Source organism: Actinomyces oris (genome assembly GCF_001929375.1).
GTDB classification, from domain to species: domain Bacteria; phylum Actinomycetota; class Actinomycetes; order Actinomycetales; family Actinomycetaceae; genus Actinomyces; species Actinomyces oris_B.
In genome coordinates this window covers 1-57,671 of sequence record NZ_MSGO01000029.1, presented here as the reverse complement: position 1 = coordinate 57,671, position 57,671 = coordinate 1, and the positions used below count along the sequence as shown (strand labels likewise).

The window sequence follows — 57,671 nt, the reverse complement described above, 5'->3', positions numbered from 1 at the left end:
CTGACAGGCGGTTCCGGGGGGATGGCACTGGCTGAGGCGCTCGTGCCGCTCATCACCGCCCAGCCCGAACCGGTGCGGCGCGCCATTCACCTGTGGTTCGGTGATGAACGCTTCGTCCCCGTGGGTGACCCGGAGCGCAACGATCTGCTAGCCACGCCGCTCATTGCCGCGGGCATCAGGGAGTCTCAGATCCACCGGCTGGCCGCTCCGAACGAGGTCGGCGGTCTGGATGAGGCGACGGCCCGCATGGTCCACGAGCTCGAGTCGGCGGACCTGGCCCACGGCGGCTTCGACGTCGTCCACGTGGGACTGGGACCTGACGCGCACGTCTGCTCGCTCTTCCCCGGGCACCCGGCCGCGCTCGCGGTGGGAGCTCCGGCTGTGGCCGTGCGCAACTCGCCCAAGCCGCCTGCTGAGCGCTGCTCCTTGACCTTCGAGGCATTGCACCGTGCCGGTCGGGTCATGGTGGTGGCCGGCGGTGGGGGCAAGGCCGAGGCGGTTCGCCTGGGGCTGGGCACCCCCGATGTGCTCAAGGCGCCGGCCTCGTGCTGCCGGGGGGAGCAGACCACCTGGTACCTGGATGAGCCGGCCCACGCTCTGATGGCTGTCTGAGTCCGATTCGTTCGCTGCTGGCGCGCTGCGGGTCGACGCCCCCAGGAACTCGTGTCGGTGGGTGAGGCTACCGTTGCCCCATGAACGCTTCCGGCCGGCTCCTGGCGCGCCTCACGCTGCTCGGTGTGCTCAGTGCGTCGGGGATGACAGCCGCCCTACCCGTCCACGCCGATGACGCCTCGCCGGCCCCCTCCCAGAAGTCCGCGGCCACTGAGCTCGCCGCCCTCCATGAGGCGCCCTGGGACCGGAGAGGAGACTTCATCCTGTCCCCGGGTGCCTCTCTCGAGGCGCTCTCAGAGCTGCCCGAGGACGCTCCGGCCGCACGGTCCTGGGCCGAGGGAGGTTCCCGCACCGGCTGGTTCGGTGAGGCGTGGACCGACGTCGACGGTGACGGCTGTGACACCCGTAATGAGATCCTGGCCCGGGACCTGACGGACGCCGACTTCTCGCGTGCCGACGGGGTTCAGCCCCGCGAGGAGGGACGTGGCCGGGGTGCGGGAGTATGTCCGGACGCCACCGTCTGGGCGGGCGTTCTTCTCGATCCCTACACCGGGAGAAGGATCACCTTCACACGTGGTCAGGGGACCTCGGCAGCCGTCCAGATCGACCATGTCGTGCCGTTGAACTACCTCTACGCCCACGGGGCCTGGCAGTGGGATGAGCGCACACGACTACTGGTGGCCAACGACCCGCTGAATCTCGTCGCCGTCGAGGGCGAGGCGAACCAAGCCAAGGGTGCCTGCGGCCCGGCGAGCTGTCCCGTTGGTTCCACTGAGACCGGCAGCTGGCGACCTACCGGCCCAGGTGGCTGGTGGCCGGCCAACACCTCCTACCGCTGCACCTACGCGCGTCGTTTCGTCTCAGTGGCTGCCGCCTACCGACTCGGTCTGCCCCAGGCCGACAAGGAGGCGCTGGGCACCACCTTGAACAGCTGTCTCGCCGGCGGGGACGGGACCGCGTCCCTCCCGGAACGGGCCTCTCGCACCGCGAAGGAGGTCGGCTCGGTTGTCTGGCGCCGTCCCGGATATGCCGCACTCGCCGCCATCGGCGCCCTGGTGCTGGGGTGGGGGCTCATCCTTCGGGGGCGACGCCGCGGGCGTGCAGCCTCGGGGCGTCGACGCCGTTCCATGCCCCACCACTGAGTCCCTTGCTTAGGATGCCGTCATGGCAGCTCACCCCCGTTCCGCATCCAGCGGCAACAGCGCCCCAGGTGCCCCGACATCGGCTCGCATCGACGTCTGGCTGTGGAGCGTGCGGCAGATCAAGTCCCGCTCGGCTGCGACGAGCGCGTGCAGGGCGGGGCATGTGCGTATCAACGGAGAGACCGCCAAGCCCGCCCAGCACGTCTCGGTGGGAGACGAGGTCCGCTACCGCGTCGACGGGTTCGACCGGCTGCTGACGGTCACTCGGATCCTCACCAAGCGGGTGGGCGCGCCCATCGCCCGCACCGCGTACATCGACTCCTCTCCCCCTCGCCCGTCTCCTCTGGATGCGCCGGCCGCCGTCATCAGAGATCGTGGAGCAGGCCGGCCCACGAAGAAGGAGCGACGTCAGCTCGACGCCCTCATGGGAGGCGGGCGCCATCAGGATGACCGCTTCTGACGCACTGGGGGTGAGCGGCCTCACCGCCAGCGGATTTCTGAAGGAGCCGTCCCATGGGTTAGGGTTCTGCTCGTTGCAAGCGGCCCGGTGCCGCGAGTCAACGGGCTGTGGCGCAGTTTGGTAGCGCACTTGACTGGGGGTCAAGGGGTCGTGGGTTCAAATCCCGCCAGCCCGACCAATCCAATACGAAAGTCCGCACTCTCCTGAGAGAGCGCGGACTTTTTGGTGGAATCGCTTCAGCGGTAGAGTTTCACATTCTTCCGACAGCACCCCCATCAACACGAGACACATTTGCATCCCACATAACAACCGTTGGGTATATTTAAGTTTCTAGCCTCTGCGAGAATCTACCAACCCCTAATCACGATCCGGCAAACGTTGCAATGACGCCAGTCTCGCACCTCAACCATCGCCTGACCCCACTTTTCATCTGCATCTCAAGACGAAAGAACTACCCCTCTCGGCCAACCACATGATTCAGCTGCACGACGAATTCGGTCAGAAACATCACAACCTAATAACATGCATGGTCGGCACGACTGTGGTTGAGTGAACACCGACATCAAGGGTGTCTCACAGCATCCTGCGCATCGGCTCATAGCCGGTTGCGCAAATCAGACTGTGTTCTCACATTCCCGATCAGAGAGAACGACATATGAACATCAAGCGCGTCATTGCCGCAGCTGCGCTCACCGTCGTGCCGCTGACCGCCTCTTCGGCCGCACTGGCCGCCCCGGCCGCCCCTCAGGCGGCAGCACCGGCAGCTGCCGCCGCGGTTCCCGCCCAGGTGACCTCGGAGGGGGCCCAGTACGCCAACACCGTGCTGAACAAGGTCAACGAGCTGCGCAGCAGCCTGGGCCTTCAGCCCGTGACCCGGTACCAGGAGCTCGACGCCGTCGCACAGGACTGGTCCGAGCAGCAGGCCGCCGCCAGCAACATGAGCCACCGCCCCGACTTCACGTCGGTCTACCCGGCAGGCTGGACCGTCGGTTCTGAGAACGTGGCGTGGCGGACCGCGGGTGGCGATACCGGCGCGCTGATCTTCAACCAGTGGCTCAACTCCCCCGACCACTACCAGAACATGGTCAACCCGGACGTCAACTCCATCGGCATCGGATTCGCCCAGACCCCGGACGGCAAGTGGTACGCCACCCAGAACTTCGCCGCCTACAACGCCAGCAACACGTCGCTGACCACGACGACTCAGACGACTCAGAGGAAGAGCAACACTCCGCCGTCGACGAGCAACACCCCGCCTGCGGACACCCGTTCCCCGGAGCCGACCCCCGAGACCACTCCGTCGACGCCGTCCCCCGAGCCGACTCCTTCGGCCCCGGCGGCTCCTCCGACCGCGGAGACCACCACCCCTGCGGCCACGTCGACGCCGTCCGCTCCGGCCACCACGGTGAGCACTGAGACCGTCACGACCACCGGTACCCCGGCCAAGCCGTCGGCGACTCCCACGGCTGCGGCTCCTCGCACCAACCCGACGAAGCCCGCCCTGGCCACCACTGGTCCGAGCATCGCCTTCGCCGTCGTCGCCGCCGGCCTGCTCGGCTCCGGTGCCTTCCTCGTCATGCGTCGCCGCCAGGCCAGCTGACTGAGCTGAAAAGGCTCCAAGAACACGAGCCGTTCGTCTGACGGGCGCCTGTTGGTCCACTGATCGGTGTGGGCCGCAGGCGTCCGTCTTCGCGTTCCTCGTGCCGCGCTTACGTGGAGACGTCATCCTTGAGAGGATGAGACTGTGAAGCACCTTCCCCTGGAGCCCGAGCTCCTCGCAGTGTTGCCCGCGCAGATCGATCTCCGTCTTGTCGTCACCGACATGGATGGAACTCTCCTTGATGGTCGGGGGCGCGTTCCCGCCGGGCTGATGGATGCAGTGGTGGACATGCGAGACGCCGGCGTCGTCTTCGCCCCTGCCTCGGGCAGGCAGCTGTCCAACCTGCGTGCGGTCCTGGGCTCCGCCGTTGACGAATCACCACTGATCGCTGAGAACGGTTCCTTCGTCGTCCACGGCGGTGAGGAGATCCATTCCGACACCATCAGGGCCCAGGATGCCGAGGCCGCCATCACCACGACCCGTCACCTGGTCGACTCCGGATACGACGTCGGCGCGGTTGTGGCCTGCAAGTACTGCGCCTACATCGAGCGCTCCGATGCGGCCTTCCTGGAACAGGCAAGGTTGTACTACGAGGCGCTGGAGATCGTCGAGGACCTCACCACCATCCCCTTGGATGAGGCGCTCAAGGTCGCCGTCTTCGACTTTGACGACGTCGAGAACGGCAGCTCCCAGGCGCTGACAGCGGCGGTTCCGCACGTGCAGACCGTCGTCTCCGGACTGCACTGGACGGACATGATGTCGGCTCGGGTCTCGAAGGGGCGTGCCCTGGCGGCGCTTCAGACCAGGCTCGAGATCCTTCCGGAGCAGACTGCCGTCTTCGGGGACTACCTCAACGACCTGGATCTCTACGACCACGCGGACCTGGGCTTCGCCATGCGCAATGCCCACCCCGGCATCCATGCCGCAGCGGCCTACACAGCACCCGCCAATACCGAGGACGGTGTCCTGCGCACGGTGGCGGAGCTGCTCAGGCGCTCGCGGAGACAGGGCTGAGACACGCCGGACGGCCCCGAACCGGTCAGTCCGAGGCCGTCCCAAGAGGTCATCCGCAGGCTTACTGGCCCAGCCAGGCCTTCATGCCTCCGCTGACGTTGACCAGCTCACCGGTGTAGCCGGCAGCAGTCAGCGCCTTGACCGCCTTGACGGAACGCACTCCACCGGCGCAGATGACCGCGGTGGGGCGGGCAGCATCGAGCTCTCCCATCCGGTCGACCACCTCACCCAGCGGGATGTTGACTGAGCCGGGGATCGCCGCGCGCGCGACCTCGTCGGGCTCACGCACGTCAAGGACCACCAGGTCCTCCCCGGCATCGAGCCGACGACGCAGCTCATCGACGTTGACTTCCTTCATCATGTCCTCCTCAAGAGGTCGTCAATCGCTGACATAACAGAGCATCCGGCTGGTCTGGCCGGGCTAGCGACGCAGACCGCGGTAGCGGGTGATGAGGCCGCGGGTGGAGGCGTCCTGTCCTGCGAGGGCTTCCTCGTCCCCCTGGACGGCGGGGGCGATCTCGAGGGCCAGCTTCTTACCGAGCTCGACCCCCCACTGGTCGAAGGAGTCGATGCCCCACACGATGCCCTGGGTGAAGGTGATGTGCTCGTAGAGGGCGATGAGCTCTCCGACGACCGCGGGCGTCAGCGCCGGGGCGAGGATCGAGGTGGTCGGCTTGTTGCCGGTAAAGACACGGGCCGGGACGATCTCCTCGGCGGTGCCTTCGGCGCGTACCTCGTCGGCGGTCTTGCCGAAGGCGAGTGCCGCGGTCTGGGCCAGGTAGTTGGACAGGAACAGCTCGTGGACGTCCACTCCCCCGTCCTTGGTGGGGTGAGCGGGGTTGGCCACGGCGATGAAGTCCGCGGGGATGAGCTGGGTGCCCTGGTGGATGAGCTGGTAGAAGGCGTGCTGGCCGTTGGTGCCCGGCTCGCCCCAGAAGACCTCGCCGGTCTCGGTGGTCACGGGGCTGCCGTCCCAGCGCACGGACTTGCCGTTGGACTCCATGGTGAGCTGCTGGAGGTAGGCGGGGAAACGGTGCAGGTACTGGGCGTAGGGCAGGACGGCGTGGGAGCCGGCCTTGAAGAAGTTGACGTACCAGACGTTGAGCAGACCCATGAGCATGGGGACGTTCTCGGCCGGGGCCTTGGTGGCGAAGTGCTCGTCTACGGTGTGGAAGCCGGAGAGGAAGTCGGCGAAGTTCTCCGGGCCGATGGCCACGGCCAGGATCGTACCGACGGCGGAGTCCACCGAGTAGCGCCCGCCCACCCAGTTCCAGAACCCGAAGGCGTTGGCCGGGTCGATGCCGAACTCGGCGACCTTGTCCAGGGCGGTGGAGACGGCCACGAAGTGCTTGGCGATGGCGCCGTCGGTCTCAATGCCCTTGGCCTGGAGGGCGGCCAGGAACCAGTCGCGGGCCATGCGGGCGTTGGTGAGGGTCTCCAGGGTGGTGAAGGTCTTGGAGGCGATGATGAACAGGGTCGTCTCCGGGTCGAGGTCCGCGACCTTCTCGGCGCAGTCGGTGGGGTCGATGTTGGAGATGAAGCGGCACTGAAGGCCCTTCTGCACGTAGGGCTTGAGGGCCTCGTAGACCATGACGGGGCCGAGGTCGGAGCCGCCGATACCGATGTTGACCACTGTCTTGATGGGCTTGCCGGTGATGCCGGTCCACTCCCCTGAGCGCACGCGGCGGGCGAAGGCGTAGATCTTCTCCAGGACCTCGTGGACGTCGGCGACGACGTCCTGGCCGTCCACGGTCAGGGAGTCGGTGGCCGGGCGGCGCAGGGCGGTGTGGAGGACGGCCCGGTCCTCGGTGATGTTGATGTGCTCGCCGGCGTACATGGCGTCGCGGCGGCCCGGGACGTCTACCTGCTGGGCGAGCTCGGCCAGGGCGTCGCGGACGTCGTCGGTCAGCAGGTTCTTGGACAGGTCGACGTAGAGGTCTCCCAGCTCGTAGGAGAAGCGCTCGGCGCGCTCGGGGTCGTCGGCGAACCAGGCGCGCAGGTCCGGGGTCATGGTGTCGTGGAGCTCGGTGAGGTGCTTCCAGGCGGGCGTGGTGGTGGGGTCAACCGGATTCAGCATGGCTACAGTCTATGGGTGTTGCGGCCGCGCGCCACTGTCCGGCACGACCCTCTTGGTACTGCCTGTCATCTTCGTGCTCGTCCAGGGTTCAGCGTCGCTGGCGCTTCTCGCGCACGCGCACCCCGATCTGGATGGGGGTGCCGGTGAAGCCGAACTCCTCGCGCAGGCGGCGCTCGATGAAGCGCCGGTAGCCGGCGTCGAGGAAGCCGGTGGTGAAGATGACGATCCGGGGCGGGGCCACCTGGACCTGGGTGGCGAAGAGGATGCGGGGCTGCTTGCCGCCGCGCACCGGGTGCGGGGTGGCCGACTGCAGCTGGCCCAGGAAGCCGTTGAGCCGGCCCGTGGGCACGCGCGTGGTCCAGCCCTCCAGGGCGGCGTCGAGGGCGCGCACGAGCCGGTTGGTGTGCCAGCCGGTCCGGGCGGCCAGGTTGATGTGGGGGGCCCAGGAGACGTGGGCCAGGTCGTGCTCGACCTCCCACAGGAGCATCTTCTGACGCTCCTCGTCCACCCGGTCCCACTTGTTGTTGACCAGCACCAGGGCGCGGCCGGCGTCGACGGCCTGCTGAACCACGCGCACGTCCTGCTCACTGATCGGCTCGGAGGCGTCCAGGAGGACCACGGCGACCTCGGCCTTGTCGATGGCGCCCTGCGTGCGCAGCACCGCGTAGTAGTCGGCGCCCCGCGACTGCTTGACGCGCCGGCGGATCCCTGCAGTGTCGACGAAGACCCACTGACGCCCGTCGAGCTCGATGATCTCGTCGACCGGGTCACGGGTGGTGCCCGCGGTCTCGTTGACGACGACGCGCTCCCTGCCCGCTATGGAGTTCAGCAGCGAGGACTTGCCGACGTTGGGCCGCCCCACGAGGGCGATGCGGTGCAGGTCCCCCTCAGGCGCTGCGGCGGCCACGGCGGAGACCTCCGGGAGGACCTCCATGACGGCGTCGAGGACCTCGCCGCTGCCCCGGCCGTGCAGGGCAGAGACCGGGAAGGGCTCGCCCAGCCCCAGGTTCCACAAGGCGGCGGCGTCCCCCTCCTGGGCCGGGGAGTCGACCTTGTTGGCGGCCAGGACCACCGGCTTGCCGCTGCGGCGCAGCATCCGCACCACGCGGGCGTCGGTCTCGGTGATGCCGACCTGGGCGTCGACGACCAGCAGGACGGCGTCGGCCATCTCCACGGCGACCTCGGCCTGGGTGGCCACGGCGGCGTCGAGGCCGGCCACGTCCACCTCCCAGCCGCCGGTGTCAACGATGGTGAAGCGGCGCCCGGCCCACTCCGCGGGGTAGGAGACCCGGTCGCGGGTGACACCGGGGGTGTCCTGGACGACGGCCTCACGGCGACCCAAGACCCGGTTGACCAGCGTTGACTTGCCCACGTTGGGCCGACCGACAACGGCCAGGACCGGCAGCCCGGGCTCGACGCCGTCACCGGTGGGCAGGCCGTCGTCGGCCTCCAGGAGGGCGAGGTCCTCCTCATCGAGCTCGTAGTCGGCCAGGCCCGCGCGCATGGCCTGGGCCCGCAGGTCCTCCTCGGCGTCCCGCTGGGCGGCGGCGTCGGCAGCCTCCTCCACCAGGTCCAGGACCCGTTCGACGGACTGCTCCAGGGTCAGCTCCGAGGTGTCCACCAGGGTGACGCCCTCGGGTGCGGTGAGGAACTGGGAGACCGTGGCATCATCGCGGTCGCGGCGCACCACCTGGTCGCGCAGGGCGGCGGCGTCGACCTGCTTGCCGGCAGCTTCCAGGTCCCCGGCGCGGCGGGCCAGGCGGGCCTCCTCCGAGGCGGTCACCAGCAGGCGGGCGTCGGCGTCGGGTGCGATGACGGTGGTGATGTCACGCCCCTCGGCCACGATTCCGGCGCCCTCGGAGAAGGACCCGGCCTGCCCGGTCGCCTCGAAGCGGATGATATCGCGCTGGCGGCGCGCCAGCTCGGCGCGCACCTCGAGGTTGGTGGCGACCTTCGAGACGACGGTGGCGATGTGCGGGTCGCGGATCGCGGTCGATACGTCCGTGCCGTCCACGGTGAAGGTGGGGTGCTCGGGATCCAGCCCCATGTGCAGGGGCATGGCGGCGACGGCCTCGGCGACGGCGACCTCGTCGTCCAGGTCGATCCCCTCGTGCTCGCACCACCAGGCGGCGGCCCGGTACATGGCACCGGTGTCCAGGTAGGCCAGTCCCAGCTCGGCGGCGACACTCCGCGATACGGTGGACTTGCCCGATCCGCTCGGTCCGTCGATCGCAACGACGATTCCCATGGTGCCCTCCATCAGGGTCCGATTTCCGGTCATGAACTGGGGCAAGCGTCCCACACTCCGGCGCGGTACTGCGGATCAGGCCCCCATGAGTACTGACACAGGCGGGTCTGCGCGGCACATTGATCCGCTTTCAGCCCGCCACGACGCGCCAGCCTCGGGCGTCCAGCGCCTCCTCCAGCCGTAGGGCGGCCGCCGGTAGGACGGAGATGAGGGCGATACCGGCGCTCTGCCCGGCCGAGTGCTCCAGGGAGAAGTCCTCGATGTTGACACCGGCGGCGCCGACATCCGAGAAGAGCCTGCCCAGCTCGCCGGCGGCGTCGGGTACCAGGACCTGGACCTCGGTGTAGCGGCGCGGCGCCCCGCCATGCTTGCCGGGAATGCGTGCCCGACCAAGGTTTCCCCGGGTCATGACGTCGGTGACCGCGCCGACGGCCCCGGGAGCGACCACACGTGCCGCTCCCGGGGCCGTGTGCTCCGGGCCGTCCGGATCGCAGACGGCCGCCTCGATCCCCGTGATCAGCGCGCTGAGGTCATCACTGATCCGGCGCAGCAGGTCGACCACGGGCCCGGCGTTGCCCACGATGATGGCCGACCACAGCCTGGGATCCGAGGCCGCGATCCGGGTGACGTCACGAAGGCCCTGCCCCGACAGGGCCAGGGCCCCCTCCCCCAGCTCCTCCAGCCGGGCGGCCACGAGTGAGGAAACGAGCTGGGGCATGTGGGAGACGGCGGCGACGGCGGCGTCGTGCTCCGCCGCCCCCATGCGCACCGGGGTGGCGCCCACATCGACCGCCAGGTTCCTGATGACCAGCTCCGCCTGCGGATCGGAGTCCTGGCCAACAACCACCCAGGGGCGCCCGGCGAAGAGGTCGGAGTCGGCGGCGCCGGCGCCTGAGCGCTCCCGGCCCGCCATCGGGTGGGATCCGATGTACCTGCGCGCCTCGGCTCCCGCCCGGGCCCGGACCTCGGTGACGACCCGCTCCTTGACGGAGGCGACGTCAGTGACCACGGCACTGGGGTGGGCGCTCAGCTGTGCGACGACGACGTCGGCGGTCACGTCGGGCGGCGTGGCCACGACGACGACCTGCGGCTCGGGGCTGTCCTCGCCGTGAAGCGCTCCCGCCCCCATGTCTCGGGCCAGGGCCAGGGAGGTGGGCGAGGTGTCGGCGAGCTGGACCTCAACACCCGCCGTCCGCAGCGCCAGGGCGAGCGAGGTGCCCAGCAGTCCCGTGCCGACGATGAGCACCGGACCTCGCGTGGAGACTGACGTGGACGGCTCGCTCGTGCTCACAGCCCGACCTCCTGCTGCAGCGCGGCGATCTCCTCGCCGCTGAGGGGGCGGGTCTGGCCGGGGCGCAGGTTGCCCAGCCGCAGCGGTCCCAGCCTGGTGCGCGCCAGTCGCGTCACCGGGTGGCCGACGGCGTCCAGCATGCGTCGCACGATGCGGTTCTTGCCGGAGTGAAGGGTGATCTCGACGATGGAGCCGCGCGGCCCGGAGTCCTTGACGGTGACCCGGTCCGCCTTGGCCTCACCGTCCTCCAGCTCGATGCCGCGCCGCAGCTTGCGCGGAACCCAGGGCTCTACCTGTCCCTCGACGATGGCGACATAGGTCTTGGCGATCTCGAAGCTGGGGTGCATGAGCCGGTGGGAGAGCTCGCCGTCATTGGACAGCAGGAGCAGCCCCTCGGTCTCGGTATCGAGGCGGCCGACGTGCACCAGGCGCAGCGAGTCGGGCAGCTCGGGGTGCTCGGCCAGGTAGTCGCGTCCGTACTGGGCCACGGTCGGGCGGCCCTCGGGGTCCTCCATGGTGGTGACGACCCCGGCCGGTTTGTGGAGCATGAGAGTGATGAGCTCGGGGTTGGTGAGGATTCGGCTTCCGTCAACGCGGATCTCCTGGGTCAGCGGGTCCACCCTGACGCCCGGCTCGGTGACAGTGACGCCGTCGACGCTGACGCGGCCGTCGGCGATGAGCTGCTCGCAGGCGCGGCGCGAGGCGACCCCGGCGTGGGCCAGGACCTTCTGAAGCCGCTGCCCGGAGGAGACGTGCGGGTCGTCCTGGCCGCCCTTGGTGGTGCGCTCACGCATCTGAAGCAGACGGGACTCCTCATCCTCGTCGATGGCCTCGGCGTCGAAGGCGGCCAGGTCGGCGGCGTCGGCCCGCTCGTCGAGCTCCTCGAGGTCGTCCTCGTCGTAGAACTCCTGCGCCCCGAAGTCGCTGTGGGGCACGGACTCGGTGCGGGAGTGGCGGTTCCTCGGGGTCATGGGGTCCTCCTACCGGCCATCTCATCGGCCTGTTCGACGATCTCCCCCAGCGCCTCGACGCGAGGGAGGTAGGGAGCCAGGGGCGGCAGCTCGTCCAGGGAGTCGATTCCCAGGTACTCCAGGAAGTCCCCCGTGGTTTGGTACAGGATCGCACCAGAGGCCTCGGCACCGGCCTCCTCAATGAGGCCGCGGGCGTGCAGGGTGCGCATGACGCCGTCGACATTGACCCCGCGGATCTGTGCGACGCGCCCCCGGGTGACCGGCTGCCGGTAGGCGACGACGGCCAGGGTCTCCAGCGCGGCCTGGCTCAGGCGTGCGGTGGCGCCGCCGATGATGAACTGCTCGATGAGGTCGGCGTGCTCGGGCACGGAGGCGAAGCGCCACCCGCCTGCTGCTCGTCGTAGGAGGAATCCGTGAGCACGGCTGCCGGGCGCCTCTCCGCGGTACTCGGCGGCCAGGTCCTCAAGCAGCTCCTCGCAGGCGCTCTCCTCAATGCCGAGGGCCTCGGCGATCGCGGTGGTGGTCACCGGTTCATCGGCGACGATGAGGATGGCCTCAGCGGCGCTACGCAGCTGCGACCCGGCGGCCTCGCTCATACGAATTCCTCCTCGAGCTCAGTGAGGTTCTCAGAGGTCATCATGCCGGTCGGGTCGTCCTGGCCGCCGCACCAGGTCACGGTGATCTCGCCCATGGCCTCGGTCTGGTCCAGCTCGGCGATGCCCTGCCGGTGGAGAATGAGCAGCGCCAGGAAGCGGGCCACCACGACGGCGGTGCGCTCAGCGTCCTCAATGATCTGGGTGAAGGTCAGGGTTCCGTGACTGCGCAGCCTGAGGGCGATGAGGCTCAGCTGTTCACCGACCGGTACCCGCTCGTGCAGGTGGACGGTCTGGACGCCCGGATCCGTGGGCCGGGTGAAGGCGCCCACTGCCAGCCGGGTCAGCTCCTCAGGGGTGATGGTGGCCACGAGCCTGGGCAGCAGCGCCGCCAGATGCGGTTCCAGGGCGACGATGCGGGGGTGGCTGCGTGCGGAGGTCTCCGCCCGGTGACGGAAGGCCGCTGCGGCCTCCTTGAAGGCCCGGTACTGCAGGAGCCGGGCGAAGAGCAGGTCACGGGCCTCGAGCAGCTCGAGGTCGGGCTCCTCCTCGTCCTCGTCATGGGGCAGAAGGCGGTGGGCCTTGAGCGCCAGGAGGGTGGAGGCCACGACAATGAACTCCGATGCGCGCCCCAGGTCCCAGTCCGAGCGCATGTGGGCGATGAAGTCGTCGGTCACCTCGGCCAGCGCCAGCTCGGTGACGTCGAGCCGCTTGCGGGCGATAAGGCTCAGTAGCAGGTCGAAGGGCCCCTCGAACTGGGGCAGCGTGACACTGAATCCGGGCAGCCGGGGCGGCCCCTGCTCCGCCGGCTCAGGCGACATCGCCGCGGGCGATGACCTCGCGGGCCAGCCGGCGGTAGGCGTCCGCACCGGGGTGGGAGGGCGCGTAGCTGGTGATCGGCTCATTGGCCACGGAGGCGTCCGGGAACTTGATCGTGCGCCGGATGCGCGTGTCGAAGAGCTGCTCGCCGAAGGCCTGCTCGAGGCGCTCGAGCACCTCCCGGGAGTGCAGGGTGCGGGAGTCCACCATGGTGGCGAGGATGCCGTCGATCTCCAGGGTGGCGTTGAGACGATCCTTGACGCGCTCGACGGTCTCCACCAGGAGCGCCACCCCGCGCAGGGCGAAGAACTCGGTCTCCAGCGGGATGATGACGCCGTGGGAGGCGGTCAGGGCGTTGATGGTCAGCAGTCCGAGCGAGGGCTGGCAGTCCACGAGGATCACGTCGTACTCGTCGAGAACCGGGCGCAGCACCCGCTTGAGGGCCTGCTCGCGGGCGACCTCGTTGACGAGCTGCACCTCGGCGGCGGACAGGTCGATATTGGCCGGGACGATGTCCAGTCCCTCCACCGTGGTCTCGTGGATGACCGTGCGGATGTCCGGACGGCTGGCGACGAGCAGGTCGTAGATGGTGGAGTCGAGCTCGTGAGCGTTGATGCCCAGGCCGGCCGAGGCCGCTCCCTGGGGGTCGAAGTCGACGATGAGGACCTTGCGCCCCAGCTCGGCCAGCGCCGCACCGAGGTTGATCGTCGTCGTGGTCTTGCCGACGCCGCCCTTCTGGTTGCACATGGAGATGACCCGAGCGGGTCCGTGCGACTCCAGCGGCGCGGGAACGGGGAAGTCCTTCCCCTCGTTCTCGTCGGTGCCGGGGTTGTCGATCAGGCCTGGCTGGATGGAGTCATTCACGTCGTCCAGCCTAGTCGAAAGCCGACCGACATCACCCAGTTCAGACGGGACACGCCAGAGAACACCCGGACAGGACCCTGCTTTCAGGCGCGACCAGGTGCGCACTCAGGCTTCCCCCACCGCGGACCGGGAGCACGGCCTGCGGCGACGGGCTCGGTGATCAGGCCAGAGCCCGCGGGTGGCTGGTGGCGTAGACCTCCCGCAGGTGGTCGACGGTGACCTTCGTGTAGATCTGGGTGGTGGTGACCGAGGCGTGTCCGAGCATCTCCTGGACGACACGCACGTCCGCCCCTCCCGCCAGCAGATGCGTGGCGAAGGAGTGGCGCAGGGTGTGGGGGGAGATGCGTCGCTCGTCGGCGCAGTCCGTCCCGATGAGCCCGGCCCGCTCAGCGGCCTGCTGCAGGACGGCCCAGGCGCTCTGCCGACTCAGGGGCCTGCCCAGGGTGTTGAGGAAGACCTGCGGCACTCCCCTGCCCTTCTCAGCCAGGACCGGTCGGCCTCGCACCAGGTAGGCGTCCAGCGCCTCCCGGGCGTAGGTCCCCATGGGGACCAGGCGTTCCTTGCGTCCCTTGCCGAACAGTCTCAGCAGCCGGGAGTCGGTGTCGAGGTCGTCGACGACGAGCCCCACCGCCTCGGAGATGCGGGCGCCGGTGGCGTAGAGGACCTCCAGCAGCGCCCGGTCGCGCAGGCTCACCGGGGAGTCGTCAACGCCGGCGGCCTCCAGGAGGCGGCGGACCTCATCGATCCCTAAGGCCTTGGGCAGGCGCCTTCCGGGTTGGGGAGGGCGCACGGTGGCCGAGGGATCCTGGGAGGTGGTGCCCTCGGCCAGGAGGAACTTGTGCCAGCCTCGCACGGCGGTGACGGTTCTGGATGCCGACGACGACGCCAGCGGGCGGGCGCCGTCGGAGCCGGTGCGCAGGACCTCCAGGAAGCCGGCCACGTCGTTGCGGCTGACCTCCTGCGGGGCCGAGATGCCGGCGCTCCTCAGGTAGCGCAGGTAGCGGCCGAGGTCGCGCTCGTAGGCGCTCAGGGTGTGGGGGCTCAGCCCGCGCTCAACACGCAGGTGGGCGAGATAACCGCGCAGCCCCCGGTCCAGGACGTCGCCACGCGGATCGGGGGCGGTATCGACGGTCGGCTCCGTCGTGTGCGCTGTGCTCGTCGGAATCCGCCGACGCTCAGCCGAGCTTGGCGACCAGGCCGAGCCCGACGATCGTGATCGTCCAGATGACAGCCACCGCCACCGTGATGCGGTCGAGGTTGCGCTCGGCCACGCCGGAGGACCCGGCCGAGGAGGAGATACCGCCGCCGAACATATCCGACAGTCCTCCGCCCTTTCCCTTGTGCAGGAGGATCGACATGATGAGGAAGAAGCTCGAGAGGACGAGCAGCACCTGAAGGACGATACGCACTACGTTCACGTCACGTTCCCTTCGTTGTTGGTTCCGTCTTGCTGCGGGGGCCTCACGCTCCGGCTGGGCCCGGCGCAACTCCTGTCAGGGCCCGCGCCCCCACCTGTCCGCACGGCAGTCTACCTGCAACGCACAGGGTCCCGGACACCTCGGGGTGTGAGGTGTCCGGGACCCGGGCGGCGAGCGGTGAGACGCTACGGGAAGACGATTACTCGGCTCCTTCGTCGCGGCTCGGGTCGCTCAGGCGTAGAAGCCCGCCATGGCGGCGAAGGAGTCCGCCTTGAGGGAGGCTCCACCGACGAGCGCACCATCGACGTCGGGCTGGGCCATGAGCTCCTTGATGTTGCCGGGCTTGGCGGAGCCGCCGTAGAGGATGCGGGTGGCGTCGGCAGTGGCGTCACCGTAGTCGGCGCGCAGGGCCTCGCGGATCGCTCCGCACACCTCCTGGGCGTCCTCGGCGGTGGCGGTCTCGCCGGTGCCGATGGCCCAGATGGGCTCGTAGGCGATGACGATCTTAGCGACGTCCTCGCCGCTCCATCCCTCCAGGGCGGCGCGGATCTGCCCCAGGACGAAGTCGACGTGGGTGCCGGCCTTGCGGATCTCGAGGGCCTCGCCGCAGCACAGGATGGGGGTCATACCGGCATCGAGCACCTTACGGGCCTTGGCCCCCACGAGGGCATCGGACTCGCCATGGTACTCACGGCGCTCGGAGTGGCCCATGACCACGTAGCTGACACCGAGCTTGGTGAGCATCTCGGTGGAGATCTCACCGGTGTAGGCACCGTTGTCGTGGATGGAGACGTCCTGGGCACCGTACTTGATGCTCAGGGAGTCGGCCTCAACGACGGTCTGCACGGTACGGATGTCCGTGAAGGGCGGGATCACGAGGACCTCGCACTTGGCGTAGTCGTGGTCGTGGTCCTTGAGCTCCATGGCCAGGCCCTGGACGAGGTGGTTGGCCTCGAGGTGGTCGAGGTTCATCTTCCAGTTGCCCGCCATGAGCGGGGTGCGGTTACTCATCTGGGTTGCCTTCCTTCAGTCGTTGAGCACTGCGATACCGGGCAGGGTCTTGCCCTCGAGGAGCTCGAGGGAGGCGCCGCCGCCGGTGGAGATATGGGAGAACGTGGCCTCATCGAAGCCAAGCGTGCGCACGGCCGCGGCGGAGTCGCCACCGCCGATGACGGAGAAGGCGTCGGACTCGGAGATCGCCTTGGCCACGGCCTTGGTGCCCTCGGCGAAGGCCGGGAACTCGAAGACACCCATGGGGCCGTTCCACACCACGGTCTTGGAGGTGGCGATGGCGTCGGCGAAGATCTGTCGCGTCTGAGGGCCGATGTCCAGCCCCATCTGGTCGGCGGGCAGCCCGTCGGCGGGCACCACGGTGGCGGGGGCGTCCGCGGCGAAGGTCGGGGCCACGACGGTGTCGACGGGCAGCAGCAGCTCGACGCCGTTGGCCTTGGCGGTCTCCAGGTAGCCCTTGACGGTGTCGATCTGGTCCTTCTCCAGCAGGGAGGTGCCCACCTCGTGGCCCTGGGCGGCCAGGAAGGTGTAGGCCATGCCGCCACCGATGAGGAGACGGTCGGCCTTGCCCAGCAGGTTGGAGATGACGCCGAGCTTGTCGGAGACCTTGGAACCGCCGAGCACCACGGTGTAGGGGCGCTCGGGGTCGTTGACCGCGCGTCCCAGGGACTCGATCTCCTTGACGACGAGCAGGCCGGCTGCGGAGGGCAGCAGCTTGGCGACGTCGTAGACGGAGGCCTGCTTGCGGTGCACGACGCCGAAGCCGTCGGAGACGAAGACGTCGGCCAGGGCGGCGAGCTCGGCGGCGAAGGCCTCGCGCTCAGCGTCGTCCTTGGAGGTCTCAGCGGCGTTGAAGCGCACGTTCTCCAGCAGGACGATCTCACCGTCACCGGCTGCGGCGACGGCGGCCTTGGCGGACTCGCCCACGGTGTCCTCGGCGAGGGTCACCTTGACGCCGGTGACCTCGGCGAGGCGCTTGGCGACAGGAGCCAGGGAGTAGTCGGGGTTGACCTGCCCCTTGGGGCGTCCCAGGTGGGCGGTGATGATCACCTTGGCGCCGGCGTCGAGCAGGGCACGCAGGGTGGGCAGAGCGGCCTGGATACGGCCGTCGTCGGTGATGTTCTTGTCGGCGTCCAGCGGCACGTTGAAGTCGGAGCGGACCAGGACTCGCTTGCCCTTGAGGTCGCCCAGGGACTCGATGGTCTTCATGAAGCCTCTCATCGGTTGTGGGTGATGGTGTGGGTGTGGGACGGACGGCGCCCGCGCACGCATAGCGTGGCGCGGGCGCCGTCTTCTAGAGAGTCATGCTCTCGGTCTGGTCTCAGGCGAGCTTGGAGCCGACCAGGGCGGTCAGGCGGACCAGGGCGTTGGAGTAGCCCCACTCGTTGTCGTACCAGGAGAGGACCTTGACGAGGTTGCCGATGACCTTGGTCTCGGTGGCGTCGAAGATCGAGGTGTGCGGGTTGCTCACGATGTCGGTGGAGACGATCGGGTCCTCGGTGTACTCGAGAACGCCCTTGAGCTCACCCTCGGCAGCGGCCTTGACGGCGGCCTTGACGGCCTCGACGGAGACCTCCTTCTCAGCGATGAAGGTCAGGTCGGTCAGCGAGCCGGTCGGGGTGGGGACGCGCACGGCCAGACCGTCGAACTTGCCCTTGAGGGCGGGCAGGACGAGGGCCACGGCCTGGGCGGCACCGGTCTTGGTGGGGATCATGTTCAGCGCGGCGGCGCGAGCACGGCGGAGGTCCTTGTGCGGAGCGTCGAGGACGCGCTGGTCACCCGTGTAGGAGTGGATGGTGGTCATGATGCCGCGCTCGATGCCGAAGTTCTCGTGGAGAACCTTGGCCAGGGGGGCGAGGCAGTTGGTGGTGCACGAGGCGTTGGACACGATGTTCATCGTGGCGTTGTCGTAGTCGCCCTCGTTGACACCCATGACGAAGGTGCCGTCGACGTTCTTGGCGGGAGCGGAGATGACGACCTTCTTGGCACCACCGTCGATGTGGGCCTTGGCCTTCTCGCCGTCGGTGAAGAAGCCGGTGGACTCCACGACGACCTCGACGCCCAGGTCGCCCCAGGGCAGGTCGGCGGGGTTGCGCTGAGCGAGCACCTTGATGTGCTTGCCGTTGACGGTGATGCCATCCTCGTCGTAGGAGACCTCGCCGTCGAAACGACCGAGGATAGAGTCGTACTTGAGCAGGTGGGCCAGGGTCTTGTTGTCCGTCAGGTCGTTGACGGCGACAACCTCGATGTCGGCGCCCTGCTCGAGGGCGGCACGGAAGAAGTTGCGGCCGATCCGGCCGAAGCCGTTAATACCAACGCGGGTGGTCACTTTGTGTCCTCCTAGTGCGCCGGTTGGCGGCGCACGGTTGCTGGGCTCTTCTCACACACGGGGTGTGCTGCCGGAACTTCTTCAGCTCACATCCGAATCGGCTCCGGTACGGCCGAGTCTAGTCACACTGGGCAGGCGCTGGGAGTCACAGACCACGCCACGGGCGAACACTGTGATGCACAAGCCAATCCGAGGGGGGCGAAGACCATCGGACACCCCGGAGGCAAGGACCGAGGTCCCATCTCAGCTCAGGGCTCGAGCATCTCCTGGGTGAGGACCGACTCAGTGTCGGGGATGCCCAGCTCGTGGGCCTGCTTGTCCGCCATGGCCAGGAGTCGCCGGATACGCCCGGCCACGGCATCCTTGGTCAGCTGCGGGTCGGAGAGCTGCCCGAGCTCCTCCAGGGATGCCTGCTTGTGCGCGACCCGCAGGCGGCCGGCCTGAAGCAGGTGGGCGGGAACGTCGTCCCCCAGGATCTCGAAGGCGCGCTCGACACGGGCCCCCGAGGCCACGGCGGCGCGGGCCGAACGGCGCAGGTTGGCGTCGTCGAAGTTGGCCAGCCGGTTGGCGGTGCCCCGCGACTCGCGCCGGGATCGGCGCTCGGCCCACACCTTGAAGGCCTCCGGCGCCCCCATCCGCTCCAGGAGAACGCCGATGGCCTCACCGTCACGAACGACGACGCGGTCGGCCCCACGCACCTCTCGGGCCTTGGCGGAGATGTCGAAGCGTCGCGCGGCCCCGACCAGGGCCAGTGCGGCCTCGGAGCCGGGACAGGTGACCTCCAAGGAGGAGGACCGGCCGGGCTCGGTCAGGGAACCGCGGGCCAGGAAGGCTCCGCGCCAGGCGGCAGCGGCAGCGTTGCGCCCGCCTTGAATGACCGCCACCGGCATGCCCCGTACCGGCCGGCCTCGGTCGTCGACCAGCCCGGACAGCCGGGCCAGATCCTTGCCACGTTTGGTCACTCGCAGCACGTAGCGAGATCCTCGGTGCAGGGATCCTCCCTGGACCACCATCACCTCGGGCTCCATCCCGTAGAGCTCCTTGAGGTGCTGATGCAGCCGGCGCACGGCTCCCCCGTGATCGAGCTCGGCCTCGACGACGATGCGCCCGGAGACGATATGGAGCCCTCCGGCGAAGCGCAGCATCGCGGAGACCTCGGCCCGTCGTTGGGCGGCGTTCTCAGTGGCGACGAGCGCAAGCTCATCCTTGACGGTGACCGTCAGCGACATGGGCGGGCTCCTCGTGGTCGGGGTTCGTGATTCGGGACTGGCGACATGGTTGAGGCTGCGGCCGTTGCCGGGGCGTCCCGGGCTCTGGCGAGGCGCTGCTCGAAGGAGCACGGGCCAAGCGGCTGAGACGTCAGGGCGATGTCATACGGCGCCCGAGGCGTATCAATGGAGAATTCTTAGCCGCAGCACCCGGCAGCCGGCTGGAAGCGGCCGCCGAGAATTATGGACGATCACGGGCAGCAGGACTCTTCAATGAGTCCAGCATCACATGCCATGACGTTAGCTGAGATCGGCGACGTCCCCCAGCGCCCCCTCGAAGGCGTCACGGAAGGCGGCTGCCAGGCGCAGCGGGTCGTGGTGGCACAGGGCTTCGCCGGTGCGCACCTGTCGCAGGACGACAGTGGCCCCCATAGTTGCAGCCACGGCCTCAAGGTCGGAGACGTCCTCAACGGTGGAGGGGTCGGCCAGCACCACGTCCAGGCGTAGGTCGGGCGCGTACTGGCTCAGGACCCGAAGATGATCAGCGCTGGTCATCCCGTCGGTCTCGCCCTGCTGAACGGAGAGGTTGAGGACCACGACCTTGCGGGCCGAGGTGTTGACCAGCGCGCGACGCATGGACGGCAGGATGAGGTGCGGGAGCACTGAGGTGTACCAGGAGCCGGGCCCCAGGACCACCCATTCCGCCTCATCGATGGCACGCAACGCCTCGGGGTGGGCGTCGGCGTCCTCGGGAACCATCACCACGTTCTCCAGACGTCCGCGGGCCGAGGCCACCGCCACCTGCCCGCTGACCCGGCGCCGGTTCCCCCCGGAGACGATGTCGGCCTCAATGACCAGGGGTGAGGAGGACATGGGCACGACGCGGCCGTGGATCGTCAGCAGACGCCCCACCCAGTCAAGCCCGGCGACATCGTCCCCCAGCAGCTGCCACAGGGCCAGGATGAGCAGGTTCCCCAGGGCGTGATTGTCGAGCTCGCCCTGCCCCTCGAAACGGTGCTGGAGCACGTCTCGCCAGGTGAGGCCCCACTCGGAGTCCTCGCAGAGCGATGCCAGCGCCATTCTCAGGTCTCCTGGTGGCAGGCAGTCGAACTCCCGGCGCAGGCGTCCCGAGGAGCCTCCGTCGTCGGCGACGGTGACGACGGCGGTGAGTCGGTGGGTGACGTGGCGCAGTGCCCGGAGCGTGGCGGACAGACCGTGCCCGCCTCCCAGGGCGACGACGGCCGGTCCCTCCTCGCCACGTCGGGGCCAGCCCGCCGCATCGATCGTCGTTCCCACTGCCTACTCCCGTCCCAGATCGCGGTGCTGGACGACGACCTCGAAACCTGCCCGCCTCAATCTGGCCCCGAGCCTCTCGGCCGAGGCCACGGAGCGGTGCTTGCCGCCGGTGCAGCCCACAGCCAGAGTAACGTGAGGCTTGAGCTCATCGATGTACTGCGGGAGCGCGGGGATGAGCAGGTCGGCGTACCCGTCGACGAAGGCCGCCGCACCCTTCTGGGCGAAGACGTAGTCGGCCACCGGTGCGTCACGTCCAGTGAGGTGGCGCAGCTCGGAGACCCAGTAGGGGTTGGGGATGAAGCGCACGTCCAGGACGTGGTCGGCGTCCAGGGGAATGCCGTACTTGAACCCGAAGGACATGACGTTGATACGCAGGGCCAGGTCGGACTCGTGCGCCACGAGCTCGCGCACCCGCCGGGCGAGGTCGTGGACGGAGTAGTCGGAGGTGTCGATGACGCTGTCGGCCACGCCCCGCAGTCCCCCCAGGAGAGTGCGCTCGTGCTCGATCCCGTCGAGGACTGAGCCGCTGCCCTGCAACGGGTGGGGTCTGCGGGAGGACTCGAAGCGTCTGACCAGCACGGCGTCGGAGGCGTCCAGGAAGATGAGCCTCACGTCGGTGCCGTTGTTGCGGACCTGGCGCAGATAGTCCATGAAGTGGGAGAAGAACTCGCGACTGCGCACGTCGACCACCGCGGCGAGCCGGTGCACCCCGGCACCGACCGTCGTCATCATTCCCGACAGGGCCGGCAGCAGCTGGGGCGGCAGGTTGTCCACGACGTACCAGTCGAGGTCCTCCAGCGCGTTGGCCGCGCGCGAGCGCCCCGCCCCGGACATTCCCGTGACAATGATCATCTCGGGACGTTCTGCCGGGGGAACCGGAGGTGTGGCCTCATCGAGGGCGGGGATCTCGATGGGAACCGTGTCCTGAAGCCGCTGGCGCTTGCCGGAGGAGGGCTGAGGGCGGCGCTCGTCATGCATGCCCCAAGCATCGCACGTCCAGCTCGGCCCGCCCGTCGCCGACGCCGGTTTACCGGTAGCGTTTCATCGTTGCCAGTACTCACTGCCGCCGGTTCTCGGCGCCAGACGTCAGGAGGCCCCATGAGCTCCTCCCCCATGTCCGACCAGGCCCGCTCGCCCCGGTGCGCGTCCCAGGAGACTGCGACGCACCAGTCCGCAGCCCCGGTGCTGGGCACGCCCTGGACCAGCAGCGCGACGAAGGTGGCGTTGCTGGGCGCCGGTGAGATCGGCAAGGAGGTGGCGATCGCTCTGACCCGCCTGGGGGTGGAGGTCACGGCGATCGACCGCTATGAGGGGGCTCCGGCCCAGCAGGTGGCGCACAACGCCCTGACGGTGGACATGAGCGACTCCGAGGCGCTGACGGCCGCCATCCGTGCCAGCGGCGCCACGATCGTCGTCCCGGAGATCGAGGCGCTGGCCACCGATGCCCTGGCGGCCCTGGAGGATGCCGGTGAGGTGCGGGTGGTGCCGACCGCCCGTGCGGTACAGCTGACGATGAATCGTGAGGGCATCCGCCGCCTGGCCGCCGAGGAGCTGGGGCTGGCGACCAGTCCCTACGCCTTCGCCTCCTCCTTGGACGAGCTGCGGGCGGGGGCTCAGCGAGTGGGCTTTCCGTGCGTGGTCAAACCGGTCATGTCCTCGTCGGGCCACGGCCAGTCGGTGGCGCGCGGGCCGCAGGGCCTGGAGGCGGCCTGGCGCTATGCGGCGGCCGACGGGCGGGTCGATCGGGGCCGGGTCATTGTGGAGGGCTTCGTGCGTTTCGACACCGAGATCACTCTGCTCACGGTGCGCTGGCGTCATCCCGGCACCGGGGAGACGGTGACGAACTTCTGCGAGCCGATCGGGCACCGGCAGGTCGATGGGGACTATGTGGAGTCCTGGCAGCCGCAGCACCTGAGCCCGGTGGCCCTGGAGCGGGCACAGCAAGTGGCTGAGTCCGTGACCACGGCGCTGGGCGGCTGGGGTCTGTTCGGGGTGGAGATGTTCATCTGCGGCCAGGACGTCCTCTTCTCCGAGGTCTCACCGCGCCCCCATGACACCGGCCTGGTGACGCTGGCGAGTCAGCGCCTGAGCGAGTTCGAGCTGCACGCCCGTGCTCTGCTGGGGCTGCCCGTGGACACGACGCTGCGCTCCCCCGGTGCCTCGGTGACCATCAAGGCGACGGGCGAGTCCGCTCCTGGTGAGGGCGTGAGCTTCGCCGGCCTGGAGGAGGCGCTTGCGCAGGACGGGGTGGATCTGCGGCTGTTCGGCAAGCCCGAGGCCCACCCGGGTCGACGCCTGGGCGTCGTAGTGGCCTGCGCTGACGAGGTCGAGGTCGCCGTCGACCGGGCCCGGGCCGCGGCCCAGGCGATTCGTCCCAGCGTCTGAGCCGGCCGCCCGGGCCGCGGAGTCTCAGTGGCTACGCCCGCGGCGGTTCGTGCGTCGGAGGCACGAGGCAGGCGCCGTTGGAGGCGATGACGTCGCGGTACCAGCCGAAGGACTTCTTGCGGTAGCGGGCCAGGGTGCCGTTGCCGTCGTCGTCGCGGTCCACGTAGATGAACCCGTACCGCTTGGACATCTGGGCGGTGGAGGCCGAGACCAGGTCGATGCAGCCCCAGGAGGTGTAGCCCAGGACCTCGACGCCGTCGGCGATGGCCTCGGCGACCTGGACCAGGTGGTCGTTCATGTAGGCGATGCGGTAGTCGTCCTCGACCGTGGGGCCGTTGGGGCCGTCAACGAGAACATCCTTGGCTCCCAGGCCGTTCTCGACGATGAACAGGGGCTTGCCCCAGCGGTCCCAGTAGTCGTTGAGGATAGTGCGCAGGCCCGTCGGGTCGATCTGCCATCCCCACTCGGAGGCCTCAAGGGTGGGATTGGTCACGCCACCCATGAGGTTGCCCCGGCCGGCCTCGGCCGACTGGGTGGCGGTCTCGCACACGGACATGTAGTAGGAGAAGGAGACGAAGTCGACGGTGTGCTCCCGCAGCAGCGCGCGGTCCTCCTCGGTGATCTCCAGCTCGATGCCCTTGTCCCGCAGGGTCCGCCGCAGGTAGCCGGGGTACTCGCCGCGTACGTGGAGGTCCCCGAAGGCGTAGTTGGCGCGCTCTGCCTGCTTGGCCGCCCACACGTCCCGGGGGTCGGGGGTGAGCGGGTAGGTGGGCACGGCCAGGATCATGCAGCCGACCTGGATGTCGGGGTTGATATCGTGGGCGATCCTGGTTGCGGCCGCGGAGGCGACGAGCTCGTGGTGGATGGCCTGGTAGAGGTCCTGCTCGCTGAGCCTGTCCTTGGGCGTGGCGATGCCGCCGGACAGGAAGGGTTCGTGGAGCACGGAGTTGATCTCGTTGAAGGTGAGCCAGTACCTGACCCGCTTGCCATAGTGCTCGAACAGGGTGCGGGCGTAGCGCTCGAAGAAGCCGATGAGGCGGCGGTCGGTCCAGCCGTCGTAGGTGCGCGCCAGGTGCAGCGGGGTCTCGTAGTGGCTGATGGTGACCAGTGGCTCGATCCCGTGCTTCTCGAGCTCGTCGAGGACCCGGTCGTAGAAGGCGAGTCCCTCCTCGTTGGGCTCGGTCTCGTCGCCGAGAGGGAAGATGCGGCTCCAGGCGATGGAGAAGCGGAAGACCTTGAAACCCATCTCCGCCAGCAGGGCGATGTCCTCGGCGTAGCGGTGGTAGAAGTCAATCGCCTCGAGCTTGAGGTTGTCCGGTGTGGGGGCCTGGGTGGGCGGGGCCATGATGCCCCGGGGCATGACGTCCTGGACGGACAGGCCCTTGCCGCCCTCGTTGTAGGCGCCCTCGATCTGGTTGGCGGCAGTGGCCCCGCCCCACAGGAAACCTTCGGGGAAGTTCAGATTGCTCTCGGAAGTGGTGGACGTGGCGGTCATGTGCTGTCTCCTGATGTGTTTCTCTCTGCTTCGGTTCAGCGGTTAGGTATCGGTTCAGCGGTCGATCTCAACCACGGTGGTACTGGTGGTGACCTCGCCATCGACGATCGGGACGACGGCGCCCAGCGAGGCGGTGTTGGTGACGACAAGGATCGTGGTGGGGTCGTATCCGGCATCGCGAACCGCCTTGAGATCAACGTCTACCAGAGGCTCGCCGCGCCCGACTCGCTCACCGGCGCTCACGTTGGGGGTGAATCCCTCGCCCTTGAGATTGACGGTGTCCAGGCCGACGTGGATGAGGATCTCGACGCCGTCGTCGGTCTTGATGCCGTAGGCGTGGCCGGACTCCATGGCGGTGACGACGGTACCCGATGCCGGCGCGACGACGTGACCGTCGGAGGGAATGATGCCGACGCCGTTTCCGAGGGCACCGGAGGAGAAGACCGGGTCGGCGACGTTCTCCAACGGCATGGCGGATCCGTTCATCGGTGAGGTGAGCACGGTGGTGGGCTCGGCATCGCTCTCCTCGGAAACGACCGGGGAGGGCTCATCCGGGGCCGGATCCTTGAATCCGAGGACGAGGGTGAGAGCCAGGGAGATGACGACGGCGACGGCCATACCGATGAAGACCAGGACGAGGTTTCCGTGGTTGATCAGCGCAGGAATACCGATGAGGGAGGGGAAGACGAAGGAGGTAGTTGCCCCGTTTCCTGCTGCGACAATGATGCCCCCCACAGCACCACCGATGCAGCCGTAGAGGAAGGGACGTTTGAGAGGCAGGTTGACACCGTAGATCCCGGGCTCGGTAATGCCGGCCAGGAACCCGGACAGCGAGGCCGGTCCGGCCAGCTCCCGCATCTTCATGCTTCGCGTGCGGATCATGACGCCGAGGGTCGCGGCCGCCTGGGCCAGCACGGCTGGGAAGATCGGCCCCGCCATGAGAGAGAAGCCCGGGTCGTTGTACTGGGCGAGCATGACCGGCACCAGCCCCCAGTGCACGCCGAACATGACGAAGACCTGCCAGAAGGCTCCCATGACGGCTCCCGCCACCCAGGGCACGTGTTCGAAAAGCGCGTTCATCAATGAGGCGGTGCCGTTCGACGCCGCGGTCGTTACCGGGCCGACAGTGATGAGGGTCAGGGGGACCATGATGAGCAGCACGAGCAACGGAACTGAGAAGTTGCGGATGGATGAGGGAAGGATCTTGGTCAGCCAGCGCTGCAGACGGGACTGGAACCATACGGCCACAATGATTGGAAGGAGCGAGGAGGTGTAGGAGGCCATGACCACCGGGACACCGAAGAAGGTGACTGGGCCGCCGGCGTCGTTGAGCGCGACGATCTCGGGATACACCAGGGCTCCGGCCAGGGCGACGGCCGTCATCTCATTGGCTTTGAAGTAGCGCGCCGAGGTGATGGCCAGCAGGATCGGCAGGAAGTACAGAGCCGAGTCGCCTGCGGCATTGAGGATCGTATGGGTGGTGGAGTCCTCCTTCAGCCACCCCAGCGTCGTTGTCAGCGTCAGAAAGGCCTTGATGAGGCCCGCTCCCGCAAGCGTCCACACCACGGGGTTAATGAGGGCCGAGACCATCTTGATGAACCGGTCGAACAGGTTGCCGTCGTTGCCGGTCGATTCTTCGTCATCGCCGGTCAGGTTGGTGAGCCTGTCCAGCTCTTCATAGAGCAGCGGCACGTCGTTACCGATGACCACCTGGTACTGGCCGCCGGCCTGCACCACAGTGACGACGCCGTCGAGTGCTTTAACGGCCTCGGTCGAGGCCTTGGACTCGTCCCTGAGAACGAATCGCATACGGGTTGCGCAGTGGGTCATGGAGGCGATGTTCTCCTCGCCTCCGATATTGTCCAGCAGCCGCGGCGCCAGCGCCGCATAGTCGACCTTCGCCATTGATGTCCTCCTGAATGAGCGACCACTTCCAGGAAACAAAAAAGACCCGAGACAATGGCAGCGCCTTAACGCTGACGTGTCTCAGGTCTTGCCCCGGACGGGTCACAATCCTGTGAATCCCTCAACGGAATCCGCTACGAATGATATGAATAATCAGATCGGCAAACAAGACGGCGTCCTGTGTTACACATCACTTCGGGTAGCCTGAGGGAGGGAGGAGATCAACCGGGCGAGGTGCAGGGCGAGGTAGGCGGTCTCATCATCGGTGACGGTGGTGTTCAGGCGAATCTCCAGCAGATCCCTGATACGCCGGGCCACTCTGCAGGCATCGGGGTCGGAGGCGCGCAGGGCCTCAGCGACCAGGGAGGACGTACCATCCTCGATCTGTACCGCGGTGCGTGCGCGCACCAGGAAATAGCGCAGGTGGACCGCGAAGCGCGCAGCGTTGACGGAGTCCACGTCGAAGGCTTCGCCAAAGGACTTCTCCAGCAGTCCCATGACCTGACCAATGAGTCTCGACTGCTCGCTGGCGGCCTGGGCCGAGGGAGCGCCGATGGCAGCGGTGAAGAGGTGGAGGGCCAGTGCGACAGCCTCACCGCCAGGCAGCTGGACCTCCTGCGCGGCGTTGATCTCCTCGATCATGACCTCTGCCAGCCGCAGTTCCTCGGGATGCAGGTGGGCGACCTCGGCGCGCAGCGGATAGTCCATGATCAGCCCTTGGCGGACGCGCTCCATGGCCTGGTTGATGTGGTCGACGACGGCGATCAGGGTCGAGGAGGGAACATCCGTGTTCAGGCCCCGGGCCGCCTTGCGGAAGACCCGCTCGATGAGTATCAAGCGCTCCAACGGGATCCCGGCGATGACCTCCGCCACCGACTGGGCGCTGTCGGCCGGGATGTAGCGGCGGGAGATGAGGGAGACATCGACGTCCTGGCCGCGCTTACGCTGAAAGCCGAGACCTCGGCCAGTCAGGATCACCTCGCGCCCGATCTCGTCGCGCGCGAGCACGACGTTGTTGTTGAGCACCCGCAGTATCTCCACGAACCGATTGTGCCATGAGCCGTTCGTCCCCGAATGGCGAAGGGGCGAGCGGCCACTGGCACGAGATGAGAGATGCCCCCATGCCCCCGTGGACAGCCCCGATGCCGGTGAGACCGACTCAGTCCTGCTCAGTCCTGCAGGCCCACCATGACGGAGGAGGCCTTGACGACGGCGACCGCCTTCTTGCCCTCTGCCAGCTCGAGCTCCTCGATGGCCGCGTTGGTGATGGAGGAGGTGATGATGACGCCGGGGGCGACCTCGATCTTGACGACGCCGTTGACGGCGCCCTTCTCAACGGATACGACAGTGCCGGGCAGCTGGTTGCGGGCGGAGATCCTCATACGGGGTTTCCTTTCGAGTCGACGCCAGTCCAGCACACCGTGAGCTCACGCTACTGCTTGGTATCTGGACTGTTGAGGTGAGCCAGGATAGTACCCGCCAAAGCCGGTCCGATGCCCTTGACACGGGTGATGTCGTCCGCGTCGGCCTGGCGGATGCGTGTGACCGAGCCGAATTCCCGCAGAAGGGCCGCCTGACGAGCCGGTCCCAGGCCGGGGATCCCGTCCAGGACGGAGCGGGTCAGGCCTGCCGAGCGCTTCTTGCGGTGGTGGGTGATGGCGAAGCGGTGGGACTCGTCGCGCAGGTGCTGGAGCAGGTAGAGGGCAGGTGACGTGCGCGGCAGGATGACGGGGAACTCCTCCCCCGGCACCCACACTTCTTCCAGGCGCTTGGCCAGGCCGATGAGCGGAACATCGATGCCGAGCTCGTTGAGGACCGAACGGGCGGCATTGACCTGCGGCAGACCGCCGTCGACGACGACCAGCCCGGGTGCGTAGGAGAAGCGCCGGGCCTTGCCGGTCTCGGGGTCGATAGGGCCGGAGGCGACGGCGACGCCCTCGGCGTCCTCGATCTCCTCGGCCGCACGGGCGGCCGCCTCGCCCTGTCCCTGCTCTGCGATGAGCCGTTTGAACCGGCGAGTGAGGACCTCGTGCATGGCAGCGGTGTCGTCGGCGGCTCCACTGCCGTCCTGGCCGCGCACGGTGAAGCGCCGGTAGTCGGACTTGCGGGGGGCACCGTCCTCGAAGACGACCATGGAGCCGACCTGGTAGGTGCCCTGGGTGTGGGAGATGTCGTAGCACTCGACGCGCAGGGGCGCCTCGGACAGGTCGAGGGCCTCGGCGAGCTCATCGAGGGCGAGGGTGCGCTGGGTGAGGTCTCCCGCCCGTCGGGTCTTGTGCAGCCGCAGGGCCTCTTCCGCGTTCTTGCGCACCGTGTCCATGAGGGCGGCCTTGTCGCCGCGCTGCGGGACGCGCAGGTCGACCTTCGCTCCACGCAGGCCGGCCAACCAGGCTCGCACGGTGGCGGCGTTGCTGGGCATCTCGGGGACCAGGATCTCCTTGGGCACCGCTGTGGTCGCTGTGTGGGCGACGTCGTCGACGCTCGTGGCCGCCGACTCCCCGTTGCGCCGGGAGGCGTCACCGTTGGAGCCGTTGGGACCGTTGCGGGGCAGGGGGCTGGACGGGGCGCGCTCCCCCACCCCGACGGAGGTGGTGGTACCCGAGGAGGTGGGGGCGCCGCTGTGGTGGACGGCGCCGGCGTCGGCCGGATCGATGAGGGAGGCGTAGACCTGCTCCAGGAGGCGTTCGATGAGCTCGGCGTCCCCGGCGTCGTCGATGAGGTCGACGACCCAGCCGCGCTGCCCGCGCACCCGGCCGCCGCGGACGTGGAAGACCTGAACGGCTGCCTCGAGCTCGTCGCGGACCAGGGCGAAGACGTCGGCGTCGGTGGCGTCGGGCAGGACGACGGCGTTGCCCTCGATGACCTTGCGCAGTGCGGCGGCGTCGTCACGCAGGCGGGCGGCCTTCTCGAAGTCGAGGGAGGCAGCAGCGGCCTTCATCTCCGCCTCGACCTGACGCAGGTAGGGACCGGTGCGCCCAGCCATGAAGGCGCAGAAGTCCTCGGCCAGCGCCCGATGGTCCTGCGGGCTGATACGGCCCACACAGGGGGCGGAGCACTTATCGATGTACCCCAGCAGGCAGGGACGCCCCGAGGCCTGGGCACGGCGGAAGACCCCGACGGAGCAGGAGCGCACCGGGAACACCCGCAGCAGCTGGTCGACGGTCTCGCGGATGGACCAGGCCTGGACGAAGGGACCGAAGTAGCGGGTTCCCGGTTTGCGGGCCCCGCGGACCACCTGCACGCGGGGGTAGGTCTCCCCCATCGTGACCGCCAGGTAGGGGTAGGACTTGTCGTCCTTGTACATGACATTGAAACGGGGGTTGAACTCCTTGATCCAGGAGTACTCCAGGGCCAGGGACTCCACCTCGGTGGACACGACCGTCCATTCCACGGCGCATGCGGTGGTGACCATCTTCTGGGTGCGCGGGTGCAGGGCGGCAAGGTCCTGGAAGTAGCTGGACAGGCGCTGACGCAGGTTCTTGGCCTTGCCGACGTAGATGACGCGCCCCTGCCCGTCCAGGAATCGGTAGACCCCCGGGGACGTGGGGATCTCGCCCGGGGCAGGACGGTACGTCGAGGGGTCGGCCATGCCCGCAAGGGTAGACGCCCATCATCCTCGTTCACGACACGCCACCTAAAGCACCACGTTCACGCCGATAACCCGCGAACGACGGAGGGCCCGAGCCGGTACGGCTCGGGCCCTCATCATGGTAGTGGGCGATACTGGGATCGAACCAGTGACCTCTTCCGTGTCAGGGAAGCGCGCTCCCGCTGCGCCAATCGCCCGAGGTGGGTACCGGATTCGAACCGGTGTAAACGGCTTTGCAGGCCGGTGCCTAGCCTCTCGGCCAACCCACCATGAGATGCTGGGGCTGGGCGCTCCCGGCTCCTCGGAGCGGATGACGGGACTCGAACCCGCGACCCTCACCTTGGCAAGGTGATGCTCTACCAACTGAGCCACATCCGCATGATTCCTCACGGTTCGGCCGAACCGCTCGGTGCTGGAAAACCATAGCATCACGATCGCAGTGACAGGCAAACAGCATCGCGGTGATTCACCTCACCGGGCAGCCGTTTGCTCCGGGGGCACCGGCCTGGCTATGGTTAGCGCCGCACCGGGCGATTGGCTCAGGGGTTAGAGCGCCTCGTTCACACCGAGGAGGTCACTGGTTCGATTCCAGTATCGCCCACCGGACAGCACTTCACTTTCCTCACGCTTGCCCCCTCTTTGGAGGGCAAGCGTTTTCTCATTCCTACTCAGCGCAGTGGCGCCGGACCCGATGACTGAGAGTCCGGCGCCACCGTGCAGCGGCCAGCAGCGGCCAGCAAGGTCGCGACCAACGGCTCGTTCAGATCCGGGTGCCGTCGGCGATCCTTCCGGGCGAGCCCTCCGCTTCCACGAGCGCCTCACCGGTGGCGACGACGCCGGCACCGAAGGTCCAGTCGCCGTCCACGGTCAACGACTGCGCGTCCTTGATGGAGGGGACTCCGTCAGGGAACCGGGCCTCGAAGTCCTGGATCTTCTTGTAGAAGCGCGGGTCGAGACTCACGGTGCAGGCCCGCTCCGGGACCATCTGCAGCAGACCGTCGTCGTCGACCTCGTAGACGTCCGAGCGCACCAGCAGTAGGTCGTTGGTGGTCTTGACCGGAAGGAAGCGGGAGCGCGGCACCTCGATGGCGGTCGCGCCCTCGAAGGCCTCCACAGCGGCACCCATGGCGGTCTCGAGCTGGATGACCGGCGTCGAGGATGAGTCGGCGGGGTCCACCGTCTTGCTGTTCCTGATGAGCGGAAGCCCGAGGATCCCTCCCCGCTCGACCAGGGTGTCGCGCAGCACCTTGAGGTCGAACCAGAGGTTGTTCGTGTGGAAGAAGGGGTGGCGGAACTGGTCGGTGAAGTAGTGCATCTGGTCCTCGGGGGTCTGCGCCGTGTCGCGCAGGATGATGCGCCCGTCGCTCTTGCGTACGGCCAGGTGGCCGCCCTTGACGTCGGCCGGAGTGCGGCGGCACATCTCCGGGGCATAGGGTGCGCCGGAGGCGGCGAACCAGCCGGCGATCCTGGCCGAGGGCGCCGCGCCGAGGTTGTCGGAGTTGGCGGTCATGGCGTACCGGTAGCCCTTGTCCAGGAGGGCGTCCAGCAGCCCGGAGGCGAGCAGGGCGGTGTAGATGTCGCCATGGCCCGGAGGGCACCACTCGAGCTCGGGGTCGGCCTCCCACTCCACGGGAGTCAGATCGTCAGCGCGCAGCTTGGGCTCGCGGTTCTGCAGGAAGTCCAGGGGCAGGCCGTCGACCCGGATCTCGGGGTGCTCGGCCAGCACCTCGAGGGAGTCCTCGCGGGTGCGGAAGGAGTTCATGAGGATCAGCGGCAGGCTCACGTCGTAGCGTCGACGCGCCGCCAGGACCTGATCGACCAGCAGGTCCAGGAAGGTCTTGCCGTCACGCACCGGCAGGAGGGACTTGGCGCGATCCAGGCCCATCGAGGTGCCCAGTCCCCCGTTGAGCCGGATGAGGACCGTCTTGCTCAGCGCCTCGCGGGCCGCCTCCTCGCTGACCTCGACGTCAGCCAGAGAGTCGATCTGCGTCAGGGGCTCGATGGTCTCCTCGGGGATGAGTCCGGTGGCCCCCGCCTCCAGGGACTGGTAGTAGTGGGTGAAAACCGTGATGGCCTGCTCGGCGACGCCGGCGTCGCGCATCTTGTGCTGGGCTGAAGTGAGTCCGTTCTCGCTCATGACACGCAGCCTATCCCAGCCTGACCGTTCTTGTGCAACTTTGTTCGACTCTGTTCGTTCTTGAGTGATCTGTCCTTTCCTCGTTCTCGAGTTATCCACAGGGAACTTGTACCCCCTTCACGACATCGATGACTCCCCCTTACTCTCAGATGAACCGGTTGAGTGACACGTGCTCACCGCCGAGCACCGAGTGACGAGGAGAACCGTCATGTCCATGCCGCCCACTGTCGGACCGAATGTCGCCCTGGTCCTGCAGCGACTGGACCTCATCGAGAGGAAGATCGACTGGCTCGCGGAGCGCGTCACCTGGCTGACCTACTCCTCCGCCACCCCGACGCAGGAGAGCAGCGTCTCCCCCGCCACAGCGAGCAGCGGCAGCCCCGGTGTCGCCCCGAAGGCGTCTGCCGCCGCCGACGTCGCTGACGAGCACGCCGGTTCCTCACCCATCAGCGCCCCCTCCCAGCCGGAGACGGCTCCCCCCTCGATCCCCCCGGCGGCAAGAGCTGCCTCTCAGGGCTCCTGGCAGCCCCTCAATGAGGCTGTCGCTCAGGCTTCCGTCAGCGAGGCGCTCCCCGCGGACAAGGACGCCCGCCCCACGACGGCCACGGCTTCGAACGCTCCCCGAGTCCCCCAGAACGAGGTGCCGCCTGCCCAGCGTTATCAGCCCCCCGCCCCCATGGAGCCCGCGCGAGCCTACGCACCCCAGGCGGGCCCGACTCCGATGCAGCATGTCCCCATGGCGGGCAACGCCCCGCATATGCAGGCGACCAATCAGGCGGGACCGGCAGGCGCCGGGCAGGCACGCGGCGCTGAGGCCGAGGCAGTTCCGGGCTGGGCCCAGCGAGCGATGCGGGAGGGCAACCTCGGGCGCTATCTGCTCTCCGGCGCCGCAGCGGTGCTCGTGCTGTCTGCCGGGGTCAGTCTGCTGGCTCTCGTTTGGGACTCCATTCCCAACCCCGTCAAGATCCTGGGACTGGCACTCATCGCGATCACGATGACAGCGGCCGGGGCTCGGCTGGGACTCAGTCATCCCCGTCACCGTGTCGCCGCGGCAACGATCACGGGAACCGGTGGGGGGCTGGGTTTCGTCGCCATCGTGGGGGCCGTTCTTCTCGGCGGGATGCTCCGCCCGGAGCCCGCTCTGGTCCTCATGGCCTGCTGGGGCCTCGTGCTCCTGGCCGTGTCCCACATGACACGGGTGCTGTTCACAGCGGTCGTCTCCACTCTCGGTGCCCTGGTGACCATCTGGTTCGCAGTCAGCCACGTGGCGCTCCAGCCACAGGCAGCGCTCATCACGTGGCTGATGGTCAGTATCTATGTCACGGTGCTGGCACTGACCTGCACCGTCCTGTCGCGCAACACCGGACGGATGAGGCAGGCCGCCTGGTACCCGGTGACCTCGATGGCGGCAACGGCAACCGCCCTCATCGCCACGCCGATCCACCCGATGCTGCGCGTCTCCACCGTCGGCGGCACCAGCATCCCTCTCATCCTGTGCCTGCTGCTGGTGTGCCAGACCATTCACGCGAGCACACGGCTGTGGAGTATTGGGGTCAAGACCTCGGGCTGGGACTGGGGCCTCACCGTGGCGGTGCTCATGGTGGGGTTCATCAACCTGCTGACGGGGCAGACGAGTCTCCACCTGGCGCATACCGTCGTCGTCATCACCTACCTCCTCGAGCTCCTCCTGCTGGCCGCGGCGGCGCTCGCCATACTCCCGGCCTACTGCCCCGATCGCTGGCGCCGTGCCATGGCAATCGGGCACGAGGTCGCATTCTTCCCCCTCGCACTGACCGGTATGGTGATCATTGACGACCCCCGAGTCCATCTCTTCGTCGTCGTCGCAGCGATGCTGTGCCTTCTCCCGGCCATCCTGAACGGAAGAGTGGAGCCGGCCCCGATCCTGGCCCTCCTCGGGACGGCGCCGATTCTCGTGCCCCCGGGCACTGCTTACTCCCGCAGCGATTCCTGGTCGCTGATCATCTCCGTGGTGATCTCTGCGCTCATGGTGAGCGTGGCCGAAGGGCTCGGCGACCGCGTCGCCCGCAGCTCCCCAACCCAGGCTCCGTATGCCGCAGCTACACGCACTCAGCCCCGGATGCAAGCCTTGCGGGCGGCCCTGGCGGTAGTGGCCTTCAACATCACCGTCCTCGCTCCGTTCCTGGGCTCCGGCTTCGTGGAGGACTCCCGGGGCACCTGGACGGCCCTGCGCATGGTTCCGGGGCTCGTGACGATCGCACTCATCGCGCTGGGGGCGGTCTCTAGTGACGCCACGCCTCTGCGAGTGCTCAGTGGGCAGTGCCGAGGAGCCCGTTACCGGGTAGGCCCCCATGGTGCGGCCCTGCCCGACCCGGCAGGGAGACAGACGGGGGCACCGGCACCGTCCTGGATCGTCTCGGGAATGGTGACCGTGCTGGCACTGGTGACGCTGTCGTGGGCTGAGGCCGCGTCCTCGACGATCTGGATGCTGCTACTGGTCGCCGTCGCCCTGGGGCTGGGAGCCAGCGCCACGTGGCTTCTGCTTCCCTGGAGGCGGAGTGCGGAGGTGTGCCTGAGCCTTGCGATCGGCAACTCGTTGCTCATGTGGTTCTCAGTCATGGTGGCCACCGAAACGGGCCCGAGCTCGGTCCTCATGTCGGTGCTGGTGCTGCTGACGGGCGGAGCCTGCATCGTCTTCGGTTTCGGGGCACGTTTGACGATCCTGCGCCACTACGGACTGACTCTGGTGCTTCTGTCCGTGCTCAAGCTCGCCGTTGTGGACGTGGCCTCGCAGAACTCGATCATTCGAGTCATCTCTCTGGCGGCCGCGGGTGTCGTCTGCTTCGTCCTCTCGCTGCTCTACAACCGCTTCGCGCAGGAGCAGCGTCGTGAGCGCGACCAGGTCCCCATGGGTCCCGGGAACATGTGAGGGCGGCGGGGATCCGACCGGGGATCCGACGTCGAGCCGTCCAGCAGAGCCAGACCGGAGCGGGTAGGGGCGTCAGCCTCGGGCGGCCTCAAGCACCGGAGCCAGGAACCGGCCGGTGTAGGACGACTCGGTGGCCGAGACCTTCTCCGGGGTCCCGGCCACGACGACGGTTCCCCCGCCCTTGCCGCCCTCGGGTCCCATGTCGATGACCCAGTCGGCGTTGGCGATGACGTCGAGGTTGTGCTCGATGACGACCACGGAGTTGCCCTTGTCCACCAGTCCCTGAAGCACCCCGAGCAGCTTGCGGATGTCCTCGAAGTGCAACCCGGTGGTCGGCTCATCCAGGACGTAGATGGTGCGGCCGGTGGAGCGGCGCTGCAGCTCGGTGGCGAGCTTGACGCGCTGGGCCTCACCGCCGGAGAGCGTGGTGGCCGACTGGCCCAGGCGCACATACCCCAGTCCCACCTCGACCAGGGTGTTGAGGTGGCGGGAGATGACCGAGGAGGCGGAGAAGAACTCGGCAGCCTGGTGGATGGTCATGTCCAGGACGTCGGCGACCGTCTTGTCCTTGTAGCGGATCTCCAGGGTCTCCCGGTTGTAGCGGGCGCCGTGACAGACCTCGCAGGGGACGTAGACGTCGGGCAGGAAGTTCATCTCGATCTTGAGCGTGCCGTCACCCTTGCAGGACTCGCAGCGTCCGCCCTTGACGTTGAAGGAAAAGCGCCCGGGTCCATAGCCGCGCACCTTCGACTCGGGCACGGCCGCGAAGATCTTGCGGATGTGGTCCCACACCCCGGTGTAGGTGGCGGGATTGGAGCGGGGGGTGCGTCCGATCGGTGACTGGTCGACGTGGACCACCTTGTCCAGGTGCTCCACTCCCCGCACCGTCTTGTGCCTGCCGGGCACGCCGCGGGCACGGTTGAGCCTGTTGGCGAGCACCTGGAAGAGGATGGAGTTGACCAGGGAGGACTTTCCCGAGCCGGATACACCCGTGACGGCGGTGAGCACACCGAGCGGGAAGGAGACGGTGACATCCTTGAGGTTGTTCTCGCGGGCGCCGACGACGGTGACCTCACGACCCTTGTCCCGCTTGCGCCGAGTGGCGGGGATCTCGATCTGACGCCGTCTGGCCAGGTAGTCGCCGGTGACCGAGCCCTCGGCTCCGGCCAGGCCCGCGACGTCACCGGAGTAGACGACCTCACCGCCCAGCTCGCCGGCTCCAGGCCCGATGTCAACGATCCAGTCGGCTGAGCGGATGGTGTCCTCGTCGTGCTCGACGACGATGAGCGTGTTGCCCAGGTCCCGCAGTCGCTGGAGGGTCTCGATGAGTCGGGTGTTGTCGCGCTGGTGCAGGCCGATACTGGGCTCGTCCAGGACGTAGAGGACGCCCACCAGGCCCGAGCCGATCTGCGTGGCCAGGCGGATGCGCTGGGCCTCACCCCCGGAGAGCGTGGCCGCGCCGCGGGCCAGGCTGAGGTAGTCCAGCCCCACGTCCACGAGGAAGCCGAGGCGCGCGTTGATCTCGGTCAGGACGCTGCCGGCGATCTGGGCGGCCTGGCCGGTGAGGTTGAGGTTGGCCAGGAAGTCTCTGGCCTCAGCGATCGGCAGCTCGCACAGCTGAGCGATGGACAGCTCGCCCACGCGCACGGCCAGTACCTCGGGCTTGAGCCGGGCCCCGGCACAGGCGGGGCAGGGGATCTCACGCATGTAGGCCTGGTAGCGCTCCCGAGACCAGTCGGACTCGGTCTCGTCATGCTTGCGCATAACGTAGTCGAGAACCCCCTCGAAGCCGGTGGAGTAGATGCGTTCGCGCCCCCAACGGTTGCGGTAGGTGACCTTGACCTCGTAGTCCTTGCCGCGCAGGATCGCCTCCCGGGCGCGCGCCGGCAGGGCGCACCAGGGGGTGTCGACGTCGAAGGAGAGCTCCTTGCCCAGGGCCTCGAGCTGACGGGTGAAGTACTTCTGGTGGCTCGACCAGGGGGCGACGGCGCCCTCGGCCAGGGTCAGCTCCTCGTCGGGAACGACGAGCTCGGGGTCGACCTCGAGCCGGGTGCCGATCCCGGTGCAGGCGGGGCAGGCGCCGTAGGGGGCGTTGAAGGAGAAGGTGCGCGGCTCCATCTCGTCCAGGGCCAGGGGGTGCTCGTTGGGGCAGGCGCGCTTCTCGGAGTAGCGTCGCTCCCGGTCGGGGTCGTCCTCAGGCAGGTCGACCTGTTCAATGATGACCAGGCCCTCGGCCAGGCCGAGGGCCGTCTCCACCGAGTCGGTGAGGCGCTGGCGGATGCCCTCGCGGACGACGAGCCGGTCGACGATGACCTCGATGTCATGCTTGAGGCGCTTGTTGAGGGTCGGGGGGTTGTCGAGGCGCTCGGAGGCGCCGTCGACGCGCACCCGGTTGAAGCCGCGCCCGCGCAGCTCGCCGAAGAGCTCGGAGTACTCGCCCTTGCGTCCGCGCACCACTGGGGCGAGGACCTGGAAACGAGTGCCTTCGGGCAGGGAGCGGACCTGGTCGACGATCTGCTGCGGGGTCTGGGAGGAGATGACGGCGTCACAGACCGGGCAGTGCTGGACGCCGGCCCGCGCGTAGAGCAGGCGCAGGTAGTCATAGATCTCCGTCACGGTGCCCACCGTGGATCGGGGGTTGCGCGAGGTGGACTTCTGGTCGATGGACACGGCCGGGCTCAGGCCCTCGATGAGCTCGACATCAGGCTTGTCCATCTGCCCGAGGAACTGACGGGCGTAGGAGGACAGGGACTCCACGTAGCGGCGCTGCCCCTCGGCGAAGATCGTGTCGAAGGCGAGGGAGGACTTGCCCGATCCCGACAGCCCGGTGAAGACGATCATCGTGTCGCGCGGCAGGTCCAGGTCGACGCCCTTGAGATTGTGCTCGCGGGCCCCACGGATGATGAGAGAGTCGTTCACGGGATTCGAGTCTAAGGGTTGACTGCACGTCCCGCGCGTCGCACATGTGTTCGACGTGTCTCATGGCCGGGGCGGCGGAAGAACGCCGGCACTCCTGGGTTCTCGCCACGGCCGGCACTCCCGCCCTTATGCTGAGGCCATGAGCAAGATCTATGCCGTCGAGTACCACTACGTCACTGACAGGGACGAGGAGATGGCCGCCGTTCGCCCCTCGCACCGCGCTTTCAACGGCCGGCTGGCCGATGAGGGCCGGCTGCTGGCCGCAGGCCCCTACGTGGGCACCCACGACGCCCTCATCGTCGTGCGCGCAGAGGACGAGGCCGGAGCCCTGTCCCTCCTCGAGGAGGACCCGTTCCAGCAGGCAGGCTTCATCTCCGAGCGCATCGCGCGCGAGTGGAACCCGGTCATCGGAGTCCTGTCCTGAGCCGGCAGGAGGCCGCACCGACCGGCTCCCAGTTCGCCCGTCCCTCCTCCCTGACCGGGCGTCTGCTGCTGCGCGGCATGAACATCGGGCACGCCCGCCTGCACCGGTGGGGGCTGGAGGCGGCGGGGATCCTCCCCCGTGACAAGGTGCTCGACGTCGGCTGCGGAGGCGGCAGGGCCATCGCCCGGATCCTTGCGCGGACTCGTCGTGAGGTGGCCGGTGTCGACCACTCCCCCGAGGCGGTTGAGACGACCCGCCGTCTCAACCGCTCCGCCATTGCCTCGGGCCGCCTTCGGGTCCTGGAGGGCTCGGTGGACCACCTGCCCTTCCGCGATGGCTTCTTCGACGTGGTGACGGCTTTTGAGACCACCTACTTCTGGCCCGACCTGCAGGCAGGCCTCATTGAGATCCGCCGCGTCCTGAGTCCCGGCGGTCGGCTCGTGATCACCAACGAGGTCGCCGATCGGGAAGCGGCAGGGCACTGGGCGGAGCGTCTGGGTATGAATGTGCCTGATGGCCGAAGCCTTGCCGCACTGGCCTACGAGGCCGGCTTCCTCACGGCCGATATCAGCATCCACCCCCGGTACGGATGGCTTTGCCTCGTCACCACAAGGTAGGAATGCCGGTAAGGCAGCAGGTCTCTTAGCCGCGGCCGCGCACGATCCGGCGCCGCACCAGGTGAACCAGCTCGATTCCTCCGATGGCCAGGCCCGCCATGAGCGCGATCACCCACCATACCCCGGGGGTGGGCCAGGCCAGGAGGAAGAAGGCGCGCACCGGCGGAGCGACGACGCCGAGGACCGCGATCGTCCCCATGAGGACCACCAGCCCCAACCGCCAGCTCGTCAACGGTCTGGCGGTGAGCGTGAGCAGCCACAGCCCGCAGGTGATGAGCACCAGGGTCGTCGCCGTGGTCACCTGGGCACGTGGTGCGTGGGTGAGTGTCAGCCAGAGGTAGGTGGACAGCGTGACGGTGCCCGCCATGAGCCCCGCCGGCACGCACAGACTGAGCACCCGTCCGAGGAAGCCCTCCCGGTAGCGCTGGTTGCTGGGGGCCAGGGCCAGGACGAAGGCGGGGATCCCGATCGTCAGCGAGGAGACGACCGTGAACTGGCGGGGCAGGAACGGGTAGGCGACCGCCATGGCCGACACGACGACGGCGATGAGCGAGGCGTAGATGGTCTTGGCCAGGAACAGGGAGGCGATGCGCTCGGTGTTGGCCATGACGCGGCGTCCTTGGGCCACGACCCCGGGCAGGGCCGAGAACTCCCCCTTGAGCAGCACCAGGCGCGCCACCGCCTTGGTGGCCGGCGCTCCGTTGCCCATGGCGATGCCGAGGTCGGCGTCCTTGAGCGCCAGGGCATCATTGACGCCGTCCCCGGTCATGGCGACGACGTGCCCTCGGGACTTCAGTGCCCGAACCAGTGCCCGTTTCTGCTCGGGAGTGACCCGTCCCAGGACACTGGCGCCCTCAACCGCGTCGGCCAGGCGATCCAGGTCCTCCTCCGTCTCCTGCCCACTGCCCGCTCCGGCGGGCAGGGTACGCGCGTCCAGGGCGACGAGCTCGCCGCCGTCGGGGGCGGTGACTCCGGCCTGGCGGGCGACCGCGGTCACTGTCTCGGGGCTGTCCCCGGAGATGACCTTGGCGTCGACGCCCTGCTGGCGGAAGTAGGCGAGGGTCTCCGCGGCGTCGGGGCGTATCTCCTCGGTGAGGATCACGATCCCTGCGGCCTCAAGGTCATCGGGAAGCCGCGGCTCCTCCTCCCCTGAAGCCAGCCTCCAGGGTGAGAGCGAGCGGGCCAGGGCCACGACGCGCACTCCCTGCGCGGCGATCTGACGAGCATGATCCAGCACTGACTCGCTGTGTCCTGCCAGAATGATCTCGGGGGCGCCGAGCACCCAGGTGGTGCCGGAGCGGTCGCGAACCGCGGACCACTTGCGGCGCGAGGAGAAGGGCACCGACTCGATGTCTGCCGAGGCACCCGCGTCGCCGGGTTCCAGGACTTCCCTGAGGCCCTGCTCGCCGAGGCGCCCGGGATCGCTGAGCCCCTCCCTGATGGCGTCGGCGGTGGCGTTGGTCTCCCCCACCGTACTGAGAAGTGCGAGCGCCGAGAGCACCTCGGAGGACGCCTGACCGCCGTCGGGGCCCTGGATATCCCCGAGGCGGATGCGGCCGGTGGTGATGGTGCCGGTCTTGTCCAGGCACAGAGTGTCGACCCGGGCCAGGACCTCCACAGCGGGCAGCTCCTGAACCAGGACGTTGCGCCTGGCCAGGGACAGGGAGGCGGTGGCGAAGTTGACGGAGGTCAGAAGGACCAGGCCCTGGGGCACCATGCTGACCACGCCGGCAATACCGGCAACGGCTGCGTTCCGCCAGGCGCCGCTGCTCCAGGCCTCGGCGATGCTTCCGCTCAAGCGCAGCTGGGACCACACCAGCACCAGGGCCACAGGCACGATGACCCAGCTGATCCAGTGCAGCACCCGGTTGGTTCCGGCCTGCAGCTCGCTGACGACCAGCGAGTACCTGCGGGCCTCCCGGGCCAGCCGGTGGGCGTAGGCGTCCCCACCGACCGCGGTGGTGCGGAACAGCCCGGTCCCGGCCGTCACCGTGGTCCCGGACATGACCTGCGCTCCGCTCACGGGGCGCACGGGCCGGGACTCACCGGTGAGGATCGACTCATCGATCTCCAGGCCGTCACTGGTCAGGACCTCCCCATCGGCAGGCACCTGCTGGCCGGCCCGGAGTCGTACGACGTCGTCAAGGACGACCTGGCCGACCGCCACCTCGGTCTCGGTCCCGTCCCTGACGACGACGGCGCGGGGGGTCTCCAGTACAGCGAGACGGTCCAGAGCGCGCTTGGCGCGGATCTCCGCCAGGGTCCCGGTGGCGGTGTTGAGCAGCAGGACGAAACCGAACAGAGCGTCCGCCCAGTGCCCCAGCGCCAGGACGAGGACCAGTGCGGCGCCGAGGATGCCGTTGAAGATCGTGAAGACATTTGCCCGCAGGATCTGGGCGGCGCTGCGGGAGGTCCGCTCGCGGTACTCGTTGGTCCGTCCGGCGCTGACGCGCTCGGCGACCTGGGCTGCGCTGAGCCCCTTCACCGGGGACTCAGGGGGATTCGTGGTGCTCACCAGTCACACAATAGTGAATCAGTCGGAGAGTGGCCCTCCTCCTGGGGGCCGAGACCTCAGGATGCGGCCTCGGCACGTCGGGCATCTGCTCGTGACTTGAGGATTGAGGCGATGACCGTGATCAGGACGGTGGTGATGATGATGCTCAGGGACACACCGATCGACGCTTCAGGGATGGCGTGCCACTCCTGGCCACCGTTGATGAAGGGCACCTCATTGGTGTGCAGGGCGTGGACGATGAGCTTGAAGCCGATGAAGCCGAGGATGACCGCCAGGCCGTAGTGGAGGTAGACGAGCCGGTCGAGCAGCCCGTCGATGAGGAAGTAGAGCTGGCGCAGGCCCAGCAAGGAGAAGGCGTTGGCGGAGAAGACCAGGAAGGGTTCGTTGGTCAGGGAGTAGATCGCGGGGATGGAGTCGACGGCGAACATGACGTCGGCGGTGCCGATGGCGATGATGCACAGCATCATGGGGGTGATCATGGTGCGCCCCGCATGGCGGTGGATGACCTTGCCGCCCACGAAGCCGTCGGTCATGGGGATGACGCGGGCGACGAGCTTGACGAAGCCGCTGGGCCTGTACTCCTCGTCCTCGTCGTCGGGCTCCTCGACGCCCTCTCGGGCCTGGGAGAAGGCGGTCCACAGGAGCCAGGCCCCGAAGAAGTAGAACACCCAGGAGAAGTTCTCGATGAGCGCGGCACCGGCGAGGATGAAGATGAGCCGCAGAATGAGGGCGATGACGATACCGGAGAGCAGTACCTCCTGCTGGTACTTCCGGGGCACCTTGAAGGAGGACATCATGATGACGAAGACGAAGAGATTGTCGATGCTCAGCGCCTTCTCGGTGATGTAGCCGGCCAGGTACTCCTGGGCGAAGCCCCCGCCCCACACGAACCAGACGATGCCGCCGAAGGCCAGGGCCATGGCGATATAGGCCACCGACCAGACGGCGGCTTCCTTCATGGTGGGCTCGTGGGGGGTGCGTACGTGACCGACGACGTCGATCACGATGAGGGTCAGGATGATGGCCGCCAGGCCGATCCACCCCAGGATGTGGACGTCCACGTATTCTCCTCCGGTACGGAGCTGGTACCGGAGGTCTCCTCCCGCCACGGGCGCCGGCGCTCAAGGCACGTGCCGCTCTGGCCGCGACGCCGGGAACGCGGAACCCTATGTGGTGCCCGCACCGCCGTGATGACGACGTCGCCGTTGGTTGGGAGTACTCCCCTCCGTGTATAACGCCTGAGAGTCTAACGTTCTCACCGGTACGGGCACATGGAGTGTCCTGCCGAGCAGGTGTGGAGTGCATGACGTTGCCGCCTCACTGAGGTTCCCCGGAGGCGGCAACGTCATCACTATCACGACTGCGACATCCCCTCCCTGAGACGAGCTCGGTCAGTAGATCGGGTCCCGATCGATCGGGCAGGTCATGCAGTGACCACCGCCGCGGCCTCGGCCGAGCTCGCTGGAGGGGATCTCCAGAACCTCGATGCCCGCCTTGCGCAGGTTGGCGTTGATCGAGTAGTTGCGGTCGTAGGCCACGACCACTCCCGGGGACAGGGCCACGACGTTGTTGCCGTCGTTCCACTGCTCGCACTCGGCCCCGTAGCGTCCTGCGGTGGACATGACCGGGGTGAGCTTGACGCCCAGGGCCTCGGAGACGACGTCGACGAAGTAGCCCTCGTCGTAGGTGACCTTGATGCCGCCGCGCTCGGTCTCGTCGGGGCGCAGGGAGAAGGTGTCCATGGCCCGGACGACCGGCTCGTAGACGTTGACGACGTCCTCGGAGCACACCGTGAACACGGTGTCCAGGTGCATCGCGGCGCGCTCCTTGGGCATGCGGGCGGCGATGACCCGCTCGGCCGAGCCGGCGTCGAACAGCGACTTGGCGATCTGGCTGACGGCCTGGAAGGTGGAGCGCTCACCCATGCCGACCAGGACGATGCCCTTGCCGATCGGCATGATGTCGCCCCCTTCGATGAAGGTGTGCCCCATGTCCTTGTCGACCGTGTCCAGCCAGACGTTGTAGTCGTACTTGAACATCGGGTGGTAGCGGTAGATGGCGGTCAGCAGGAGGACCTCGCGTCGACGGGCTCCCCAGAACATCCGGGACATCTCGACGCCGTCGTAGATCCAGGCGGAGTTGTCGCGAGTGAACAGGGTGTTGGGCAGGGGGGCGATGAGCATCTCGGGGTCGTCGCTGTTGACGTGGAAAGGAGAGATGCAGCTGCCGAACACGTCCGTGGGCACCTCGTCGGACACGAGGCCGCCGATGAGGATCTCGCCGAGCTCGGCCGAAGGCATCTCGTCCATCCAGGCACGCAGGTCCTCGGCGACGCCCACGCCCATGGTGGCGTGGTTGACGCGGCGGTCCAAGATGAAGGCACGGGCCTCGGGGATGTCCAGGACGCCGGCCAGCAGGTCACGCATCTCCAGGACGTCGATGCCACGCTCGCGCATGAGGTTGACGAAGACCTCGTGGTCGCGCTGGGCCTTGGGCACGTCCAGGACGTCGTCGAAGAGCAGGTCGTGACAGTTCGACGGGGTGAGGTGATCGTGAGAGCGCCCGGGACGACACACCATGACTCTGCGCAGCGTGCCGGCCTCGGAGTAGACTCCGTGCTTCTGATCGGTCATTGATTCCTCTTTCTCGGTGGCGGTGGTGCGTTTTCGCACCACCGAAGTGGTTGACAGGGTTATCAGAGAGACAGGGTGCCGGAGACCAGGCCGTAGACGGCGTAGACGGCCATGGCGGTGAAGAGCACAACGAGTCCCCACTCGGCAGTGGTGAAGATCTTCGCCTTCTGCTCGCGCCGCGCCCAGATGAAGAGGGGGAGTCCCAACAGGTAGAAGATCGCGGTGTACAGCAGGTAGACCAGACCGGCGGCGTAGAGCAGCCACACGCCGTACAGGGATCCGAGGACGCCCACGGTCAGGTCGACCGCCCTGCCTGATGAGGGCTCCCTGACCGCGATGAGCAGCTGGTAGAGGGCCGACAGGAGGTAGGGCAGGAGAATGAGCGAGGAGGCCAGGAGGATGAGGTTGGTGTAGGTCGAGGCGTTGAAGTGGGTCCACACGAGGAAGGCCTGGACCAGCGCCATCGTCATCCACAGGGCGTTGGCGGGCGTGCCCTTGGCGTTCTCCCGCCCGAAGACCGAGGGCAGGAGGCCCTCCTGGGCGGGCACGCGCATGATCTCGGCCGCCATGAGGAACCAGGACAGCAGCGCCCCGAGCAGGGAGATGATGAGGCCCAGGGCGATGAACTTGGCTCCCCAGGGGCCGACGGCGGCCTGAAGGACCCCGGCCAGGGAGGGGTCGCCGAGCTCGGCGAGCTCGGGGCGTGACATGATCCCGTAGGACAGGACGTTGACGGCCAGGAGCAGGGCGAGGACGGAGACGAAGCCCAGGATCGTGGCCCGCCCGACGTCGGCGCGGGACTTGGCCCGTTCGGAGAAGACGGAGGCGCCCTCGACACCGATGAAGACCCACACCGTGACAAGCATCATGCCCTTGACCTGGGTCAGGACCGCGCCGAAGCCGGATCCGTACTCAGAGCCCCAGAAGTCGTGGGTGAAGACGTCGAGCTTGAAGGCGAGCAGGCCGATGACGACGAAGACGATAAGGGGCAGGACCTTGCCGATGGTGATGAGGGCGTTGACGACGGCGGCCTCGCGGATACCGCGCAGGATGAGCACGTGGAACAACCACATGATGACCGAGGCGACGCCGATGGCCAGAGCGGTGTTGCCGGCGCCGAAGCCCGGCAGGAAGACGCCGAATGAGGCCATGAGGAGCACGAGGTAACCGACGTTGCCGATCCACGCCGAGATCCAGTAGCCCCAGGCGGAGGAGAAGCCGACGAGGTCGCCGAAGCCGGCTCGGGCGTAGCCGTAGACTCCGGCCTCGATCTCGGGCTTGTTGATGGCCAGGCGCTGGTAGACGAAGGCGAGCATGAGCATGCCCACGCCCGTGATGAGCCATCCGATGATGAGCGGCCCGGGGGCGGCGGCCTGCGCCATCTGTTGGGGCAGCCCGAATATCCCACCTCCGATCATCGATCCGATGACCAGTGCGGTCAGGGCAGCCAGCGAGACCTTGTGGGTCGAGGGCCGTTCACCTCCGACGCTTGTGACGTCGGCGTCTGTAGTTGTAGTAGTCATGTCCAGTTCTCGCTCCTTCGCGAGTACGACGGTTCTCGCAACTTTGCGAGGACAACGAATAGGCACCCCAATGGTATGAGCCGCCCGTCAACGTCGACAACCGAGAACGACTTCATTGCTAGAAAACCCGTTGCCTGAATAAAGTTCTCATATTCATACGAAACTCGCAGGACGACGCAGTGAAACTCGCTCGATTTAGCAAGTTATTCCAGCCCCATGATACTTATACAAAACGACCGCTTGGGACTAAAGTCCCAAGCCGATGGGTCGGTTGTGACCCGTCCCGGTGCCTCACTGGGCGGCACGCATGGCGCGCAGCTCCTTCTTGAGGTCCTGGATCTCGTCGCGCAGCCGGGCGGCGAGCTCGAAGTGGAGGTCCTCGGCGGCGGCGTGCATCTGCTGGGTGAGCTCGTTGATGAGCTCGGCGAGGTCACCCTGCGCCGCGCCGGCGAGCCTCTCTCGCACTGTGGCCTCGGCGGCGTGCTTGCGCCGGGCCCGCACCGAGAAGTCCTCATGGCCCCGGTAGCCACCGGCCAGGAGGTCGGCGGTGTCGACGTCCTCACGGGCGAGCATGTCGGTGACGTCGGCGATCTTCTTGCGCAGCGGTTGCGGGTCGATGCCGTGCTCGGTGTTGTAGGCCAGCTGCTTGGCGCGGCGACGCTCAGTCTCCTCGATGGCCTCGGCCATGGCCGGGGTGATGGTGTCGGCGTACATGTGGACCTCGCCGGAGACGTTACGGGCAGCACGTCCAATGGTCTGCACGAGGGAACGGGTCGAGCGCAGAAAGCCCTCCTTGTCCGCGTCCAGGATGGACACGAGCGAGACCTCCGGCAGGTCCAGGCCCTCACGCAGCAGGTTGATGCCCACGAGGACATCGAAGCGCCCCAGTCGCAGCTCGCGCAGGAGCTCGACGCGCCGCAGCGTGTCGACGTCGGAGTGGAGGTACTCCACACGCACGCCCCTCTCGGCCAGATAGGTGGTCAGATCCTCGGCCATGCGCTTGGTCAGAGTGGTCACCAGGATCCGCTCCTGGCGCTCGACACGAGCGCGCACCTCCTCGAGCAGGTCGTCGATCTGTCCTTGCGTGGGCTTGACGACGACCTTGGGGTCCACCAGACCGGTGGGCCGGATGATCTGCTCGACGACGCCGTCGGAGCGCTGGGTCTCGTAGTCGCCCGGGGTGGCCGACAGGTAGACGGTCTGACCGACACGGTCCTCGAACTCGGCGAAGGTCAGGGGGCGGTTGTCCAGTGCGGAGGGCAGGCGGAACCCGTGCTCGACCAGGGTGCGCTTGCGGGAGGCGTCCCCCTCGTGCATGGCCCCGATCTGGGGGACGGTCACGTGGGACTCGTCGATGACGAGGAGGAAGTCCTCGGGGAAGTAGTCCAGGAGCGTGTTGGGCGGGGTGCCGGTCTCGCGCCCGTCGATGTGCAGGGAGTAGTTCTCGATCCCCGAGCACATGCCGATCTGCTGCAGCATCTCCAGGTCGTAGGTGGTGCGCATGCGCAGGCGCTGGGCCTCCAGGAGCCGGCCGTCGTGCTCGAGCTGGGCCAGGCGCTCGGCGAGCTCGGCCTCGATGCCCTCGATGGCCTTCTGCATGCGTTCGGGGCCGGCCACGTAGTGGGAGGCGGGGAAGACGAAGACCTGCTCGACGGTGTCGATGACGTCGCCGGTCACGGGGTGCAGCGTGGCCAGGGCCTCGATCTCGTCTCCGAAGAACTCGATGCGGATGGCGAGCTCCTCATACATCGGGATGATCTCCACCGTGTCGCCGCGTACGCGGAAGGTGCCGCGGGTGAAGTCGATGTCGTTGCGGGTGTACTGCATCGTCACGAAGCGCCGCAGGAGATCGTCCCGGTCGATCTGCTGGCCCACCTCCAGGGGCGTCATCCGGTCCACGTACTCCTGGGGGGTACCCAGGCCGTAGATGCAGGACACCGAGGAGACCACGACGACGTCCCGGCGGGTGAGCAGGGAGTTGGTGGCGCTGTGACGCAGGCGCTCGACCTCATCGTTGATGGAGGAGTCCTTCTCGATGAAGGTGTCCGTCTGCGGGACGTAGGCCTCGGGCTGGTAGTAGTCGTAGTAGGAGACGAAGTACTCGACCGCGTTGTTCGGGAGAAGCTCGCGGAACTCGGCGGCCATCTGAGCGGCCAGGGTCTTGTTCGGCTCCAGGATGAGGGTGGGGCGCTGGACCTGCTCGACGAGCCAGGCGGTCGTCGCGGACTTGCCGGTTCCCGTGGCACCGAGCAGGACGATGTCCTTCTCCCCCGCCCGGAGGCGCTCGGTCAGCTCGGCGATCGCCGTGGGCTGGTCACCGCTGGGCGTGTAGGGACTGACGACCTCGAAGGGCTTGGCTGCGCGCTGGAGCTCGGTAACGGGACGCATGCTCTCAGGCTACGCGGTCCCTCCGACACCACTGACACCTCTGATCGCGCGGTCGGCTCGTTCATCATCCTGCGATCCGGCTGTCACCACACAGATACGTCTTTGTATCCAGGAAGGAACCTTCCAATCGAGTTCGCCTATTACGGTGGTCTCCGCCGGACGCCGGGCCATCCCGTTCCACGTTCATGCGGATACTCACTGGGCCCGCGTCTGCCCCGTCTTCATCCCCTGAGCCCAAGGATCTTTCATGGCTTTCATCGTCGCCGTCTCCGCCACCATCGTCGGCGCCCTCGGCCCTGCCCGCAGCATCTCTCGACGCAGCAGCTGCTCGGGCTGAGTCCGCTTTCCGGCTCTACCTCTCGGTTCCGCCCCACTCGACGGCGGTGAATCCGGTCCGGGCCGGTGCGGGCACCAGCTTCTGCTCCCGAACCGCTGCCTGCGGCACGTCCCCGACGACGATGTAGACCCGGATGAAGGTATCCGGGACGATCTCGGCACCCGAGGAGGGGTCTGTGAAGCGGTAGACGGCCTTGCGCGCGAACTCCTCAGAGGCGAAGGTGACCAGTGCCCTGCCCCGCTCGGCGATCCGCGGTCCCCAGAAGGTGATGAACTCGGCCGCCTCGCGCTCACTGAGCCCCAGGGTGGAGAGCTTGTCCTCCAGGAAGGCGGCGGCCGCATCCGCCTCGACGACGAAGCCCTCGTTCTGAGCGAGGATGGCGGGCTCCTCCCCCTCCCAGAACAGTGACGGGTAGTGCCGCCCCGAGGCGTCAGTGAGGTCCCCGTCAGGTGCTGCCGTCACCTGCCACGTGACGCCGCCGTCCACCCGTGCCTGCGGCGTCGGATAGGTGTAGGTCAGTGTCCCCTCATAGTCCAGGGAGACCGAGAGGCCCATCGTCCTCGTGGGGTAGAGGTACAGGACCGGCTTCTTATCCTTCTGCTCCTCCGGCCACATCCCGCAGCCCGCCAGCACTCCGAGTCCCGTGAGACTCCCGAGCAGCAGAAGGCTCCGACGAGTGGGATTGTCCATTGGTGAAAGCGGCATGACGGCTCCTTTTCCTACGACCGATGGCTCAGACCCGACGGCGGCCGGGACTCCGCCATTCCTCATCCCACCATAGACGTGCTCGCAGCACAGGCCTGCGGGAACGTCTCCTTTCCGTCAGGCGACGGTTCCCGGCTCCAGGATCCGGGTGCTCCAGAGCCTGTCGACCTCGGCGCGCAGGTCCTCCAGCGCCCCGGAGTTGGACACGACGACGTCGGCGACGGCCCGGCGTTCCTCGTCGGTGGCCTGCACGGCAATGCGGGCCAGCGCCTCGTCACGAGTCATCCCCCGCTCGGCGAGCCGTTCCAGGCGCGTCTCAAGATCCGCCTCGACGACGACGACGAGATCGAACAGGTCCTGCATCTGCCCCTCGACGAGGAGAGGAACGTCGTAGACCGCCACCCGCCCGGCCGGAACCGTGTCCATCCGAGCCCACGCCTCTGCTGCGATGAGAGGCAGGAGGAGCTCCTCCAGACGCGCGCGGCGCAGGTCGTCGGAGAAGACCAGCCGCCCCAGGGCGCTGCGGTCCAGGGAACCGTCCGGGGCCAGGATCCCCTCCCCGAACTCGGCCACCACTGCCGCAAGACCGTCGCTGCCCGGGCTGACGACGTCGCGAGCGACCTCGTCGGCGCTGGTCACGACCGCGCCGCGCTCCTCGAGCAGAGCGGCCGCCGTCGACTTACCTGAACCGATGCCACCGGTGAGCCCCACGCGCAGGGCTCGATCCGTCGGACGGCGAGGGGTACGGGGATCGGGTGTGTGGCGCATGGTCCCATCATGCCGTGACCTGCCCGAGCCGGGCCAGCGCGCAGGCGATACCGACGTCACCGGCGATACAGGGCGCGGCCTCGCCCTGTCAGTCGCCCCCTGAGGCCGCCTGACCGTCAGTCGTGATCGTCGTGGTCGATCCGGGCCGTCTTCTTCCTCCCCGACCCCGCCCGTAGGGAGCGATGCGCTCCTCGACCCGGGCCAGCGACTCCACCGCGCTGCGCGGGGGACTCACGCACCGGGAGGCCTGCTCCGAGGCCCGTGAGATGATCTCGCGGATGATCGGTGCGCGAGAGTGGTCCTCCTCCACCCCGTCAACCAGGACCTCAGCCAGCGCGGAGAGGACCTGCACGGCGACCAGAGGGTCACCGACGGCGTCGACGAGTATCCCGCAGCGTTCTCCTGGCCGGTTCATCGGCCAGGATTCCATCGCCTCCCGGCACTGGTGCCATACCCGGCCGCTGGAAGCGCTGTCCCCACGAGCCTGAGCGGCGTGCGAGGCCAGAGCCAGGGCGGCGCAGGCCGTTTCCGTCCACCCTTGGCTCAGACTCAGCTCCGCCGTGTCGAGATGCTCCTTCTCCGCGCGTTCATTGGCGCCCAGCGCCGCCAGCAGCCGGCCGAAGGCCAGGCGGAGGTCGACGACCAGCTCCAGGGCGGAGTCGTCCACCACCTCGGACAGCGAGGCGCTGACCGTCTCCGCTGTCGACATGGCGCGCTGTCGCACCGACTCCATGCCATATCCGCGAGACAGCGTGAGCAGCTCACGGACCTCCTTGAGCAGGGCACCCTGGTTACGCAGCCGGGCGCGATCAGCCGGAATGGCGCTCGTCACCGTCCCGTAGGACCGGCTGGCCAGCCCAGCGGCCTCAGCAGCCATCCTCATCTCAACCCGGTACGACACGCCGTTGTTGCCGTTGCGGACGTCGAAGCGGTGGGCGATACCGCGCACGAAGGCGGTCATGACGTCATAAGCGTGGACGACGGTGTCCCAGGCCGTGAGCTCCAGGTTGCCCCACGGCGTTGTCCAGCTCAGCGAGGCGCCCAGGGCGTGCTTTCCGTAATCAGCCCTGTTGGCCTCCCTCATGACGAGAGCCAGTCCGACAGCGGTGTTCATCAGCTGCCAGGCCGAGGCCTCGGACACGGCCTTCATGGGGCTGTGACGGATGAGCGCGATGGCCCGCTGCCACTGGGAGGACAGTCCCAGGTACTCGAGCCTGTCCGCCAGGCACTGGAGTGACACGACATCTGGAAGGTCGAGCCGGCTCAAGGAGGCGAAGGCATCCTCGGCCTCGACCAGCCGTTGGTGGGCCAGGTAGGGAACCAGCACCGCGCCCAGCCCCCGCGCGGTCTCCACAGGATCGGCCTCGGCGCGGTTCGGTGTCGCCGTGGCAGTACTGATGACGCCGGAGTAGTCGTCATGCATGCGGGCGGTGGCCAGGACGGCACCGGTATCGGTCTTGCCGAAGGAGAAGAGTCTGGCCTCACGGAGCTGTTCGAGGGCCTCGTCCCTGAGGCCGAGGACGGCGGTGAGCTCCACCTGGGCGTAGCGCACTGGGAGCGTCGAGCGGCCGTGAGCCGTCCGAAGCCCCTGACAGAAGGCGATCGCCTGCTCGAGGCTCTTCGTGCTCGTGTCCGGGTCCTGGCCCAGCTGAACCAGCCATGCCCGGTCAACGGCACAGACCGCCTGCACCACCTGGTCGGGTGCGTTCCCCGCAGCCGCCCCCTCGTCGTCGGCGGCGATCGCCTTCCACAGTGCCGCTGCAGCGACGCGGCTGGGGCAGACGGGGTCGACATCCTCCAGAGCGCGGGCAATGTCGCCCCAATAGCTCATATCGTCTCCAACGGTCGTCACGTACAGGTTCCTGTTCCTAGGAAGCAGGGAGCGCCGGCCCCGTCCACAGCATGGCACAGGCAGCGCACCCGGGCGATGGGGAGAAGGCACCGACATCTGAGGGTCTCTGCCTGCGCAACAGACAGAGACCCTCAGATGATGTCAGAGGTCAGTCCTGACCAGTGAGAAGGTGCGGATGCTCAGTTACCGGTGAGCTTCTCGCGCAGAGCGGCCAGGGCCTCATCGGAGGCCAGAGTGCCGGAGGCCTCCGACGGAGCCGAGGAGTAGGAGGTGCCGCCAGCGGGGGCCGCCGGAGCACCGGACTCCCGCTCCTCCTCCAGGGCCTTGGCGACCTGGGCCTTGTGGGCCTCCCAGCGGGCGTGAGCAGCCGCGTACTCGGCCTCCCAGGCCTCGCGCTGGGCGTCGTAACCCTCGAGCCACTCGTTGGTCTCCGGGTCGAAGCCCTCGGGGTACTTGTAGTTGCCCTGCTCGTCGTACTCGGCCGCCATTCCGTAGAGGCTGGGGTCGAAGTCCTCCGACGTGGGGTCGACTCCCTCGTTGGCCTGCTTCAGCGACAGGGAGATGCGACGACGCTCCAGGTCGATGTCGATGACCTTGACGAAGACCTCATCGCCGACCTTGGCCACCTGCTCGGGGACCTCGACGTGACGCTGCGCCAGCTCGGAGATGTGGACCAGGCCCTCGATGCCGTCCTCGACGCGGACGAAGGCGCCGAAGGGGACCAGCTTGGTGACCTTGCCGGGGACGACCTGGCCAATGGCGTGGGTCCGGGCGAAGGCCTGCCACGGGTCCTCCTGGGTCGCCTTGAGCGACAGGGAGACGCGCTCGCGGTCGAAGTCGACGTCGAGGACCTCGACCGTGACCTCGTTGCCGACCTCGACGACCTCGGAGGGGTGGTCGATGTGCTTCCAGGACAGCTCGGAGACGTGGACCAGACCGTCAACGCCACCCAGGTCCACGAAGGCACCGAAGTTGACGATGGAGGACACGACGCCGGAGCGGACCTGCCCCTTCTGCAGAGTCTGCAGGAAGTTGGTGCGGACCTCGGACTGGGTCTGCTCGAGCCAGGCGCGACGGGAGAGGACCACGTTGTTGCGGTTCTTGTCCAGCTCAATGATCTTCGCCTCGAGCTCACGGCCCACGTAGGGCTGGAGGTCGCGAACGCGACGCATCTCCACCAGAGAGGCGGGCAGGAAGCCACGCAGGCCGATGTCCAGGATGAGACCACCCTTGACAACCTCGATGACGGAGCCGGTGACGACGCCGTCCTCCTCCTTGATGCGCTCGATGGTGCCCCAGGCGCGCTCGTACTGCGCGCGCTTCTTGCTCAGGAGCAGACGCCCTTCCTTGTCCTCCTTCTGCAGGACGAGGGCTTCGATCTCATCGCCGACGGTGACGATCTCATCGGGGTCGACATCATGCTTGATGGACAGCTCGCGAGCGAGGATGACGCCTTCGGTCTTGTAGCCGATGTCGAGGAGGACCTCATCGCGGTCGACCTTGACGACAGTGCCCTCGACGATGTCGCCGTCATCGAAGTACTTGATGGTCTCGTCAACGGCGGCGAGGATCTCCTCGGTCGAACCGATGTCGTTGACGGCAACCGGGGCGGGGCTGGGCGTAGTGGTTGTCATTGAGTGGATGCTCCGAATGCGGATAGTTGGATCGGGTTGATAGGGACTGTGCGCTCCCCAGTGACGTGAATCGGCCCGGACCAATTCATCATCCTGGTTGGATCAGTCTCATAGGAGACGCCCAGGAGCGCACGAGTGAACCTTAGCAGTACGTGACGAATCCGTAACTAGACGATGCTCAAGCATTATCCCGTATGTGCGTGCAATCGCTCACGTCATCTGACGACTTGATGTCAAAAGGATGACGTGCCGATCTCGTTCATATATCACCGGCTTCGTCGGGCGAGGATCGCGGGGCCTGGAGCGGTGCTCTAGTGGGCGGCCTCACGCCAGGTCCGCCCCCGTCCGACAGCGACGTCCAGTGGGACCGAGAGCTCTGCCGCCCCGCCCATCTGCTCCTTGAGGAGGGCCTCGACCGCATCGGCCTCACCAGTCGCGACCTCGATGAGGAGCTCGTCGTGGATCTGCAGGAGGATGCGGCTTCTCAGTGCCTGCTCGGTCAATGCGCTGTCGACGTCGATCATGGCCTTCTTGACGATATCGGCGGCGCTGCCCTGGATGGGAGCGTTGAGGGCGGCCCGCTCAGCCATCTCACGGCGCTGCCGGTTGTCGCTGGTCAGGTCGGGCAGGTAGCGCCGGCGCCCGAACATCGTCTCGGTGTATCCGTCACGTCGAGCCTGCTCCACCACGGACTCCAGGTAGTCGTGGACCTTTCCGAACCTGGCGAAGTAGGCGTTCCTCAGATCCGCCGCCTCGGCGTTGTCGATACCGAGCTGGCGGGCCAGCCCGAAGATCGACAGACCGTAGGCCAGCCCATAGCTCATGGCCTTGACATGGCTGCGCTGCTGGGCGGTCACGTCCTCGACCCCGATGCCGTGGACCAGGGCGGCGACGTAGCGGTGCAGGTCCTCCCCGCTGCGGAAGGCCTTGATCAGCGCCTGATCTGCGGACAGGTGCGCCATGATGCGCATCTCGATCTGGGAGTAGTCGGCGGTCATGAGGCACTCATAGCCCTCACCGACGGTGAAGGCCTCACGGATGCGCATCCCCTCCTCGTGACGGGCCGGGATGTTCTGCAGGTTGGGGTCGGTTGACGACAGGCGCCCCGTGGCGGCGATGGTCTGCTGGAAGGTGGTGTGGATGCGACCGTCGGCCTGGATCGCCTTGCGCAGTCCCTCAACCGTCTGCCGCAGCTTGATGGCGTCGCGGTGCTCGAGAAGGTGCTCCAGGAACGGGTGGGAGGTCTTGGCGTACAGCCCGGCCAGGGCGTCGGCGTCCGTGGTGTAGCCGGTCTTGGTCTTGCGGGTCTTGGGCATCTTCAGCTCGTCGAACAGGACGGCCTGGAGCTGCTTGGGGCTGGAGAGGTTGAGCTCTCGCCCGGCGGCGGCGTAGGCGCCCTCGGCGGCGTGGGTCACGCGGGCGTCGAGCTCGGTCTGGCGGATTCGGAGCACGGCGTCGTCGACGGCGATGCCGGCGGCCTCCATGACGGTCAGGGTTGCGGCCACGGGCATCTCCAAGTCGGTGAACAGTCCGGTGGCGTCACGAGCCGCCATCTGCTCATCGAGCACGTCCTGGAGCGGGAGCAGGGCGGCGGCCCGACGCGCGCTGGCCAGGTGGGAGGTGGGAACGGCGTCGGAGGTGAGGGCCTCGAGGTCGAAGGCGCTCTGGGGATCACGGGGGCCGTCGTCGGCCGGGGCACTGCCCTCGTTGACGGCGGTCAGATCGATGCCGAGCCAGCGCTGGGTGAGAGTGTCGACGTCGTAGCTGCGCTGCTCAGGACGGCACAGGTAGCCGGCCAGCGAGGGATCTGCGACGACGCCGTCGAGCATGAGCCCCCGGGCGCTCAGCGCGTGCCAGCTGCCCTTGGCGTCGGCGACGAGCTTGGGGCGCTCAACGTCAGCCAGGAGCCGGGCCAGGGCGGCTTCGTCCTCGGGCAGGATCTCGGTGAGGTCGATGACGACCGCACGAGAGCCGTTGGACAGCGACACGAGCGCGGCATCGCCCTCGACGGGCCTGAGGGCGCCGACGACATCGACGCCCAGCGGGCGGCAGCCGTCATCGTCGGCCGCCGGCAGGCCGCCCTCCAGCCAGTCAGCCAGCCGCCCCGCGGCAAGATCGTGTCCCAGCGAGACGATCTCCAGATCGCTCAGTGCTTTCAGGGCGCCGGGCTCCTCTCCCTCACCCGCCTCGGCGTGGTCGGAGGTGTCGGTGAAGCTCAGGATGCGCAGCGCCCGCTGGTGCAGGGTGCGGAACTCCAGGGTCTCGAACACGCGCGCCAGGGCGGAGCGGTCGGCACCCGGGAGGCACAGGTCGGTGCGCGGAACGACTCCAAGATCGAGGTCGGTGAGCAGGTGGTTGAGGCGGCGGTTGCGCACGACGTCGCCGAGGTGGTCGCGCAGCGACTGTCCGGCCTTGCCCTTGATCTGGTCCGCATGAGCGATGACGCCGTCGAGCCCGTCGTAGAGGTTGAGCCACTTGGCGGCGGTCTTGGGGCCCACGCCCGGGACTCCGGGGAGGTTGTCGCTGGTCTCGCCGACCAGGGCGGCGAGGTGCGGGTAGCGCTCGGGCGTCACCCCGTAGCGCTCCTCCACCTCCTGAGGCGTCATGCGGCGCAGCGTTGAGACGCCCTTGACCGGGTAGAGCACGGTGCACCGCTCGGTGACCGTCTGAAAGGAGTCGCGGTCTCCGGAGCAGATGAGGACCTCCATGCCCTCGGCCTGGGCCGAGGTCGCCAAGGTGGCCAGGATGTCGTCGGCCTCGTAGCCCGGCGCGGTGAGCGCTGTGACGCCCATGGCCTCCAGGACCTCCTGGATGAGCTCGACCTGCCCGAGGAAGGGCTGCGGCGTCTCATCGCGGGTTCCCTTGTACTCGGCGTACTCCTCAGTGCGGAAGGTTCCTCCCGGCAGGTCGAAGGCGACCGCCACGTGGGTGGGCCGCTCGTTGTCCAGCAGTGACAGGAACATGGAGACGAAGCCGTGGACGGCGTTGGTGGACTGCCCCGTCGACGTCGTGAAGTTGTCGACGGGCAGCGCGTAGAAGGCACGGAAGGCCATCGAGTGTCCGTCGATGAGAAGAAGCCGTTCGGGAACCGGATCCGAGGGGGGCCGAGGTGTTGGACTCGTCGCAGGGCTGGTCGCGGTGGTGCTCACCGTGCCAGCCTAGGCCCATGAGCCATCCACAGTCCGACTCGCCTCTCTCCCCCATCAGCGTAGGGGACTCCTGCGACTCCCAGGCCTCTCCTGCCTCCGCCGACTCCCCCAGCTCGCCGGCGGTCGTCGGACCGCTGGGCCCCGTGGGCCGCGTCACTGCGGCCTCCTACTCCGGAGCGAGCGCCTCTGCTGTGGCCTTCCCGGACCCTGCCCGGCGCCCGTACCCCGATCCGCGCCCCGCAGGCTCTGCCGTCTCCGCATCCTCGGCACTGCACGCGGTGCTGGAGGACAGTGAGGAGGGCACGCTCATGGAGACCCTCGGGATGGAGGTGGTGACTCGCGACGCGAATCGGACCGAGGTCCGCATGCCGGTCGATGGGGCCCGGCAGGTCGTCGGAATCCTGCACGGCGGGGCCACTGCCGCGATCATCGAGACGGCTGCCTCCGTGGCCGCGCGCGCGGCGGCGCCCGACGGTGCCATCCCGGTCGGGGCCGAGCTGACGGTCAGCCACCTGCGTTCCGTGTCCCAGGGCTGGGTGAAGGCCACCGCCACCCCCCTGCACCGCGGCCGTCGTACTGTGGTCTACCAGGTGACGGTCACCGACGACGAGGAGCGCACGATCGCCGTCGGGACGCTGCGCAGCCTGTTCACCTGAGGCACCGCACCGCACAAGGCGAGCAGTGGGCGCTTAGAGGTCGCGTCAGTAGGTGCGGTGTGGGAGCGGGGTGCGGGCACAAGGTCCCGGTAAGAAGTGAGTTGTCTGTACTTGCTTCTGTTCCTGGGGGTGTCTCCTTGTGCCCGCTGTGCCATCATCGGTGATGGAGCCCTTGTGGG

The 57,671-nt window shown here is 67.9% G+C and carries 43 protein-coding genes and 5 tRNA genes (1 of these 48 running past the window's edge); 12 read left to right on the top strand and 36 right to left on the bottom strand.

Annotated features, from left to right (window positions below; translation table 11 throughout):
• From pgl to BKH32_RS06550, 6 genes are all read left to right on the top strand, one after another.
• A protein-coding gene (gene pgl, locus BKH32_RS06575; RefSeq protein WP_075249193.1) for a 6-phosphogluconolactonase crosses the window boundary here: on the top strand, window positions 1–612 show its 3' portion. The gene continues 180 nt to the left of window position 1, outside the view; the window shows 612 of its 792 coding nt (coding positions 181–792); its start codon lies off the left edge, out of view; it ends in the stop codon at window positions 610–612.
• A gap of 80 nt (window positions 613–692) precedes the next feature.
• Complete coding sequence (locus BKH32_RS06570; protein WP_075249192.1) at window positions 693–1,754, top strand: HNH endonuclease family protein; 1,062 nt, start codon at window positions 693–695, stop codon at window positions 1,752–1,754.
• Between the two features lie 22 nt (window positions 1,755–1,776).
• Complete coding sequence (locus BKH32_RS06565; protein WP_075249191.1) at window positions 1,777–2,214, top strand: RNA-binding S4 domain-containing protein; 438 nt, start codon at window positions 1,777–1,779, stop codon at window positions 2,212–2,214.
• A gap of 101 nt (window positions 2,215–2,315) precedes the next feature.
• Window positions 2,316–2,392 (top strand) — tRNA-Pro (locus tag BKH32_RS06560).
• 477 nt (window positions 2,393–2,869) lie between these two features.
• On the top strand, window positions 2,870–3,814 hold the full coding sequence (locus BKH32_RS06555) for a CAP domain-containing protein (RefSeq protein ID WP_075249190.1): 945 nt from the start codon (window positions 2,870–2,872) through the stop codon (window positions 3,812–3,814).
• Window positions 3,815–3,958: 144 nt separating this feature from the next.
• Window positions 3,959–4,828, top strand: a complete 870-nt coding sequence (locus BKH32_RS06550) for an HAD family hydrolase (RefSeq protein ID WP_075249189.1) — start codon at window positions 3,959–3,961, stop codon at window positions 4,826–4,828.
• Window positions 4,829–4,889: 61 nt separating this feature from the next.
• Here the strand turns inward: BKH32_RS06550 and BKH32_RS06545 are convergent, their stop codons facing one another.
• The 16 genes from BKH32_RS06545 to rapZ all read right to left on the bottom strand — a co-directional run bounded on the left by BKH32_RS06545 (window position 4,890) and on the right by rapZ (window position 21,931).
• Complete coding sequence (locus BKH32_RS06545; RefSeq protein WP_075249188.1) at window positions 4,890–5,189, bottom strand: rhodanese-like domain-containing protein; 300 nt, start codon at window positions 5,187–5,189, stop codon at window positions 4,890–4,892.
• A gap of 60 nt (window positions 5,190–5,249) precedes the next feature.
• The gene (gene pgi, locus BKH32_RS06540) at window positions 5,250–6,905 is read right to left on the bottom strand and encodes a glucose-6-phosphate isomerase (RefSeq protein WP_075249187.1); all 1,656 of its coding nucleotides are present in this window, start codon (window positions 6,903–6,905) and stop codon (window positions 5,250–5,252) included.
• An 88-nt stretch (window positions 6,906–6,993) separates the two neighbouring features.
• Window positions 6,994–9,153: a bifunctional cytidylate kinase/GTPase Der gene (der, locus tag BKH32_RS06535; RefSeq protein ID WP_075249223.1), complete on the bottom strand. Its 2,160-nt coding sequence runs from the start codon at window positions 9,151–9,153 to the stop codon at window positions 6,994–6,996.
• Window positions 9,154–9,283: 130 nt separating this feature from the next.
• A complete protein-coding gene (locus tag BKH32_RS06530; RefSeq protein WP_075249186.1) occupies window positions 9,284–10,444 on the bottom strand; it encodes a prephenate dehydrogenase in 1,161 nt (386 codons plus the stop codon).
• Window positions 10,441–11,415, bottom strand: a complete 975-nt coding sequence (locus BKH32_RS06525; RefSeq protein WP_075249185.1) for a pseudouridine synthase — start codon at window positions 11,413–11,415, stop codon at window positions 10,441–10,443. The genes BKH32_RS06530 and BKH32_RS06525 overlap by 4 nt, the downstream gene beginning before the upstream one ends.
• Window positions 11,412–12,011: an SMC-Scp complex subunit ScpB gene (gene scpB / locus BKH32_RS06520; protein ID WP_075249184.1), complete on the bottom strand. Its 600-nt coding sequence runs from the start codon at window positions 12,009–12,011 to the stop codon at window positions 11,412–11,414. Before scpB ends, BKH32_RS06525 begins: the two co-directional genes overlap by 4 nt.
• Window positions 12,008–12,829: a segregation and condensation protein A gene (locus BKH32_RS06515; RefSeq protein ID WP_075249183.1), complete on the bottom strand. Its 822-nt coding sequence runs from the start codon at window positions 12,827–12,829 to the stop codon at window positions 12,008–12,010. Before BKH32_RS06515 ends, scpB begins: the two co-directional genes overlap by 4 nt.
• Window positions 12,819–13,691 carry a ParA family protein gene (locus BKH32_RS06510; protein WP_075249182.1) on the bottom strand — a complete coding sequence of 291 codons (873 nt, stop codon included), beginning with the start codon at window positions 13,689–13,691 and terminating at the stop codon, window positions 12,819–12,821. Before BKH32_RS06510 ends, BKH32_RS06515 begins: the two co-directional genes overlap by 11 nt.
• Before the next feature lie 160 nt (window positions 13,692–13,851).
• Window positions 13,852–14,775, bottom strand: a complete 924-nt coding sequence (gene xerD, locus BKH32_RS06505; protein ID WP_081376723.1) for a site-specific tyrosine recombinase XerD — start codon at window positions 14,773–14,775, stop codon at window positions 13,852–13,854.
• Between the two features lie 91 nt (window positions 14,776–14,866).
• Entirely contained in the window at window positions 14,867–15,109 is a 243-nt protein-coding gene (gene secG, locus BKH32_RS06500; RefSeq protein WP_060957940.1) for a preprotein translocase subunit SecG, read from the bottom strand.
• 231 nt (window positions 15,110–15,340) lie between these two features.
• A complete protein-coding gene (tpiA, locus tag BKH32_RS06495; protein ID WP_075249180.1) occupies window positions 15,341–16,120 on the bottom strand; it encodes a triose-phosphate isomerase in 780 nt (259 codons plus the stop codon).
• A 15-nt stretch (window positions 16,121–16,135) separates the two neighbouring features.
• On the bottom strand, window positions 16,136–17,329 hold the full coding sequence (locus BKH32_RS06490; RefSeq protein WP_075249179.1) for a phosphoglycerate kinase: 1,194 nt from the start codon (window positions 17,327–17,329) through the stop codon (window positions 16,136–16,138).
• A gap of 112 nt (window positions 17,330–17,441) precedes the next feature.
• Window positions 17,442–18,449 carry a type I glyceraldehyde-3-phosphate dehydrogenase gene (gap, locus tag BKH32_RS06485; protein ID WP_075249178.1) on the bottom strand — a complete coding sequence of 336 codons (1,008 nt, stop codon included), beginning with the start codon at window positions 18,447–18,449 and terminating at the stop codon, window positions 17,442–17,444.
• A gap of 248 nt (window positions 18,450–18,697) precedes the next feature.
• Entirely contained in the window at window positions 18,698–19,678 is a 981-nt protein-coding gene (gene whiA / locus BKH32_RS06480; RefSeq protein WP_070658940.1) for a DNA-binding protein WhiA, read from the bottom strand.
• A 279-nt stretch (window positions 19,679–19,957) separates the two neighbouring features.
• Window positions 19,958–20,953, bottom strand: coding sequence for a gluconeogenesis factor YvcK family protein (locus tag BKH32_RS06475; protein WP_075249177.1), 996 nt, complete (start codon window positions 20,951–20,953; stop codon window positions 19,958–19,960).
• A gap of 3 nt (window positions 20,954–20,956) precedes the next feature.
• Entirely contained in the window at window positions 20,957–21,931 is a 975-nt protein-coding gene (gene rapZ / locus BKH32_RS06470; RefSeq protein ID WP_075249176.1) for an RNase adapter RapZ, read from the bottom strand.
• 120 nt (window positions 21,932–22,051) lie between these two features.
• Between rapZ and purT the strand changes: the two genes are divergently transcribed.
• Window positions 22,052–23,338, top strand: a complete 1,287-nt coding sequence (gene purT, locus BKH32_RS06465) for a formate-dependent phosphoribosylglycinamide formyltransferase (protein ID WP_075249175.1) — start codon at window positions 22,052–22,054, stop codon at window positions 23,336–23,338.
• A 31-nt stretch (window positions 23,339–23,369) separates the two neighbouring features.
• On the opposite strand, the gene BKH32_RS06460 is transcribed toward purT, so the two are convergent.
• The 8 genes from BKH32_RS06460 to BKH32_RS06425 all read right to left on the bottom strand — a co-directional run bounded on the left by BKH32_RS06460 (window position 23,370) and on the right by BKH32_RS06425 (window position 30,705).
• Entirely contained in the window at window positions 23,370–24,833 is a 1,464-nt protein-coding gene (locus BKH32_RS06460; RefSeq protein WP_075249174.1) for a glycoside hydrolase family 1 protein, read from the bottom strand.
• A 54-nt stretch (window positions 24,834–24,887) separates the two neighbouring features.
• Window positions 24,888–26,738 (bottom strand): beta-glucoside-specific PTS transporter subunit IIABC, encoded by a 1,851-nt coding sequence (locus BKH32_RS06455; RefSeq protein ID WP_075249173.1) that lies wholly within the window; start codon window positions 26,736–26,738, stop codon window positions 24,888–24,890.
• Between the two features lie 183 nt (window positions 26,739–26,921).
• Complete coding sequence (locus tag BKH32_RS06450; protein WP_075249172.1) at window positions 26,922–27,779, bottom strand: PRD domain-containing protein; 858 nt, start codon at window positions 27,777–27,779, stop codon at window positions 26,922–26,924.
• Between the two features lie 128 nt (window positions 27,780–27,907).
• Window positions 27,908–28,120: a TOBE domain-containing protein gene (locus BKH32_RS06445; protein WP_075249171.1), complete on the bottom strand. Its 213-nt coding sequence runs from the start codon at window positions 28,118–28,120 to the stop codon at window positions 27,908–27,910.
• A gap of 50 nt (window positions 28,121–28,170) precedes the next feature.
• The gene (uvrC, locus tag BKH32_RS06440) at window positions 28,171–30,327 is read right to left on the bottom strand and encodes an excinuclease ABC subunit UvrC (protein ID WP_075249170.1); all 2,157 of its coding nucleotides are present in this window, start codon (window positions 30,325–30,327) and stop codon (window positions 28,171–28,173) included.
• A 125-nt stretch (window positions 30,328–30,452) separates the two neighbouring features.
• Window positions 30,453–30,524 (bottom strand) — tRNA-Val (locus BKH32_RS06435).
• Window position 30,525: 1 nt separating this feature from the next.
• Window positions 30,526–30,596: transfer RNA gene (locus BKH32_RS06430), tRNA-Cys, on the bottom strand.
• A gap of 36 nt (window positions 30,597–30,632) precedes the next feature.
• A tRNA-Gly gene (locus BKH32_RS06425) sits at window positions 30,633–30,705 on the bottom strand.
• Between the two features lie 150 nt (window positions 30,706–30,855).
• On the opposite strand from BKH32_RS06425, the gene BKH32_RS06420 reads away from it, so the two are divergent.
• Window positions 30,856–30,928: transfer RNA gene (locus tag BKH32_RS06420), tRNA-Val, on the top strand.
• Between the two features lie 159 nt (window positions 30,929–31,087).
• Here the strand turns inward: BKH32_RS06420 and BKH32_RS06415 are convergent.
• On the bottom strand, window positions 31,088–32,464 hold the full coding sequence (locus tag BKH32_RS06415) for a UTP--glucose-1-phosphate uridylyltransferase (RefSeq protein ID WP_075249169.1): 1,377 nt from the start codon (window positions 32,462–32,464) through the stop codon (window positions 31,088–31,090).
• 208 nt (window positions 32,465–32,672) lie between these two features.
• On the opposite strand from BKH32_RS06415, the gene BKH32_RS06410 reads away from it, so the two are divergent.
• The gene (locus BKH32_RS06410) at window positions 32,673–35,372 is read left to right on the top strand and encodes a DUF2339 domain-containing protein (protein ID WP_075249168.1); all 2,700 of its coding nucleotides are present in this window, start codon (window positions 32,673–32,675) and stop codon (window positions 35,370–35,372) included.
• 72 nt (window positions 35,373–35,444) lie between these two features.
• On the opposite strand, the gene uvrA is transcribed toward BKH32_RS06410, so the two are convergent.
• Window positions 35,445–38,291 carry an excinuclease ABC subunit UvrA gene (gene uvrA / locus BKH32_RS06405; protein ID WP_075249167.1) on the bottom strand — a complete coding sequence of 949 codons (2,847 nt, stop codon included), beginning with the start codon at window positions 38,289–38,291 and terminating at the stop codon, window positions 35,445–35,447.
• A 139-nt stretch (window positions 38,292–38,430) separates the two neighbouring features.
• Here uvrA and BKH32_RS06400 point away from each other — a divergent pair, with 139 nt between their 5' ends.
• Window positions 38,431–38,715 (top strand): YciI family protein, encoded by a 285-nt coding sequence (locus BKH32_RS06400; RefSeq protein WP_075249166.1) that lies wholly within the window; start codon window positions 38,431–38,433, stop codon window positions 38,713–38,715.
• Complete coding sequence (locus BKH32_RS06395; RefSeq protein WP_081376722.1) at window positions 38,685–39,332, top strand: class I SAM-dependent methyltransferase; 648 nt, start codon at window positions 38,685–38,687, stop codon at window positions 39,330–39,332. The genes BKH32_RS06400 and BKH32_RS06395 overlap by 31 nt, the downstream gene beginning before the upstream one ends.
• Window positions 39,333–39,357: 25 nt before the next feature.
• On the opposite strand, the gene BKH32_RS06390 is transcribed toward BKH32_RS06395, so the two are convergent.
• From BKH32_RS06390 to polA, 10 genes are all read right to left on the bottom strand, one after another.
• Window positions 39,358–41,847, bottom strand: a complete 2,490-nt coding sequence (locus tag BKH32_RS06390; RefSeq protein ID WP_075249165.1) for an HAD-IC family P-type ATPase — start codon at window positions 41,845–41,847, stop codon at window positions 39,358–39,360.
• A gap of 56 nt (window positions 41,848–41,903) precedes the next feature.
• The gene (locus BKH32_RS06385; RefSeq protein ID WP_075249164.1) at window positions 41,904–42,908 is read right to left on the bottom strand and encodes a TerC family protein; all 1,005 of its coding nucleotides are present in this window, start codon (window positions 42,906–42,908) and stop codon (window positions 41,904–41,906) included.
• 330 nt (window positions 42,909–43,238) lie between these two features.
• Window positions 43,239–44,480 carry an arginine deiminase gene (locus BKH32_RS06380; RefSeq protein ID WP_075249163.1) on the bottom strand — a complete coding sequence of 414 codons (1,242 nt, stop codon included), beginning with the start codon at window positions 44,478–44,480 and terminating at the stop codon, window positions 43,239–43,241.
• A 62-nt stretch (window positions 44,481–44,542) separates the two neighbouring features.
• On the bottom strand, window positions 44,543–46,003 hold the full coding sequence (arcD, locus tag BKH32_RS06375; RefSeq protein WP_075249162.1) for an arginine-ornithine antiporter: 1,461 nt from the start codon (window positions 46,001–46,003) through the stop codon (window positions 44,543–44,545).
• A gap of 291 nt (window positions 46,004–46,294) precedes the next feature.
• A complete protein-coding gene (gene uvrB / locus BKH32_RS06370; RefSeq protein WP_075249161.1) occupies window positions 46,295–48,391 on the bottom strand; it encodes an excinuclease ABC subunit UvrB in 2,097 nt (698 codons plus the stop codon).
• Window positions 48,392–48,743: 352 nt separating this feature from the next.
• A complete protein-coding gene (locus BKH32_RS06365) occupies window positions 48,744–49,433 on the bottom strand; it encodes a transcriptional initiation protein Tat (RefSeq protein ID WP_075249160.1) in 690 nt (229 codons plus the stop codon).
• Between the two features lie 117 nt (window positions 49,434–49,550).
• Window positions 49,551–50,201, bottom strand: coding sequence for a dephospho-CoA kinase (gene coaE / locus BKH32_RS06360; protein WP_075249159.1), 651 nt, complete (start codon window positions 50,199–50,201; stop codon window positions 49,551–49,553).
• 88 nt (window positions 50,202–50,289) lie between these two features.
• On the bottom strand, window positions 50,290–52,032 hold the full coding sequence (locus tag BKH32_RS06355) for a hypothetical protein (protein WP_075249158.1): 1,743 nt from the start codon (window positions 52,030–52,032) through the stop codon (window positions 50,290–50,292).
• Window positions 52,033–52,232: 200 nt separating this feature from the next.
• Window positions 52,233–53,687, bottom strand: coding sequence for a 30S ribosomal protein S1 (rpsA, locus tag BKH32_RS06350; protein ID WP_075249157.1), 1,455 nt, complete (start codon window positions 53,685–53,687; stop codon window positions 52,233–52,235).
• Window positions 53,688–53,998: 311 nt separating this feature from the next.
• Window positions 53,999–56,836 carry a DNA polymerase I gene (gene polA, locus BKH32_RS06345; protein ID WP_075249156.1) on the bottom strand — a complete coding sequence of 946 codons (2,838 nt, stop codon included), beginning with the start codon at window positions 56,834–56,836 and terminating at the stop codon, window positions 53,999–54,001.
• Window positions 56,837–56,853: 17 nt separating this feature from the next.
• On the opposite strand from polA, the gene BKH32_RS06340 reads away from it, so the two are divergent.
• Window positions 56,854–57,492: a PaaI family thioesterase gene (locus BKH32_RS06340; protein ID WP_252862841.1), complete on the top strand. Its 639-nt coding sequence runs from the start codon at window positions 56,854–56,856 to the stop codon at window positions 57,490–57,492.
• Window positions 57,493–57,671 lie beyond the last annotated feature (179 nt).

Bases quoted from the DNA above. Each gene is read 5' to 3' on its own strand.
- pgi (WP_075249187.1), bottom strand. From the start codon at position 6,905: ATGCTGAATCCGGTTGACCCCACCACCACGCCCGCCTGGAAGCACCTC.
- BKH32_RS06570 (WP_075249192.1), top strand. From the start codon at position 693: ATGAACGCTTCCGGCCGGCTCCTGGCGCGCCTCACGCTGCTCGGTGTG.
- BKH32_RS06565 (WP_075249191.1), top strand. From the start codon at position 1,777: ATGGCAGCTCACCCCCGTTCCGCATCCAGCGGCAACAGCGCCCCAGGT.
- BKH32_RS06525 (WP_075249185.1), bottom strand. From the start codon at position 11,415: ATGACCCCGAGGAACCGCCACTCCCGCACCGAGTCCGTGCCCCACAGC.
- BKH32_RS06400 (WP_075249166.1), top strand. From the start codon at position 38,431: ATGAGCAAGATCTATGCCGTCGAGTACCACTACGTCACTGACAGGGAC.
- uvrB (WP_075249161.1), bottom strand. From the start codon at position 48,391: ATGCGTCCCGTTACCGAGCTCCAGCGCGCAGCCAAGCCCTTCGAGGTC.
- tpiA (WP_075249180.1), bottom strand. From the start codon at position 16,120: ATGAGTAACCGCACCCCGCTCATGGCGGGCAACTGGAAGATGAACCTC.
- BKH32_RS06365 (WP_075249160.1), bottom strand. From the start codon at position 49,433: ATGCCGCTTTCACCAATGGACAATCCCACTCGTCGGAGCCTTCTGCTG.
- BKH32_RS06545 (WP_075249188.1), bottom strand. From the start codon at position 5,189: ATGATGAAGGAAGTCAACGTCGATGAGCTGCGTCGTCGGCTCGATGCC.
- arcD (WP_075249162.1), bottom strand. From the start codon at position 46,003: ATGACTACTACAACTACAGACGCCGACGTCACAAGCGTCGGAGGTGAA.
- BKH32_RS06555 (WP_075249190.1), top strand. From the start codon at position 2,870: ATGAACATCAAGCGCGTCATTGCCGCAGCTGCGCTCACCGTCGTGCCG.
- BKH32_RS06340 (WP_252862841.1), top strand. From the start codon at position 56,854: ATGAGCCATCCACAGTCCGACTCGCCTCTCTCCCCCATCAGCGTAGGG.
- BKH32_RS06355 (WP_075249158.1), bottom strand. From the start codon at position 52,032: ATGAGCTATTGGGGCGACATTGCCCGCGCTCTGGAGGATGTCGACCCC.
- uvrC (WP_075249170.1), bottom strand. From the start codon at position 30,327: ATGGCCGACCCCTCGACGTACCGTCCTGCCCCGGGCGAGATCCCCACG.
- BKH32_RS06455 (WP_075249173.1), bottom strand. From the start codon at position 26,738: ATGGCGAAGGTCGACTATGCGGCGCTGGCGCCGCGGCTGCTGGACAAT.
- BKH32_RS06460 (WP_075249174.1), bottom strand. From the start codon at position 24,833: ATGACCGCCACGTCCACCACTTCCGAGAGCAATCTGAACTTCCCCGAA.
- rapZ (WP_075249176.1), bottom strand. From the start codon at position 21,931: ATGCATGACGAGCGCCGCCCTCAGCCCTCCTCCGGCAAGCGCCAGCGG.
- coaE (WP_075249159.1), bottom strand. From the start codon at position 50,201: ATGCGCCACACACCCGATCCCCGTACCCCTCGCCGTCCGACGGATCGA.
- der (WP_075249223.1), bottom strand. From the start codon at position 9,153: ATGGGAATCGTCGTTGCGATCGACGGACCGAGCGGATCGGGCAAGTCC.
- BKH32_RS06380 (WP_075249163.1), bottom strand. From the start codon at position 44,480: ATGACCGATCAGAAGCACGGAGTCTACTCCGAGGCCGGCACGCTGCGC.
- rpsA (WP_075249157.1), bottom strand. From the start codon at position 53,687: ATGACAACCACTACGCCCAGCCCCGCCCCGGTTGCCGTCAACGACATC.
- BKH32_RS06445 (WP_075249171.1), bottom strand. From the start codon at position 28,120: ATGAGGATCTCCGCCCGCAACCAGCTGCCCGGCACTGTCGTATCCGTT.
- BKH32_RS06490 (WP_075249179.1), bottom strand. From the start codon at position 17,329: ATGAAGACCATCGAGTCCCTGGGCGACCTCAAGGGCAAGCGAGTCCTG.
- BKH32_RS06515 (WP_075249183.1), bottom strand. From the start codon at position 12,829: ATGTCGCCTGAGCCGGCGGAGCAGGGGCCGCCCCGGCTGCCCGGATTC.
- BKH32_RS06415 (WP_075249169.1), bottom strand. From the start codon at position 32,464: ATGAGCGAGAACGGACTCACTTCAGCCCAGCACAAGATGCGCGACGCC.
- purT (WP_075249175.1), top strand. From the start codon at position 22,052: ATGAGCTCCTCCCCCATGTCCGACCAGGCCCGCTCGCCCCGGTGCGCG.
- BKH32_RS06410 (WP_075249168.1), top strand. From the start codon at position 32,673: ATGTCCATGCCGCCCACTGTCGGACCGAATGTCGCCCTGGTCCTGCAG.
- whiA (WP_070658940.1), bottom strand. From the start codon at position 19,678: ATGTCGCTGACGGTCACCGTCAAGGATGAGCTTGCGCTCGTCGCCACT.
- scpB (WP_075249184.1), bottom strand. From the start codon at position 12,011: ATGAGCGAGGCCGCCGGGTCGCAGCTGCGTAGCGCCGCTGAGGCCATC.